This window comes from Campylobacter blaseri (assembly GCF_013201895.1).
Classification (GTDB): domain Bacteria; phylum Campylobacterota; class Campylobacteria; order Campylobacterales; family Campylobacteraceae; genus Campylobacter_B; species Campylobacter_B blaseri.
In genome coordinates this window covers 1-57,671 of sequence record NZ_CP053841.1, presented here as the reverse complement: position 1 = coordinate 57,671, position 57,671 = coordinate 1, and the positions used below count along the sequence as shown (strand labels likewise).

The 57,671-nt window shown below is 27.7% G+C and carries 54 protein-coding genes, 1 other RNA gene and 3 pseudogenes (1 of these 58 running past the window's edge); 33 read left to right on the top strand and 25 right to left on the bottom strand.

What is annotated here, in order from left to right:
* Positions 1 to 924: the 5' portion of an RluA family pseudouridine synthase gene (locus CBLAS_RS00285; protein WP_106869377.1), read on the bottom strand. The gene continues 6 nt to the left of window position 1, outside the view; 924 of the gene's 930 nt are visible here — the first part of the coding sequence; its start codon is at positions 922 to 924; its stop codon lies off the left edge, out of view.
* A 69-nt stretch (positions 925 to 993) separates the two neighbouring features.
* On the opposite strand from CBLAS_RS00285, the gene purB reads away from it, so the two are divergent.
* Together purB and CBLAS_RS00275 are read left to right on the top strand one after the other, a co-directional pair.
* Positions 994 to 2,325 (top strand): adenylosuccinate lyase, encoded by a 1,332-nt coding sequence (gene purB, locus CBLAS_RS00280; RefSeq protein WP_106869379.1) that lies wholly within the window; start codon positions 994 to 996, stop codon positions 2,323 to 2,325.
* Positions 2,326 to 2,340: 15 nt separating this feature from the next.
* Entirely contained in the window at positions 2,341 to 4,716 is a 2,376-nt protein-coding gene (locus CBLAS_RS00275; RefSeq protein ID WP_106869381.1) for a ribonucleoside-diphosphate reductase subunit alpha, read from the top strand.
* A 755-nt stretch (positions 4,717 to 5,471) separates the two neighbouring features.
* Here CBLAS_RS00275 and CBLAS_RS00270 read toward each other — a convergent pair.
* A pseudogene (locus tag CBLAS_RS00270) lies at positions 5,472 to 5,684 on the bottom strand (EexN family lipoprotein); the annotation flags it as partial.
* A 270-nt stretch (positions 5,685 to 5,954) separates the two neighbouring features.
* On the opposite strand from CBLAS_RS00270, the gene CBLAS_RS00265 reads away from it, so the two are divergent.
* The 8 genes from CBLAS_RS00265 to CBLAS_RS00230 all read left to right on the top strand — a co-directional run bounded on the left by CBLAS_RS00265 (position 5,955) and on the right by CBLAS_RS00230 (position 14,743).
* Complete coding sequence (locus CBLAS_RS00265) at positions 5,955 to 8,048, top strand: ribonucleoside triphosphate reductase (RefSeq protein WP_106869383.1); 2,094 nt, start codon at positions 5,955 to 5,957, stop codon at positions 8,046 to 8,048.
* Positions 8,049 to 8,068: 20 nt separating this feature from the next.
* Complete coding sequence (gene nrdD / locus CBLAS_RS09650; RefSeq protein ID WP_106869385.1) at positions 8,069 to 8,224, top strand: anaerobic ribonucleoside-triphosphate reductase; 156 nt, start codon at positions 8,069 to 8,071, stop codon at positions 8,222 to 8,224.
* A gap of 36 nt (positions 8,225 to 8,260) precedes the next feature.
* Positions 8,261 to 8,608 (top strand): outer membrane protein assembly factor BamE domain-containing protein, encoded by a 348-nt coding sequence (locus CBLAS_RS00255; RefSeq protein WP_106869387.1) that lies wholly within the window; start codon positions 8,261 to 8,263, stop codon positions 8,606 to 8,608.
* Positions 8,605 to 9,282, top strand: a complete 678-nt coding sequence (locus CBLAS_RS00250; RefSeq protein WP_106869389.1) for an anaerobic ribonucleoside-triphosphate reductase activating protein — start codon at positions 8,605 to 8,607, stop codon at positions 9,280 to 9,282. The genes CBLAS_RS00255 and CBLAS_RS00250 overlap by 4 nt, the downstream gene beginning before the upstream one ends.
* 53 nt (positions 9,283 to 9,335) lie before the next feature.
* The gene (locus CBLAS_RS00245; RefSeq protein ID WP_106869391.1) at positions 9,336 to 10,358 is read left to right on the top strand and encodes a ribonucleotide-diphosphate reductase subunit beta; all 1,023 of its coding nucleotides are present in this window, start codon (positions 9,336 to 9,338) and stop codon (positions 10,356 to 10,358) included.
* 15 nt (positions 10,359 to 10,373) lie between these two features.
* Entirely contained in the window at positions 10,374 to 11,006 is a 633-nt protein-coding gene (locus CBLAS_RS00240) for a protein-L-isoaspartate(D-aspartate) O-methyltransferase (protein ID WP_106869393.1), read from the top strand.
* Between the two features lie 3 nt (positions 11,007 to 11,009).
* Positions 11,010 to 12,800, top strand: coding sequence for a 5-methylcytosine-specific restriction endonuclease subunit McrB (locus tag CBLAS_RS00235; protein ID WP_106869395.1), 1,791 nt, complete (start codon positions 11,010 to 11,012; stop codon positions 12,798 to 12,800).
* Positions 12,801 to 13,126: 326 nt separating this feature from the next.
* A complete protein-coding gene (locus tag CBLAS_RS00230) occupies positions 13,127 to 14,743 on the top strand; it encodes an FUSC family protein (RefSeq protein WP_133169602.1) in 1,617 nt (538 codons plus the stop codon).
* Positions 14,744 to 14,746: 3 nt separating this feature from the next.
* Here CBLAS_RS00230 and recJ read toward each other — a convergent pair whose 3' ends face one another.
* Positions 14,747 to 16,333 (bottom strand): single-stranded-DNA-specific exonuclease RecJ, encoded by a 1,587-nt coding sequence (recJ, locus tag CBLAS_RS00225; protein ID WP_172658156.1) that lies wholly within the window; start codon positions 16,331 to 16,333, stop codon positions 14,747 to 14,749.
* Positions 16,308 to 17,945 (bottom strand): CTP synthase, encoded by a 1,638-nt coding sequence (locus CBLAS_RS00220; RefSeq protein ID WP_106869399.1) that lies wholly within the window; start codon positions 17,943 to 17,945, stop codon positions 16,308 to 16,310. The genes recJ and CBLAS_RS00220 overlap by 26 nt, the downstream gene beginning before the upstream one ends.
* Before the next feature lie 120 nt (positions 17,946 to 18,065).
* On the opposite strand from CBLAS_RS00220, the gene CBLAS_RS00215 reads away from it, so the two are divergent.
* The 3 genes from CBLAS_RS00215 to cydB are packed head-to-tail and all read left to right on the top strand — an operon-like array spanning position 18,066 to position 20,910.
* Entirely contained in the window at positions 18,066 to 18,275 is a 210-nt protein-coding gene (locus CBLAS_RS00215; RefSeq protein WP_106869401.1) for a DUF4492 domain-containing protein, read from the top strand.
* Between the two features lie 3 nt (positions 18,276 to 18,278).
* Complete coding sequence (locus CBLAS_RS00210; protein ID WP_106869403.1) at positions 18,279 to 19,796, top strand: cytochrome ubiquinol oxidase subunit I; 1,518 nt, start codon at positions 18,279 to 18,281, stop codon at positions 19,794 to 19,796.
* A gap of 1 nt (position 19,797) precedes the next feature.
* On the top strand, positions 19,798 to 20,910 hold the full coding sequence (gene cydB, locus CBLAS_RS00205; RefSeq protein WP_106869405.1) for a cytochrome d ubiquinol oxidase subunit II: 1,113 nt from the start codon (positions 19,798 to 19,800) through the stop codon (positions 20,908 to 20,910).
* 200 nt (positions 20,911 to 21,110) lie between these two features.
* On the opposite strand, the gene CBLAS_RS00200 is transcribed toward cydB, so the two are convergent.
* The 3 genes from CBLAS_RS00200 to CBLAS_RS00190 are packed head-to-tail and all read right to left on the bottom strand — an operon-like array spanning position 21,111 to position 23,556.
* Positions 21,111 to 22,064 carry a DUF3137 domain-containing protein gene (locus CBLAS_RS00200; RefSeq protein ID WP_106869407.1) on the bottom strand — a complete coding sequence of 318 codons (954 nt, stop codon included), beginning with the start codon at positions 22,062 to 22,064 and terminating at the stop codon, positions 21,111 to 21,113.
* The gene (locus CBLAS_RS00195; protein ID WP_106869409.1) at positions 22,064 to 22,984 is read right to left on the bottom strand and encodes a DUF3137 domain-containing protein; all 921 of its coding nucleotides are present in this window, start codon (positions 22,982 to 22,984) and stop codon (positions 22,064 to 22,066) included. Before CBLAS_RS00195 ends, CBLAS_RS00200 begins: the two co-directional genes overlap by 1 nt.
* A gap of 5 nt (positions 22,985 to 22,989) precedes the next feature.
* Positions 22,990 to 23,556, bottom strand: coding sequence for a LemA family protein (locus CBLAS_RS00190; protein ID WP_106869411.1), 567 nt, complete (start codon positions 23,554 to 23,556; stop codon positions 22,990 to 22,992).
* Between the two features lie 178 nt (positions 23,557 to 23,734).
* Between CBLAS_RS00190 and CBLAS_RS00185 the strand changes: the two genes are divergently transcribed.
* The 5 genes from CBLAS_RS00185 to CBLAS_RS00165 all read left to right on the top strand — a co-directional run bounded on the left by CBLAS_RS00185 (position 23,735) and on the right by CBLAS_RS00165 (position 28,519).
* Positions 23,735 to 24,301, top strand: a complete 567-nt coding sequence (locus CBLAS_RS00185) for a DUF1104 domain-containing protein (RefSeq protein WP_106869413.1) — start codon at positions 23,735 to 23,737, stop codon at positions 24,299 to 24,301.
* 175 nt (positions 24,302 to 24,476) lie between these two features.
* A complete protein-coding gene (locus CBLAS_RS00180; RefSeq protein ID WP_106869415.1) occupies positions 24,477 to 25,139 on the top strand; it encodes a response regulator transcription factor in 663 nt (220 codons plus the stop codon).
* The gene (locus CBLAS_RS00175) at positions 25,132 to 26,253 is read left to right on the top strand and encodes a sensor histidine kinase (RefSeq protein WP_106869417.1); all 1,122 of its coding nucleotides are present in this window, start codon (positions 25,132 to 25,134) and stop codon (positions 26,251 to 26,253) included. The genes CBLAS_RS00180 and CBLAS_RS00175 overlap by 8 nt, the downstream gene beginning before the upstream one ends.
* Positions 26,254 to 26,308: 55 nt before the next feature.
* The gene (locus CBLAS_RS00170) at positions 26,309 to 26,926 is read left to right on the top strand and encodes a trimeric intracellular cation channel family protein (RefSeq protein ID WP_106869418.1); all 618 of its coding nucleotides are present in this window, start codon (positions 26,309 to 26,311) and stop codon (positions 26,924 to 26,926) included.
* A gap of 189 nt (positions 26,927 to 27,115) precedes the next feature.
* On the top strand, positions 27,116 to 28,519 hold the full coding sequence (locus tag CBLAS_RS00165; protein WP_106869420.1) for a DEAD/DEAH box helicase: 1,404 nt from the start codon (positions 27,116 to 27,118) through the stop codon (positions 28,517 to 28,519).
* Between the two features lie 20 nt (positions 28,520 to 28,539).
* On the opposite strand, the gene CBLAS_RS00160 is transcribed toward CBLAS_RS00165, so the two are convergent.
* The 4 genes from CBLAS_RS00160 to CBLAS_RS00145 are packed head-to-tail and all read right to left on the bottom strand — an operon-like array spanning position 28,540 to position 32,254.
* Positions 28,540 to 29,430 carry a hypothetical protein gene (locus tag CBLAS_RS00160; RefSeq protein ID WP_106869422.1) on the bottom strand — a complete coding sequence of 297 codons (891 nt, stop codon included), beginning with the start codon at positions 29,428 to 29,430 and terminating at the stop codon, positions 28,540 to 28,542.
* Between the two features lie 18 nt (positions 29,431 to 29,448).
* A complete protein-coding gene (locus CBLAS_RS00155; protein ID WP_106869424.1) occupies positions 29,449 to 30,165 on the bottom strand; it encodes an ABC transporter ATP-binding protein in 717 nt (238 codons plus the stop codon).
* Complete coding sequence (locus CBLAS_RS00150) at positions 30,162 to 31,169, bottom strand: FecCD family ABC transporter permease (RefSeq protein WP_106869426.1); 1,008 nt, start codon at positions 31,167 to 31,169, stop codon at positions 30,162 to 30,164. Before CBLAS_RS00150 ends, CBLAS_RS00155 begins: the two co-directional genes overlap by 4 nt.
* Positions 31,170 to 31,171: 2 nt before the next feature.
* Positions 31,172 to 32,254 (bottom strand): ABC transporter substrate-binding protein, encoded by a 1,083-nt coding sequence (locus CBLAS_RS00145; RefSeq protein WP_157939998.1) that lies wholly within the window; start codon positions 32,252 to 32,254, stop codon positions 31,172 to 31,174.
* Positions 32,255 to 32,371: 117 nt separating this feature from the next.
* Between CBLAS_RS00145 and CBLAS_RS00140 the strand changes: the two genes are divergently transcribed.
* The 13 genes from CBLAS_RS00140 to CBLAS_RS09640 all read left to right on the top strand — a co-directional run bounded on the left by CBLAS_RS00140 (position 32,372) and on the right by CBLAS_RS09640 (position 41,456).
* Entirely contained in the window at positions 32,372 to 33,343 is a 972-nt protein-coding gene (locus CBLAS_RS00140; RefSeq protein WP_106869430.1) for an HlyD family secretion protein, read from the top strand.
* Entirely contained in the window at positions 33,340 to 34,986 is a 1,647-nt protein-coding gene (locus CBLAS_RS00135) for an ATP-binding cassette domain-containing protein (RefSeq protein ID WP_106869432.1), read from the top strand. The genes CBLAS_RS00140 and CBLAS_RS00135 overlap by 4 nt, the downstream gene beginning before the upstream one ends.
* On the top strand, positions 34,979 to 36,070 hold the full coding sequence (locus CBLAS_RS00130) for an ABC transporter permease (protein ID WP_106869434.1): 1,092 nt from the start codon (positions 34,979 to 34,981) through the stop codon (positions 36,068 to 36,070). Before CBLAS_RS00135 ends, CBLAS_RS00130 begins: the two co-directional genes overlap by 8 nt.
* Entirely contained in the window at positions 36,067 to 37,116 is a 1,050-nt protein-coding gene (locus tag CBLAS_RS00125; RefSeq protein WP_106869436.1) for an ABC transporter permease, read from the top strand. Before CBLAS_RS00130 ends, CBLAS_RS00125 begins: the two co-directional genes overlap by 4 nt.
* A 745-nt stretch (positions 37,117 to 37,861) precedes the next feature.
* Complete coding sequence (locus CBLAS_RS00120) at positions 37,862 to 38,029, top strand: hypothetical protein (protein ID WP_157939999.1); 168 nt, start codon at positions 37,862 to 37,864, stop codon at positions 38,027 to 38,029.
* A gap of 43 nt (positions 38,030 to 38,072) precedes the next feature.
* Positions 38,073 to 38,981 carry an ankyrin repeat domain-containing protein gene (locus CBLAS_RS00115; RefSeq protein WP_106869440.1) on the top strand — a complete coding sequence of 303 codons (909 nt, stop codon included), beginning with the start codon at positions 38,073 to 38,075 and terminating at the stop codon, positions 38,979 to 38,981.
* Positions 38,982 to 39,077: 96 nt separating this feature from the next.
* A complete protein-coding gene (locus CBLAS_RS00110) occupies positions 39,078 to 39,788 on the top strand; it encodes a hypothetical protein (RefSeq protein WP_106869442.1) in 711 nt (236 codons plus the stop codon).
* 12 nt (positions 39,789 to 39,800) lie between these two features.
* Entirely contained in the window at positions 39,801 to 40,259 is a 459-nt protein-coding gene (locus CBLAS_RS00105; protein WP_106869444.1) for a hypothetical protein, read from the top strand.
* Positions 40,187 to 40,456 carry a thermonuclease family protein gene (locus CBLAS_RS00100; protein ID WP_106869446.1) on the top strand — a complete coding sequence of 90 codons (270 nt, stop codon included), beginning with the start codon at positions 40,187 to 40,189 and terminating at the stop codon, positions 40,454 to 40,456. Before CBLAS_RS00105 ends, CBLAS_RS00100 begins: the two co-directional genes overlap by 73 nt.
* A 19-nt stretch (positions 40,457 to 40,475) precedes the next feature.
* Positions 40,476 to 40,742 (top strand): hypothetical protein, encoded by a 267-nt coding sequence (locus tag CBLAS_RS00095; protein WP_106869448.1) that lies wholly within the window; start codon positions 40,476 to 40,478, stop codon positions 40,740 to 40,742.
* Positions 40,743 to 40,837: 95 nt separating this feature from the next.
* Entirely contained in the window at positions 40,838 to 41,047 is a 210-nt protein-coding gene (locus tag CBLAS_RS00090; protein WP_106869450.1) for a hypothetical protein, read from the top strand.
* Between the two features lie 173 nt (positions 41,048 to 41,220).
* On the top strand, positions 41,221 to 41,337 hold the full coding sequence (locus CBLAS_RS09645) for a CorA family divalent cation transporter (RefSeq protein ID WP_342354098.1): 117 nt from the start codon (positions 41,221 to 41,223) through the stop codon (positions 41,335 to 41,337).
* Positions 41,334 to 41,456: a CorA family divalent cation transporter gene (locus CBLAS_RS09640; RefSeq protein ID WP_277620684.1), complete on the top strand. Its 123-nt coding sequence runs from the start codon at positions 41,334 to 41,336 to the stop codon at positions 41,454 to 41,456. Before CBLAS_RS09645 ends, CBLAS_RS09640 begins: the two co-directional genes overlap by 4 nt.
* Positions 41,457 to 42,131: 675 nt before the next feature.
* Here CBLAS_RS09640 and CBLAS_RS00080 read toward each other — a convergent pair.
* The 4 genes from CBLAS_RS00080 to CBLAS_RS00065 all read right to left on the bottom strand — a co-directional run bounded on the left by CBLAS_RS00080 (position 42,132) and on the right by CBLAS_RS00065 (position 45,341).
* Complete coding sequence (locus tag CBLAS_RS00080; RefSeq protein ID WP_106869452.1) at positions 42,132 to 42,869, bottom strand: HugZ family heme oxygenase; 738 nt, start codon at positions 42,867 to 42,869, stop codon at positions 42,132 to 42,134.
* 85 nt (positions 42,870 to 42,954) lie between these two features.
* Complete coding sequence (locus tag CBLAS_RS00075) at positions 42,955 to 43,161, bottom strand: hypothetical protein (RefSeq protein ID WP_106905671.1); 207 nt, start codon at positions 43,159 to 43,161, stop codon at positions 42,955 to 42,957.
* Positions 43,162 to 43,606: 445 nt separating this feature from the next.
* Positions 43,607 to 45,163 carry a disulfide bond formation protein B gene (locus tag CBLAS_RS00070; RefSeq protein WP_106869454.1) on the bottom strand — a complete coding sequence of 519 codons (1,557 nt, stop codon included), beginning with the start codon at positions 45,161 to 45,163 and terminating at the stop codon, positions 43,607 to 43,609.
* A gap of 10 nt (positions 45,164 to 45,173) precedes the next feature.
* Positions 45,174 to 45,341, bottom strand: a complete 168-nt coding sequence (locus CBLAS_RS00065) for a hypothetical protein (RefSeq protein WP_172658155.1) — start codon at positions 45,339 to 45,341, stop codon at positions 45,174 to 45,176.
* A 202-nt stretch (positions 45,342 to 45,543) separates the two neighbouring features.
* Here CBLAS_RS00065 and CBLAS_RS00060 point away from each other — a divergent pair, with 202 nt between their 5' ends.
* Positions 45,544 to 46,062, top strand: coding sequence for a YceI family protein (locus CBLAS_RS00060; RefSeq protein WP_106869456.1), 519 nt, complete (start codon positions 45,544 to 45,546; stop codon positions 46,060 to 46,062).
* Positions 46,063 to 46,213: 151 nt separating this feature from the next.
* Here the strand turns inward: CBLAS_RS00060 and CBLAS_RS00055 are convergent, their stop codons facing one another.
* From CBLAS_RS00055 to CBLAS_RS00045, 3 genes are all read right to left on the bottom strand, one after another.
* Entirely contained in the window at positions 46,214 to 46,912 is a 699-nt protein-coding gene (locus CBLAS_RS00055; protein WP_106869458.1) for an SIR2 family NAD-dependent protein deacylase, read from the bottom strand.
* Positions 46,913 to 46,980: 68 nt separating this feature from the next.
* Entirely contained in the window at positions 46,981 to 48,783 is a 1,803-nt protein-coding gene (gene typA / locus CBLAS_RS00050; protein ID WP_106869460.1) for a translational GTPase TypA, read from the bottom strand.
* A 65-nt stretch (positions 48,784 to 48,848) separates the two neighbouring features.
* Positions 48,849 to 49,274, bottom strand: a complete 426-nt coding sequence (locus CBLAS_RS00045; protein ID WP_106869462.1) for a hypothetical protein — start codon at positions 49,272 to 49,274, stop codon at positions 48,849 to 48,851.
* A 48-nt stretch (positions 49,275 to 49,322) separates the two neighbouring features.
* Between CBLAS_RS00045 and ffs the strand changes: the two genes are divergently transcribed.
* An RNA gene (gene ffs / locus CBLAS_RS00040) (signal recognition particle sRNA small type) lies at positions 49,323 to 49,420 on the top strand.
* 6 nt (positions 49,421 to 49,426) lie between these two features.
* Here ffs and CBLAS_RS00035 read toward each other — a convergent pair.
* From CBLAS_RS00035 to dnaA, 7 genes and pseudogenes are all read right to left on the bottom strand, one after another.
* Positions 49,427 to 50,644: pseudogene (locus tag CBLAS_RS00035) on the bottom strand (HD domain-containing protein); the annotation flags it as partial.
* A gap of 397 nt (positions 50,645 to 51,041) precedes the next feature.
* Positions 51,042 to 51,419 (bottom strand): annotated as a pseudogene (queF, locus tag CBLAS_RS09725) (preQ(1) synthase); the annotation flags it as partial.
* Between the two features lie 9 nt (positions 51,420 to 51,428).
* Positions 51,429 to 52,820, bottom strand: a complete 1,392-nt coding sequence (locus CBLAS_RS00025) for an EAL domain-containing protein (RefSeq protein WP_106869464.1) — start codon at positions 52,818 to 52,820, stop codon at positions 51,429 to 51,431.
* Positions 52,820 to 55,129, bottom strand: coding sequence for a DNA topoisomerase (ATP-hydrolyzing) subunit B (gyrB, locus tag CBLAS_RS00020; RefSeq protein ID WP_106869466.1), 2,310 nt, complete (start codon positions 55,127 to 55,129; stop codon positions 52,820 to 52,822). Before gyrB ends, CBLAS_RS00025 begins: the two co-directional genes overlap by 1 nt.
* Positions 55,130 to 55,142: 13 nt before the next feature.
* Complete coding sequence (gene dnaN, locus CBLAS_RS00015) at positions 55,143 to 56,213, bottom strand: DNA polymerase III subunit beta (protein ID WP_106869468.1); 1,071 nt, start codon at positions 56,211 to 56,213, stop codon at positions 55,143 to 55,145.
* Positions 56,210 to 56,347, bottom strand: a complete 138-nt coding sequence (locus CBLAS_RS00010; protein ID WP_157940001.1) for a hypothetical protein — start codon at positions 56,345 to 56,347, stop codon at positions 56,210 to 56,212. The genes dnaN and CBLAS_RS00010 overlap by 4 nt, the downstream gene beginning before the upstream one ends.
* Positions 56,334 to 57,671, bottom strand: coding sequence for a chromosomal replication initiator protein DnaA (dnaA, locus tag CBLAS_RS00005; protein ID WP_106869470.1), 1,338 nt, complete (start codon positions 57,669 to 57,671; stop codon positions 56,334 to 56,336). Before dnaA ends, CBLAS_RS00010 begins: the two co-directional genes overlap by 14 nt.

Below are 57,671 nucleotides of genomic sequence, written 5' to 3'. Positions count from 1 at the left end.
ATGTAAAATTTTACTTGAACTTTTTAATAGTGAATTTAAATACAAAATTTCATCTTGAAATTCATATAAATTTTTAAAATTATACATTTCATCTCTAAATTTAAAACTAATTTCACTAGCATGTAAGCATAGTCTATTAATACCTGTTTTCAAAACTCTTTCATTTTTTGTCATTTTTTGACTGATAATTTTTTCAATATCATCAATTTGTAATCCATAAAGTGGATCGCCTAAAATTCTATGTTTCACGTGAAATAAATGAACTCTTATTTGATGTTGTCTGCCTGTTATTGGTGCAGCTTCAACTAAACTTATATTTAAATTTTCTAAATATTTTAATCTTTTAAATTTTGTATAGGACTCTTTTCCATTTTCACAAAGCACCATTTTTATTCTTATATCCTTATCGCTCTGCCCTATTTTTGCTTTTACTTCAAATTCCTCTTGTGTTTTTCCGCAAACCAAAGCAATATATTTTTTAGATACTTCTCTTTTTTCAAAAATTTTTTTTAACTCTTTTTGTGAGATTATATCTTTAGCAACTACGATAAGTCCGCTAGTTTCTTTGTCTAATCTATGTGCAATTGCAGCATTTTTTCCGTATAAACTCCAAATTTCATCATATAAAGAGTATTCGCAATTTCTTCCATTTGGATGGCTTAAAACTCCACTAGGTTTATTAAAAATAGCAAATTCATTATTTTCAAAAATGGGCTTTAAACCTTTTGGCTTACACTCATATTCAACTAGGTAAATATCTCCATTTATTATCTTATTTTTACCAACTATGATGCCACTACTATCAAACAATCTTTTTTTATCTATTAGCTTTTGTGATTCACTCATACTAAAGCCACTATCTAATAAAACTTGATAAGCTTTTTTAAACTTTACATTTGCAATTTTTCTTTTAATATAAGGCAATTTTTACCCTTTTTTAGCTAAAATAAATACCTTATAAATTTATATAAATAAACTTAAAAGAAGGTAAAAATGATAGATAGATACGCAAGAGATATTATGAAAGAAAAATGGTCTACACAGGCTAAATATGATGCTTGGTTAGAAGTAGAAAAAGCAGCCGTTCAAGCTTGGAACAAAATTGGTTTAATTAATGATGAAGACTGTGAAAAAATTTGCAAAAATGCTAAATTTGATATCGAGCGTATTGATGAGATAGAAAAGACTACAAAACATGATGTAATTGCATTTTTAACAAGTGTTAGTGAAAGCTTAAGCGAAGAGAGTCGCTGGGTTCATTATGGCATGACAAGTAGCGATTGTATTGATACAGCAGTAGCTTTGCAAATAAAAGATAGTTTGGATTTAATTATTGAAGATGTAGAAAATCTAAAAAAAGCTATAGCAAAAAGAGCAAAAGAGCATAAGCTTACTTTAATGGTTGGAAGAAGTCATGGAATTCACGGTGAACCTATAACATTTGGCTTAGTTTTAGCTATTTGGTATGATGAAATAAACAGAACATTAGAACTCATAAAACATGCAAAAAAGACTATAAGTGTTGGTATGATAAGTGGTGCTATGGGAAATTTTGCACATGCTCCAGTTGAACTTGAAGAGTTAGTATGTGAGCTTTTAAAGCTCTCCCCTGCTCCAGCTTCAAACCAAGTAATCCAAAGAGATAGATACGCTCAAGTCATAAGCGCTTTAGCAATTCTAGCTTCAAGTTGTGAAAAAATTGCAGTTGCTATTCGTCACTACCAAAGAACCGAAGTTTATGAGTGTGAAGAGTATTTTAGTCCTGGACAAAAAGGAAGTTCTGCTATGCCACACAAAAGAAACCCTGTTTTAAGTGAAAACATCACAGGACTTTGTAGAATGATACGCTCATATACAATTCCTGCAATGGAAAATGTAGCGCTTTGGCATGAAAGAGATATTAGTCATAGCTCAGTTGAGAGATTTATACTTCCAGATTCATTTATAACAACTGATTTTATGTTAAATAGACTAATAGGTTTGATTGATAATTTAGTTGTTTACCCTGAAAATATGATGAAAAATTTAAACTTAACAGGCGGACTTGTATTTTCTCAAAGAGTTTTATTAGAGCTTCCAAAAAAAGGAATTAGCAGAGAAAATGCTTATAAAATAGTCCAAAGAAATGCTATGAAGGTTTGGGCTGATTTACAACACAACAAACCAGCAATTGACAATGAGGGACATAGTCTGTTTTTACAAAATTTACTAGAAGATGAAGATATCAAAAAATCGCTTAGCAAAGAAGAGGTTAAGGCTTGCTTTGATTATAGCTACTACACTAAAAATGTAGATAAAATTTTTGCAAGAGTTTTTGAGAAATAATATTTAAGGTGATAAATGAAAGTAATTAAAAGAAATGGAAGAACTGAAGAGCTTGATATATCGAAGATAAAAAAATACACAAGTCAAGCAGTTAAAGAGTTAGACAATGTGAGTTTAAGCGAACTTGAAGTTGATGCGAAAATCCAGTTTCGTGACATGATAACAACAGCAGAAATTCAACAAACTCTAATCAAAACGGCAGTTGATAAAATAGATATTGATCGTCCAAACTGGACATTTGTAGCTGCAAGACTTTTTTTGTATGATCTCTATCATAATGTAACTGGCTTTAGCGGATATAATACACTTAAAGAGTATTTTGAGAGGGGAGAGAAAGAGGGACGTATAATTTTAGGCTTAAAAGATAAATTTGATTTAGATGATTTAAATAGCTATATAAAAACTGAAAGGGATTTGCAATTTAACTATTTAGGTATAAAAACTCTTTATGATAGATATCTTTTAAAAGATAAAAAAGGAAAACCCATTGAACTACCTCAACATATGTTCATGGCAATATCTATGTTTTTAGCTCAAAATGAGCTAGATCCACAATACTGGGCTAAAAAGTTTTATGATTTAATAAGCAAATTTGAAGTTATGCTTGCAACGCCTACTCTTTCAAATGCAAGAACTACAAGACACCAACTAAGCAGTTGTTACATTGGCTCTACTCCTGATAATATTGAGGGAATTTTTGATAGCTATAAAGAGATGGCGCTACTAAGCAAATTTGGCGGAGGAATCGGTTGGGATTGGGCAAAAGTTAGAGCTATGGGTGGAAGCATTGACGGGCATAAAAATGCAGCTGGTGGTATAATTCCATTTTTAAAAATAACAAATGATATAGCTGTTGCAGTTGATCAGCTTGGCACTAGAAAAGGCGCCATTGCTGTTTATATTGAGCCTTGGCATATGGATGTAGGAGATTTCTTGGACTTGCGTAAAAACTCAGGTGAGGAGCGAAGAAGAGCTCATGAGATATTTCCAGCACTTTGGATAAACGATCTTTTTATGAAAAGAATTATAGCCAATGAAAAATGGACGCTTTTTGATCCTGTTGATGTTGCTGATTTAACAAATCTCTATGGAGAAGAATTTGAAAAAAGATATATAGAATACGAAAATAATCCAGATATTCCTAAATCAACTATGTTAGCAAAAGAGCTTTGGAAAAAAACCCTAACTAACTATTTTGAAACAGGAATGCCATTTTTAGCATTCAAAGATAGTGCAAATAGAAGAAATCCGAATGACCACAAAGGAATTATAAGAAGTTCAAATTTATGCACTGAAATTTTCCAAAATACGGATCCAAACTACTATAAAATAAAAGTTATTTATACTGATGGAAGTATAGAGTTATTTGATGAAAATGATGAAGTAACAACAGATGAAGGTTATACAAAATTTGCTAAAAAAATAACTGCACTTGATAGTATAAATAATAAAGAAGTTTATATAGTAGAAAAAGAGGTAAGTGAAGGGAAAACTGCAGTTTGTAACTTAGCAAGTGTAAATTTGAGCAAAATTAATACGAAAGAAGATGTTAAAAGAGTTATACCAATAGCAATTAGAATGCTTGATAATGTGATTGATTTAAATTTTTATCCACATATAAAAGTAAAAAATACAAACTTAGAAAGTCGTGCTATAGGGCTTGGAGTTATGGGCGAGGCTCAAATGCTTGCGGAGAAACAAATTGAATGGGGAAGCTATGAGCATTTAGAACTAATAGATATTGTTATGGAAAATATAAGCTATAACGCAATCTTAGCTTCATCAAATTTAGCAATTGAAAAAGGTAAATACCCTACTTTTGAAGGCTCAAAATGGAGCAAAGGCATAATGCCAATTGATACAGCTAATGATAATGCAAAAGCACTTGTTCAAAGAGCTGGGCTATTTAATGATAGTGGATGTGATTGGGATTATCTAAGAGATAAAGTCAAAACAGATGGTATGAGAAATGGCTATTTAATGGCTATTGCACCAACTTCAAGTATAAGTATCTTAGTTGGAACTACTCAAACAATAGAACCTGTCTATAAGAAAAAATGGTTTGAACAAAATTTAAGTGGTATGATACCTGTTGTGGTTCCAAATTTGAACTTAGATAATTTTAACTATTACACCTCAGCTTATGACATAGACCAAACTTTACTAGTTAAAGCTGGAGCCATCCGTCAAAAATGGATAGATCAAGGACAAAGTTTAAATATCTTTATAACCCTAAATAAGGCAAGTGGAAAGGTTTTAAGTGATATTTATACCTTAGCTTGGAAGCTTGGAATTAAATCAACATATTATTTAAGAAGTCAAAGTCCTGATACCATTGAAGCAGAAAAAGATGCACTTGACAGAAGCATAGAGTGCGAAGGTTGTCAATAATAGTTTAAATCCCTACTTTGGGATTTAAACTTAATGCAATTTTTTATAAATTTCACGATTATCTTTATCACTCCTAAAAACTAAAAACGCCAAAATAAAATTTTTTTTATGCTCTTTTTATTTATTTTTATACTACTATTGTTTGAAAGTATCTAGGTTACTTTTACCTTTCCAAGTTACAAGAAATTCTCCAAATTCAAAGCCAGTTAAAGCCTTTTTAGAAAAAGTCCAAGTAAAATCGATAAGGACTAAACTCCAAAACACCCATAAACAAACATTTTTTATAGTAGGTATCCAAGTTTTTATCCAGTTTGTAAAATTCTAAAAACATCATCTGAATTGTCTATTCCAAAAGAAAAGGTACAAATAACACAAAGCAATAAAATTATTTTTAAATTGCTTTTAAACATGATGTTACCATTGTTTGAAAGTATCTAGGTTACTTTTACCTTTCCAAGTTACAAGAAATTCTCCAAATTCAAAGCCAGTTAAAGCCTTTTTAGAAAAAGTCCAAGTAAAATCGATAAGGACTAAACTCCAAAACACCCATAAACAAACATTTTTTATAGTAGGTATCCAAATTTTTATCCAGTTTGTAAAATTCTAAAAACATCATCTGAATTGTCTATTCCAAAAGAAAAAGTGCAAATGACACAGAGTAATATAAAATTTTATATTACTTTTCTTTATATTTTGTTCTATGTAGCTTTTGTCATTTTATCTTTCCAAATTATTAATAACTATCCACAAATTTCTTATTTAAACAAGTTTTTATAAGTATCTAGATTGCTTTTTCCATAATCATTTTTAGGTTTACTATGGAAAAACATTGCATTTTCTGCATTTGAACAATCAATTTGTTCTACTTTATTATATTTTTCTAATTTTTTGCACTCTTCAACTCTTACTTTTGCTTCATCTAAATGTTCTTTATAGTATTTTTTAGTTTTTGCCTCTTGTTTAGTGCAACCACTTAAAAAATCAAAACTGAAAACACCAAAATAAAATTTCTCACATTAACTCCTTTTTTAGTTAAATTTATAATTAATTTTTATCATATTAACACTACTTTATTTATTAAATAATTTAAAAAATACTAATTTATAACTATAAAATTTTGGTAATTTTAAATAGTCACTTTTATATTATTTTTGATAGGAATTATCATAATTTTACTATATTTTAAGCACTAAAACTATATAATTTTTATTTAAAAATAAAGATTTATAGGGTGTTTTATGCAAAAAATTTTAAAAAGAGATGGTAGCAAAGAAGATTTTCACGCTTATAAAATAGAAGATGCAATAGAAAAAGCCTTTAATAGCGTAAATGTAAAATATGACAAAGGTGTTTTTTACTCTGTTATGGATGAAATTGCATTTAAAAGCATTTTGAGCGTAGAAGAAATTCAAGATATTATTGAAAAATCTCTTTTTAAACATAGCTATTTTGATGTTTTAAAAAGTTTTATGCTATATAGACATACTCATAAAATGCAACGAGAGCAAATTTTAGGCTTAGTTGAAGATACAACTTATATTAATTCAACTCAAACCATCAACGAATATATAAGCAAAGAAGATTGGAGAATTTCAGCCAATTCAAATACAAGCTACTCTAATGCAGGGCTTATAAACAACACAGCAGGAAAAGTAGTAGCTAACTACTGGCTAGATGCAGTATATAATCAAGAAGAAGGTGCAGCTCATAGAAATGGGGATTATCATATTCACGATTTAGACTGCCTTAGTGGATATTGTGCTGGATGGAGTTTAAGAGCTCTTTTAAATGAGGGCTTTAATGGAGTTCGTGGAAGAGTTGAAAGCAAAGCTCCAAAACATTTTAGAGAAGCACTTTACCAAATGGCAAATTTCTTAGGCATACTTCAAAGCGAATGGGCTGGTGCTCAAGCATTTTCAAGTTTTGATACATATTTGGCTCCTTATGTTTTTAGAGATAAATTAAGCGATAGAGAGATAAAAAAAGCTATAACAAATTTTATATTCAACTTAAATGTTCCTGCAAGATGGGGACAAAGTCCATTTACAAATGTAACAATAGATCTAACCTGCCCTACTGATTTAAAAGACCAAATTCCAACTAGAAATGACATTCATCTTTTTAGAGATATACAAGATGATGAAGAGCTTTTAGATATTGCTAAAAAACGCGGTAAAAATAATTTAGAAGATTTGACTTATAGTGATTTCCAAGAAGAGATGGAAAGAATAGATATAGCATTTTATGAAGTTTTAACCGAAGGTGATAAGTGTGGACAACCATTTACTTTTCCTATTCCAACTGTGAATATAACTGAAGATTTTAATTGGGATAGTAAAGTTGCTGATATACTTTTTGAAAATACAGCCAAAATGGGTTCAAGCTATTTTCAAAATTTCATTGGTTCTCAGTATATTAGGGATGAAAATGGCAAATTAATAGAAAATCCTAAAGCTTATAAACCAGGTCATGTTCGCTCAATGTGTTGTAGATTGCAACTTGATTTAAGAGAGTTACTTAAGCGTGGTGGTGGGCTTTTTGGAAGTGCAGAGATGACAGGAAGCATTGGTGTTGTAACTATCAATCTAGCAAGACTTGGATACCTGTATAGAAATGATAAAGAGGGTCTTTATAAACAACTTGATTATCTGTTGGCATTAGCAAAAAACACTTTAGAAAAGAAAAGAGTATTTGTAAAAGAGATGTATGATAGAGGCTTATATCCTTACACAGCTAGATACTTGCCACATTTTAATAATCATTTTAGCACCATTGGAATAAATGGAGCCAATGAGATGATAAGAAATTTTACAGGCGATAAAGAGAATATCACAACTACTTTTGGTAGAGAATTTGCATTAGAACTTATAAATCATCTAAGAGATAAAATAAGAGGATTTCAAGAAGAAACAGGAAATTTATACAATTTAGAAGCAACTCCAGCAGAAGGAACTACTTATAGATTTGCAAAAGAGGATAAAAAGAGATATCCTGATATATTACAAGCAGGAAATGGTGAAAATATATACTATACAAACTCAACTCAACTACCTGCAAATTTCACAGATGATCCTTTTAAAGCTTTGGATTATCAAGATGAACTTCAAAGTAGTTACACTGGCGGAACGGTATTTCATCTATATATGAAAGAAAGAATTAGTTCAAGCAAAGCTTGTAAAACTCTTATAAAAAATATAATTACAAATTATCAATTGCCATATATAACAATAACACCTGTTTTTAGTGTTTGTAAAATTCATGGCTATATAGCAGGTGAACATGAGTATTGCCCATATTGTGATGAAAAAATATTAAGTGAAGAAGGAAAATAAAATCAAATAAAGGAGAAGCTATGAAAAAAGAAGAGTTGCTAGAAGCAAATAAAGAAAAAAGAACAAAATGTGTTGTCTATACAAGAGTTATGGGCTACCATAGACCTGTTGAAAGCTTTAATATAGGCAAAAAAGGTGAACATAAAGAGAGAGTGCATTTTAAAGAAAGTCTTTAAGATAATGTCAAGATATTTTTACTAAAAGGGGAAACAATGTTAAGAACTTCAATCATCTTAGCAGTATTATTGTTATTTTCAGGTTGTGCCAATATAGTCGATTTTGGTGCTTATACTAAAGGTACGGAAGTTACTCAAGCACAAATGGATTTGCTTACTATAAACAAAAGTAAAAAATCTGATGTAGAGAGAATTATCGGGTATCCTCAAAGAAAAAGTTCTGTTGGCAAAACTGAAATTTGGTATTATGACTTTACAAAAATACGACATATAGGTTCAAATATTGATGAGAGTTCTGTTTTTGAATTTAATAAAAAGGGAATTTTGACCAAAAAATACAAAACAAATGGCTCTAATAACTCTAATCCATTAACAGGAAAATAAAAAAGTTGATTTATAAAATAACTCCATTTACAACTCTTGATTATCAAGATAATCTAGCTTGTATAGTTTGGTTTGCAGGTTGCAATATGAGATGCGTATATTGCTACAATACACATATAGTAACCTCAAGTGGAAATATAGACAAAAAAGAATTTTTAGATTTTCTGAAAAAAAGAGTGGGCAAGTTAAATGGAGTTGTTTTTAGTGGGGGTGAATGTACTAGAAGCAAAGAGTTCTTAGAACTTGCCAAAGAGGTAAAAGCTTTAGGTTTTAAACTAAAAGTTGATACAAATGGCACAAATTTTAAAGTTTTAAAAGAGGCTATAGAACTAAATTTGGTTGATTATATAGCACTTGATTTTAAAGCTACAAAAGAATCTTACTATCTAATAACAAAGTCAAAATTATACGATGAGTTTATGCAAACCCTTAAATTTTTAATAGATATCGATTTTCCATTTGAAGTAAGAACAACAGTTCACGGGGATTTTCTTGATGAGAATGAAATTAATATAATGGCTAAGACTTTAGAAAAAATGGGGTATAAAAATATCTACTACTTACAAAATTTTCTATACACAGGTGAAAATTTTGGCTCTTTAGAAAAGCCAAAACAAAACTTTAATCCAGAAAATTTAAAAACCAACTTAAAAGTAGAATTACGCAATTTCTAAGCAATTTTTAGATAGAATATTTAGATTAATACTAAATTTAAAGGTCTAAAAATATGAAAAGAAAAAAAATTTATAATCCATCTTCCAGTGAAACCCTTACAGATAGAAAAATTTTTGGTGGAAACCCTCATGGAATTTTAAATTTCACAAAAGCAAAATATAGATGGGCTCTAAAATTATGGGATATTATGGAAGCAAATACTTGGTTTCCAAAAGAGGTTGATACAACTGATGATGTTAGAGATTATAATTTCAATCTAACAGTAGCTGAAAAAAGAATGTATGATTTAGTATGGTCGCAACTAATTTCAATGGATAGTTTTCAAACAAACAACCTAGCTGATAACATTAATCCATACATTACAGCACCTGAAATTAACGCAATTTTAAGCCGCCAAGCATATGAAGAGGCGAATCACTCAAAAAGTTATGCAGTTATGGTTGAGGCAATCTGTGAAAATACAGATATGATTTATGAAATGGAAAAACACGATGATATGCTTAGGAAAAAAAATAGCTATATTTCAAGTGTTTACGAGGAGCTTTCAGGGGAGGTAACAGAGCATAAGCTACTTCTTGCAATGGTCGCAAACCAAATTTTAGAAGGTATATATTTTTATGCTGGATTTGCTTCAATCTATGCACTTGCTCGCGCTGGAAAAATGTTAGGTTCTGCTCAAATGATTAGATTCATTCAAAGAGATGAGATAACTCATCTACTGTTATTCCAAAATATGATTAACTCGGTTAAAAAAGAAAGACCTGATCTTTTTGATGAAAAAACAAAAGAAAAAATCTATGAGATGTTTAAAACAGCAGGTGAGCTAGAAATTGAGTGGGGGAAATATATCACTCAAAACCAAATTATGGGATTTACAGATGATATAATTACAGAATATATACATTATCTAGTAGATCAAAGGCTTGTTGCAATTGGACTAAATAGAGTATATAATGCAAAACATCCTATAAAATGGGTTGATGATTTTGCTAAATTCAATGATCAAAAATCAAATTTCTTTGAGAGTAAAGTTACAAATTACAGCAAAGGAAGCCTAGACTTTGATGATTTTTAAACAAAGCATTAAAATATGAATCCAATAGAGGCATTAAAGTGTGAAAAATTAGCAGATGATATAGCTAATAAACTAGATATAACCCCTGCTTTATATAATGCTTTTTGTAGCGTTAGCAGAAAAGAATTTGTTCCTATAGATGCACATGCATATAACTTAGATCCACAACCAATTTTAGCAAACCAATGGATAAGTTCGCCATTAACTGTTGCTAAAATGACTATGGCTTTAGAACTCGATGGAGTTGATAAAATTTTAGAAGTTGGTTGTGGAAGTGGTTATCAAGCTGGAATTTTAAGCAAAATAGTAAGAAGAGTTTTTACAATCGAGAGAATTGAAAAACTAGCAAATGAAGCAAGAGAACATTTTAAAAAATTAAATATAACAAATGTTCATGTTAGATATGATGATGGCAACAATGGCTGGAAAAATTACGCTCCTTATGAGAGAATCCTATTATCTGCTGCAACAAAACAGGTAGATCAGAGACTTTTTAGCCAACTTGAAATAGGTGGCATACTTGTTGCGCCAATAGAACAAAACAAAACTCAACAAATAGTTAAATTTAAAAAAGAATCAAATGATAAAATCACTCAAGAAATTGTTAGCAATTGCTTTTTTGTGCCACTTTTACAAGGAAGGGAATAGATTATGGATATTGAAGTATTATTAAATATATTTAAAAAGGATATTAGTGAGCTATCTATAAAAAAAGATATAAATGGTAGATATGCCATACTTAAAGAGTTAAAAAATGCTACTAATAGCTTTGATTCTTTAGAAAATGAGTTTTTACAAAAATTTTATCTTAGTTTTATAGATACAAAAGAGATTAAAATACTAGATTATAGTGAAAATTTTAAACATGCGGAATATTTTTTTATAGACAAATTTTTTGACAACAACTTAAAAATATTTTATGATAAGTTTGCCCTTAAAGAGAATTTGTTGCAGTATAAAAATAAATTCTCCAACCTACAAAATGTATCTGTAAATGATGTTTTAAATGGCTATGATAAAGATATAGTATCTTTATATGTTTTTATAGAAAATTTAGCTAAACATTTTGGAGATTTTGCACAAAATAATAAAGAACTAAAAAATATATTTAAAAAGAAAACAATATCATTTTTTAATGCGTTATATCTACTATTTAAAAACTACAGTAGAAATCTATTAAATAAGTATTTTAATATCATATTATGTAATCATCCAATGGTATTAGTTGAGCTAGTTAAAAACTCTTTTGGGACAAACAATGAAAACACTATAATAGAAACTTTCACTTTTGAACATAAAATTAATCAAGATAAAAAAGATATAGATAACTTTGAAGCTATAAATAAAGAGCTTTTAATAGAGTTCATAAGCATATTATCAACCTTGAATTCAAATATAAATCTTTTGCACTACAACAAAAACAATGTTAATACATTAAAGTATATCTATCAAAAAAATATCGAATCTTTTAAAGACTTTCAAGACTATAGCCACAAATTCCTAGAAGACTTTAGTTCAAGATTGCAAAATTTTAAAGAACATTATGAAATTTTAATTTATAGTGAAATATTTTTACAATACATATCAAAATATAACAATCAAAATATATCTAAAAATACACTTTTTATAGCTACTGGTAATGATTTAAAAAATAAAAAACTAAAAGAAATAGTTAAGATAAATAATATTCCTAAAGCTAGGTTTGAACATATATCAATGCATGAAAGCTATGAATATAGAAATATGATAGATGGGTTTTATGATGGTAATTTTATAAATGGTACTTTAAAAAATATTTGCAAAAAAGCTATTCAAGATAGCCAAAATAACTATTATCTACTAATTTCAAATATAAATCACTGCAATATCAATGCAGTTTTTGGTGAGAGTTTGGAACTGTTTTCAAATAGATACTCAAAAGATAATCAAAATGCCTTTATTAGCACACAAAACTCAAATATAATAAATACATTAGATAAAAAAGATAAATATAGTGTTTTAGTAATAGATGATAATTCAGTTTTTGCTATCCCTGAAAATTTATATATAATAGCCACTTTTGATTTAATAGCTAAAAATAAAAAATTACCTATTGCGATAGCTGAAGCATTTAAATGTATATATTTATCTTGCAATTATAATCTAATAAAATCTGAAATTTCTGATATCAAAAACTCTGATAATTTTATTAAAACTATACAAAAATTAAATGATTTTATAAAAAATAGTACAAATAACTCAAAAATAGAACTAGATCACTATACTTTTTTAAAAATAAAAAAGTATGTTATAAATAAAGAAATTAATAATAAATCTTTAAATAACCTATTTGAAAATGATATAGAGCCTATTATAAAAATTATTTTTAGAGAGTACATGTCAGAAGAAAAAATACAAAGCTCTATAGACTCAGCAAAAGCAATTTTTGATTTTTCGAGGTAATTTTGAAAGATAAATTAAAACTATATATTTATACATATGACCCGGCTAATTTTGGGATTATTTACTCCATAAAAGCAGTATTATCTCTACTAATTAGCTTCTCTTTTTCATATTTTCTTTTAGGTTTCGGAGCTTCAATTCTATCAATACAAGCAACTATTGGCATATACTTTTTAAATCCGCTAGATGGTAGCAATAAAGAAAAACTTTTTTATCTCATTTTATTCACTTTGTTATGTTTAACATTTATTTTTTTAGAAACCTATTTTCATAAAATTAATCCTTGGCTGTTTATCCCTATATTTTTCTGGTTTTTTATAGCTTCTATGAGCCTTATATATAGTGAAAATTTAAATAAAACACTTATTAGCTCTACTTTTACTTCAATCATCATATATGCCTCTAAAGATGCATTTTCTGGTTCTATTGAAACATTTGATTTAATGGCAGGCTTTATGCTAGGTAGTATAATAGGCATATCTATAAGAATATTAAATTTTACAGGATATGGCGAGTTTACAAAGAAAAACTTTGCAATAATCATAAACAACTTAAAACTTGTAAACAATTCTAAAAATAGCTATGAGTTCAAATTTTGGCAAAATAAAACTGTATTACTGCTAGAAAATTTAAAAAATATCTTTTCAAAACAAAGCGTTAATTATAAAGACTCAAGCCTTATTAAAAATCAAACTAGAGCTTTGTTTTACCTATATAAAATGGAAGAAATTCTCTATTTAATATCAACTATAAGAATAAAATATTTTAGTGACAATAAGAGAAAAATACTTTTTAAAAGACTTCAAAATGAAATAGATTACAACCTTAACGAACTTAAAAATCTTTTTAAAAACGAGCCTGTAAATTTAAAATTTGACACATATGATAGAATAAAAAGTCTAAAAGAAATGCCTATTTTTATGGCATCTTTAGATGTTTTATATAATCTTTTTAAGATTATAGTTGCTGGAGGAGAAGAAAAAATCGTATTAAAAACTAGAAAAAATACCTTCTCTATGAGAAAACTTAAAGATTCAATAAGCTTAAACAATACTCTTTTTCAATACTCTTTTAAATTTGCGATAGCTATATCTTCAGGTGTATTCATAACAAATTTCTTTAATATAAGTAAAGGAATGTGGGTATCTTTAGGGGTTATAACCGTAATGAGAATGAAAATAGACAATATAAAACTAATAATACAAGATAGTGTAATAAGCACTCTATTTGGAATTATAGTTGGAATTAGTATAGTTTTACTATTTCAAAACTCTTTATTTTTATTTATTATTATTCCTATTGTGTTATTTTTATTATTTTATTTAAAACCTTTTCCCTATCCTGTCTGGAATTTTTCGTTAATTGTAGCTATGACTTTCTTATTCTCAATAATATCTAATAACTTTTCAGAACTAATTATGTTTAGATTTTTAAGTATGTGTTTTGGTTTTGCAATAGCCCTTTTAATATCAAAACTATTTTGGCCAATAAGAAGCAAAGATGAAATAATGCCACTTTTCAAACAAAATATAACCGATTTATCAAAACTTATGAAAGATATTGCAACTGCTGAAAATGATATAAACATAAGAGAAAGAATTGGTACAATTCTTAAAAATTTAAATGAGTTTAATAATATTATTAAATCTAGTAAAAAGGATAGTTATCAAAAACTACACGATTTTTCAATGAATATAACATTAAATCTTTTTAGACTAACCACCTATATTAATAGCATTAAGATAGAAAATTATGACATTATAAAAAATGACTTAACTATTTTAAGGAGACGCTTTGATATGATAGATAAAAAGTTAAATCATTTACCATACTATTTCTATGAAAATAGCTCAGAGCTTTTTTTAAATAAAGACAAAAGAATACTTCTTTTAATGGAAAGAATAGCAAAAGATCAAGAGGATATCTATCTATTTTTTAACTAAATTTTACTCTATAATCTCTTTTATAATAAACTCGGGGTTGCATACTCCTCTAAAAGAGTTTTTAATGGCTGAAACTATCAGTCTAACCTTTTGCCCTACCCTAACATCGACATCATAGTTAAAAAAGATAGCTTCTTTTAGCACTCCATCTTTTTCAATTGTCATTTTTATATGATTTTGTTCTTTGCCTATAAATCTAATATTTCGAATAATCGCATCTTTAATCTCAAATATTGGTTTTGGATTTTTTTGCCCATATGGCTCAAAAAACTCTAAAATTTCTACCATTTCTAAGTCAAATTCAGCTAAGTTTATCTCTCCTAAAAGCTCATTAGCATATGGACATATACTTAAATCATCTAAAAAACAACTTGAGTTTATCCTACTTTTAAAAAGCTCTAGATTATCTGGCTCGATAACAAGTCCAGCAGCTCCCTTATGTCCACCAAAGCTTATTAATATATCTTGCTGAGAGGCTATTAATTTTAAAATATCAAATTTTCCAACACTTCTAGCACTCCCTTTTGCCCTATCTTTATCCACACTAAAAACAATTGCTGGCTTTTTATACTTTCTACAAAGTCTTGAAGCTACTATCCCAACAACTCCTTCATGCCAATCCTCGCCCCAAGTAACAATTATTTCATCATTATCTTCAACTATAAGTTTTGAACTCTCATAAAGGTATTTTTCCTCTTCTTTTCTTGAGTTATTTATGGAAACAATCATATTTAGATATCTCTCTGCCTCTTTTAAATTTCTTGATCTTAAAAATTTAAAAGAAAGGTTCCCGTCATCCATTCTTCCTGTGCAATTTATAAGAGGAGAGATTAAAAAGCTTATATCATCAAATTCAAATTTAGCTTTATTAAAATAGTTTTTAATCGCATAAAAGCATGGTCTTTTAGATGAGTTTAACTTTTTTATTCCTGCTCTTACTAAAACCCTATTCATATCGCGAAGCTCCATCATATCAGCAATTATAGCAATTACTAACAAATCAAGAGATAAACTCATATCATATTCAACACCACAGATATCTTTTAAAGCTCCAATTAAATACCAAGCGACCTCAGCTCCACAAATTTCAATATCCGGAAAAGAGCAATCTTTTTGTTTTGGGTTAACAATAGCATAAGCTCTAGGAAGTACCTCTGTTGGCATATGATGGTCTGTAATTATTAAATCTATACCATTTTTTATACAAACCTCAGCAGCCTCAATGGCACTTATTCCGTTATCTACAGTTATAATTAAATCAAAATCTTTAAGATCTCTAAGAATTTCAGCATTCAATCCATAACCATCTGAGAATCTATTTGGAATTTTGACAAAAAAATCAACTCCCATTAGATCAAAAAAATCAGCGACTATAACGCTACTTACAATGCCATCAACATCATAATCCCCAACTACTGCTATACGCTCATTTTTATTTATTGCAGTTTTTATACGCTCAGCAGCCCTATAGGCATCTTTTAAATCACAAGGTAAAGGGATTTCGGAAATTTTAGTATGAATATCTTTTTCAAATCGTTTCTCTAGTATTTCCTTTATCTCTTTTTTACCTAATATTTTTGAGTGCTGCATCTATAAAGCTCACAATAATTGGATTTGGATTAGTTAAGCGCGATGTAAACTCAGGGTGAAACTGCACACCTATAAAAAATGGATGGTTTTTCAACTCTATTGCTTCTATTAGTCCATCAGACTCACCACTTACAATAAGCCCTTTTTGCTCAAATTGCTCTCTATATTTAGGGTTTGCTTCATATCTATGTCTATGTCTTTCTCTAACAGTTTTTGCGCCACCATATGCTTTGCTTAGTAGTGAATCTTTTTTAATATTACAATTATATCCACCAAGCCTCATAGTTCCACCAAGTGGACTTTTACGTGTTCTAATTTGTTTTTTTCCACTATTGTCTATAAATTCATCTATTAAATAAATTATAGGATTTTTTGTATCCACATTAAATTCAGCCGAATTTGCATCTTCTATTTTTAAAATATTTTTTGCAAATTCTATCATAGCAAGTTGCATACCAAGGCAAATTCCTAAATATGGTATATTATTGATTCTTGCATATTTAATAGCCTCCATTTTACCTTCAACTCCTCTTGAGCCAAAACCGCCAGCAACTAAAATTCCATCTATATTTTTTAGATGCTCCTCTACATTATCTTCGTGTATTCTCTCGCTATCACACCATTTTATCTCAACTCTTGTATCCAAATTTGCACCTGCATGAATAAGTGCTTCAGTTAAACTTTTATAGCTCTCTTTTAAATCAAGATATTTACCAACAAAGGCAATTTTAACTGAATTTGTAGGAGCTATAACTCTTTTTACAAGACTATCCCACTCACTCATATCAACTTTTAGCTCCCCTAAATTTAGCATTTCACTAATAGGAGTTAGGACATCTTGTTGTAAAAACAGAAGTGGAATTTTATATATACTTCTGCTATCAGGACTTTCTATAACACAACGCTTTTCAACACCACAACTTGATGCTATTTTATCTTTTAACTCTCTATTTAGTGGCATTTCACTTCTACAAATTATCATATCAGGGCTTATACCTATACGCCTAAGCTCCCCTACACTATGTTGTGTTGGTTTAGTTTTTAGCTCCCCTGCTGCTTTTATATATGGAACTAATGTAAGATGGACATTTATCGTATCAAATCTACCAAGCTCGACCCTCATAGCACGAATTGCTTCTAAAAATGGTAATCCTTCTATATCACCAACAGTTCCACCAATTTCTACAATTAATACATCATTGCCCTCGCCTGCTTTTTTAATTCTTTCAACTATTTCATTTACAATATGCGGTATAACTTGAATGGTTTTTCCTAGATATTCGCCTTTTCTCTCTTTTTCTATAACACTACTATAAACTTTGCCTGTTGTAAAGTTGTTATTTTGAGATAAATTTTCATCTAAAAATCTCTCATAATGTCCCAAATCAAGGTCAGTTTCAGCACCATCATCAGTTACAAAAACCTCTCCATGCTCAAATGGACTCATTGTTCCAGGATCAACATTTATATAAGGATCTGCTTTTAAAATACTAACTTTTAAACCTGCTTTTTTTAGCAAAGTTGCTATACTTGCACTTGCAATGCCTTTACCCAATGAACTTAACACTCCACCAGTTACAAAAATATATTTTGTCTCCTTCTTCTTACTCATATTTTTTCCTTAAATTTATTAATATGTAATTATACCCTTTTATTGTTTATCATAAATAAAATAATCATTAAAAATAGAAACTCTTAATAATGGTTTAATTTATAACCAGTAAAATATGTAATGAATTTTTTAAAAAATATTATAAATTTTTATATCGATGGTTTCAAAAATATGAAACTAGGCAAAAAACTTTGGGCTATTATTCTGATTAAAATTTTTATTATGGTGTTTATCTTAAAAATGATATTTTTTAATACAACTGTTAATACAAAATTTAAAACAGAAGAAGAGAAAATTAATTTTATTCACAAAAATTTAACAAAGGATTAACTTATGCAAGATTTAGCTAGCGTTGATTGGTCTAGGGCGCAATTTGCCTTGACTGCAATTTATCATTTTCTATTTGTGCCTCTGACCCTTGGGCTTTCGTTCATAATAGCTTTTATGGAGACTATTTATGTAAAAACTGGAAATCCAGAATGGAAAAAGATAACAAAATTTTGGCTTAGACTTTTTGCCATAAACTTTGCTATTGGGGTTGCAACTGGTATTATAATGGAATTTGAGTTTGGAACAAACTGGGCAAATTACTCATGGTTTGTTGGAGATATTTTTGGTGCACCACTAGCAATTGAGGGAATTTTCGCATTTTTCTTAGAAGCCACATTTTTTGCTGTGCTATTTTTTGGCTGGGATAGAGTAAGTAAAGGCTTTCACTTATTTTCAACATGGATGGTTGCCATTGGTTCAAATTTAAGTGCTTTATGGATACTTGTAGCAAATGGTTGGATGCAATTTCCTGTAGGAACTACATTTAACGATGATACATTAAGAAATGAGATGACTAACTTCTTTGAAGTAGCTCTTTCACCTGTTGGAATAAGCAAATTCTTGCATACAGTATCAGGCGGATATGTAACTTCCGCTCTTTTTGTTCTTGGAATTTCAGCATATTTTATGCTAAAAAACAAACATTTCCAATTGGCTAAAAAAAGTTTTATAGTTGCTGCTAGTTTTGGTCTTTTAAGCTCTTTATTTGTGCTTTTTTCAGGAGATGAAAGTGCATACCAAGTAGCTCAAAAACAACCAATGAAATTAGCTGCTATGGAAGGTCTTTATAAAGGTGAAGTTAATGCTGGCGTTGTTGCAATGGGAATTTTAGATCATTCAAAAAAAATAGGAGACAATAAAGATCCATTTATCTTGAAAATTGAAGCGCCATATATCTTAGGTGTTATGGCGACAAGAGGTTTAAATAATTTTACTCCCGGGATTGATGATTTAGTCTTCGGAAATGAAAAATTTAATATTCCTTCGGCACAAAGTAGAATTGATAGTGGAAAAATAGCTATTAAAGCACTAGAAAACATAAAAATAGCTAAAGAAGAAAATAATACTCAAAAAGTAAAAGAACTCAGAGAAGTTTTACAAGAAAATATGCATAATTTTGGTTATGGATACTTAGATAAACCTGAGGATATAGTGCCACCTGTTGGACTTACTTTCTATAGCTTTCACACTATGGTTGCACTTGGAACATACTTTATAATTCTGTTTTTTGTAACTCTATTTTTAAGCATGGCAAATAGCATAGAAGATTTTAGAAAAATTTTATGGCTTTGTGTATTTTCAATACCACTTGGTTATATTGCAAGCGAGGCAGGTTGGATAGTTGCTGAAGTCGGTAGGCAGCCTTGGGCAATACAAGATTTAATGCCTGTTGGTATAGCTGCAACTGATTTAGCTAGCATAAATGTAAAAATTTCATTTTCTCTGTTTGCAGTGTTGTTTACAGCACTTCTTATAGCTGAAATTAAAATTATGCTAAAACAAATTAAGTTAGGATTTTAATATGTATGAGTTATTGCAAATTTATTGGTGGGTTATAGTTAGTCTTCTTGGCGGAATTTTAGTATTTATGATGTTTGTTCAAGGTGGTCAAACTCTAATAAAATGTGTTGCTCAAACTGAGCTTGATAAAGATATGATAATAAATTCAATCGGTAAAAAATGGGAGCTTACTTTTACCACTTTAGTAATGTTTGGTGGTGCTTGCTTTGCAGCTTTTCCACTCTTTTATGCTACTAGTTTTGGTGGTGCTTATTGGGTATGGCTTGCAATTTTGTTTTGTTTTATCATTCAAGCAGTTTCTTTTGAATATAGAAAAAAACCAAATAACTTTTTAGGGCAAAAAACTTATGAAAACTTTTTATTTATAAATGGTTCTTTGGGTGTAATTTTAATAGGTATAGCAGTTTCAACATTTTTTAGTGGGAGTGATTTTGCACTAAATAGTAGTAGATTTGTTGAGTGGAATAGTCCACTTAGAGGCCTTGAAGCATTAAAAAATCCATTCAATTATATATTAGGATTAGCTCTATTTTTCCAAGCTAGAGTTGGTGCAAACCTTTATCTTATAAATAATATTGATGATGATAGATTAAGAGCTAAATTTAGAAGATCTCTAAAGATAAATGCTTTAATCTTTGTTCCACTTTTAGTACTGTTTTTAGTAGCTGTTGTCTTAGCAGATGGATATCATATATCAGAAAATGGAACAATAGTTATGAAAGAGTATAAGTATCTTATGAACTTAATTGAGATGCCTATAGTTTTAGGACTTCTTTTAGTTGGAATTTTACTTGCACTTTTTGGTATTTATAAAGGTGTATTTACTCTAAGTATAAAAGGAATTTGGCCATATGGCTTGGGTGTTATTTTAGCTGTAATGAGTGTATTTTTGATAACAGGGTTAAATAATACTGCGTTTTATCCATCTTATCATGACTTGCAAAGTTCACTAACCATATATAACGCAAGCTCAAGCCTATATACACTTAAAACTATGGCTTATGTCTCTATTGGTATACCTTTTGTTTTAGCTTATATAATCTATGTTTGGAAAGCAATGGATACTAGAAAGCTAACAACAGAAGAGATCGAAAATGATGATCATATATATTAAGGAAAAAAAATGTTAAAATCTATAATTATGTTATTTACTTGGATAGTTTTACTATTTGCAAGTTATAAGTTTGTTCTTCTAAATATCTTTCAAAAAGAAAAAGAAGAAAAAGAAAGAAACGAAAAATAAGGATAGAAAAAGGGAATTTTCCCTTTTTCTTCATCTTCTTAAATTGCATAAATAACCTCAATTAACAAAATCTAATTTAATTTCTTATCATCTTTAAAATTAATCCACAAATTTGAATCCAAACTCAAAACATTTACAATATCTAAAATCTTTTCCAAATCTTTTTTTATCTTTTCTGCTTGATTTGTTGTGATTACACTTTTGTGTATATCTGGTTCAAAATTATTTATATTATTTTCAATCGCTATAAAGATATATCCATCAATAAAGCTTATGCGTAGGGGGCATTTCATATGATTTGATAGTGAGTTTATCCTCTCCATAAGTGCTGGGCTTAAGATATACATAGCATTTTGAATATTATCAGAATAGACTTGAAATTTAGTGTTAAATATAGGATTATCCATATTTATTAAACTTAGACCATTCATCTGTCTTGGCTTATTTCCTTGCATAACAAATGTATTTGAACTTATATTTTTATTAAAATTTGCCATAAAAAATAGACCCTGAAAGAGCTTTAAATATATCTTATGTGTATCGTCCCTATCTTCTAAATAAATATCACTAAATGTAAATAAAACTCCATTTTTATTACCACTAATTTGATCATCTCCATACTGATTTGAAAAACTTGGGAAAAGCCTACTTTTAACCAAATACACAGCATTTACATGAGAGTAGTTTATGTATGAATATCCTAATTTTTTAATATATGGCGCAAGATACATCTGTTTAAAAGCTTTTCTGAATTCCTTGCTTTGACTATTTACTATCTTCTCAAGTTGGAGAGTAAATACTATATAAAAAAAGATTATAAACATAAAAATTGCTATAATTCTAACTATTAAGCTATCATTTTTAATTATTTGCACTAGCTCAAGAAATATATTAAAACCATATGCCATAAAATAGGTCATAGCAACTATAAATATCCCAAATGTAGCAAAAAATGCTGAAATTTTATACCATTTAAATTTTCTTAAAATATCTTTTCGTGCCTTTTCAAGCTCTAAAAGTGTCATTATCTTTCTTTGATAACAGAAAAAATATCTCTATTTAAATTTAACTCATCTACTAGGTTTAATAGATTGATGATATCTACTTGATACTTTTTTATAAGTGAGTTTTCTCCAATCAATGTTGCATTTATATCTGGCTCAAAACTATCTTTATTAAACTCTATATAAATATAAATTTTATTATCAATAAATGCCATATTTATGGGAGCATTAAAAAGCTTTTTAATCAACAAAAGTCTTTCCATAAAAAGTGGAGTTATTATATATCTTGCATTTACTTGATCGTTAGTATAAACATTAAACTCTCGTTCAAACTCAGTATCATCCATATAGGCTCTTTTACCATATGTTTTTGCATTTCTAGATGAGCGAATATAAGTTTCAGAAGTAAAATGCTTATTAAAATTTGCTATAAAACATATCCCTTTAAATATGTTACGGTAACTTGTTTTTCTATGTCCTTTTTCATCAATTATTTCAACTTTTTCTATTAAATTCAAATCACTAAATTTGATATTCACACCTTTATATTTTCCATAAACAAGATCGTTGCCTTTATAAATATCTGGGCGTATATACATTCTAGGGTTATTAAAATCTTTAAAATCTATGTAATTATACGGGTAGTATTTTAAGCTCGGATCTATATCAGCAAGAACCTTTCTTAGTGTTATATTTTTAAAGTTATGGTTATAAATTTTAGTAGAGTAAGCCTTATATGCAAAAAATAAACTAATGCTAATTATAGTTATAGATATAGTGGTAAAAAAAATATTTCCACTAAAACTAAATCCTGATTTTATAAATATGACTATAAAAACTAAAACAGCTATGATTATAACTGTATTTCTAACCTTTATAAGTCTATCAACAATATCTAAACGCTCTTTTTCTATCTCAAATAAATCTTCTAAATTTTCCATTTTTATTAATTATTAAAGAGATTACCAACATTTGGTGTCTCTTTTTCATCTCCTTTAGTTTCAAAAAACTTATCTTTTTGAAAATTAAATATATTTGCAATTATACTACTTGGAAACATTTCAATAGCATTATTGTATATCATAACACTTGAATTATAGGCTCTTCTTGCTGCGCTTATTTGTTCTTCAAGCTCATTTAAAGTAGTTTGTAAATGCATAATATTCTCATTAGCTTTTAGTTCTGGATATGCCTCTATAGACACCTGAATATTTCCTAAAAGTTTTGAAAGCTGGCTATTTAATTCAAAACTTTCAACATCGCTAGTTGTAGCTATCGCCCTATTTCTAAGCTCTGTTACCTTTGTAAGCGTCTCCTTTTCGTGTGTTAAATACTCTTTTACTGCTGCAACTAAATTTGGAATAAGATCATATCGCTTTTTAAGTTGTGTATCAACCCCTGCACGGATATTTTTAACTTGATTTCTTTTAGCTATTAGTGAGTTATAAATTGAAATTATAGAAAGTATTACAAAAGCTAAAAGTCCTAAAAAAACTAATGCAACTGTGTTCATAGATATCCTTTTTGTAAAACTATTATCTATTTTACAAAAAATTCACTTCATAATATATAAAATATATTTTTACAATAAAACAAAACTATTTAGTGTTTATGTTAAGAATTACTTAACTTTTTCTTCACAAATTTTATATAAACTTACATCATAAATCTTAAAATTAAAGGAGAAAAAAATGAAAAGATTAAGTTTAGTAGCTATTTTGATAGCAGGAAGTATGTTTGCAGCTTCAATTTCGGATAGTTCAAACACAGAGTTATACTCAATGGTAAAAGATGCAGATGCGAAAACTTTAAGTGATGTATCTTTTGAAGTACATAAAAGAGCAGGGAAGTTGAATTCTCAAGCAAAAGAAATTAAACAAGGATTTAAAGATGAAATGCATAAAAAAATCTCAAGTATGAGCGATGAAGACAGAGCTAAATTTATGCAAGAATACAAAAAAAATATGAACGAAAAAATAGACTCTCTTACTGTAAAAGAGGCTAGAGAAATGGGCTTTGGCGGCATGGGTATGGGCGGTCAAGGTAAAATGATGAATGGTGAATGCAAAAAAATGAGTGGAAAACAAGGCGGAATGATGTGCCAAAAAATGATGAGTGGTAAAGGCATGATGATGCAAGGCCAAGGTATGAAAAAAGGTATGATGAATCATGGTGATCATGCTAATATGAAAAAAGGTATGCAAGGTGAAGGTATGATGATGGATAGTGAAGACATGCAAAAGGGCCAAGGCATGTAAGGTCAAGAAATGATGAATAAATAAAAATAGAATTAGATCTATACTTTAAACCTTTTTTATAAAATATAAATTGATTTTGGCTCTATTTTATAGTAGAGTCAAACTAAAACTAGATACTTAACTGCATATTAATTCTAATAACGATATTATTTTATATTAAATTCAAGGAAGTATTTTGTCAAAAATTTTAGTAGTTGAAGATGAGCCAATGTTACTTGATATGATTTGTTCTTATTTAAAAGAAAATAATTATGAGGTAATAGGTGTAAAAGAGTATGATAAAGCACTAAATTTGGCCTATGAAAATAGTTTTGATCTATGGATATTTGATGTTAAAATAATTGGCGGTAGTGGTTTTGATCTATTAAAAGAGTTAAGGCAAAGTGGGCGAGGGACACCATGCATTTTCGTAACCTCTTTAAATACCATAAATGATTTAAAAGATGGCTTTACAAGTGGATGTGATGATTATATTAAAAAACCTTTTGAGCTAAAAGAGTTACTTTTACGTGTGAATAATATCCTCAAACGAACTTTTGTACATAATATAGATGAGTTTGAAAATATAAATAGTAAGCTTAAATTTGATGTTAGACATGGGATTTTATATAAAAATGGTGAAATTTTACCCTTAGCCAACAAACAAAGTAGACTGCTTCTTATGCTTATTAAAAATAGAGATAAATTTATAACTAGAGATGAAATTTTTAATGAAATTTGGGAATATGATGAAGAGCCAAGTGAACTTAGTTTGCGTGTTTATATTAGTGAGCTTAGAAAAATTATAGGCAAAGACCGCATAATTAGCCAATCAAAACTAGGTTATAAATATGTTTAGCAAAAAACATATCTTACCAATACTTCTACTTTATATCTTAACAAGTATTGCTTTTTTAGGTTTTTTTGGTAAATTTTTTTATGAAAGAGAAAAACAATTCATCATAAATCAGGTAGCTTTTGACTTAAGAGATTTAAGAAGAGAGTTGCAATTTAAACTCCACGAAACAAATAGCTTAGAAGAGGGTGATTTTAGTAATACTAAAGCTGTTGCTTTAAATTTAAGAACAAAAGAATATCTAAAAAAAGATTTTGATATAGCAAAAAATTTACCCACGCAATTCTTTGATGGAAAAAACTTTTTTTTAAAATTTCAAATTCACTCTAGGATGATGCGAAGTCAATATTTTATAATATTAAAAAGCACTGATTTGACACATGAATTTAATAGCTTAAAATTAAAAATTCTACTAACTTCATCTACTGTATTACTCATAATTTTACTAATTGCATATTTTATAGTTAAGCTATCTTTGCGCCCACTTTATGAAAAAATAGAGTTTTTAGATAATTTTATAAGAGATACCACTCATGAGATTAACACCCCTTTAAGCATAATTTTAATGAGTATTGAGCTATTTAAAACTAACCCAGAAAAATATCTTTTAAATATTAAAACTGCTTCTATGACAATCTCAAATTTATATGAAGATTTAGTTTCATTAAAGATGGGAAATCAAGAAGAACAAAATAAGATTGAAATTATAAATCTAGCAAATATCATAAATGAACGGATTAAATACTTTGATGTTCCTTTGGAACAAAAAAATATTACTTTAGAGAAAAATATAAATGATGTTATTATAAAGACATCTAAATTTAAAATTACAAAAATCATAGATAATCTCTTTAGCAATGCCATAAAATATTGCAATGAAAATGGAGTTATAAAGATATATTTAAAAGATGGTTTATTTAGTATTTCAAACACAGGAGAAGGAATTTCAAAGGAAAATTTACCGCATATCTTTGAACTCTATACTAGATTTGATAAAAGAAATGGTGGATTTGGAATAGGGTTAAATTTAGTTAAAAAATTTATAGATGAGTTGGGCTTTAAAATAACTTGCAAAAGTGATGAAAATAAAACAGAATTCACTATAAATTTTAAATAATTAAACTAATTTTATATTTTAAAACTATACAATATTTGAAAAAATTAGAGGTTTAATGGACGATTTAGCAATTTTTTTAATACCTGAATATATAGGAATTGCATCAGCTAGTGTTAGTGGATTTTTGTTTGCTGCTAAGAGAAATTGCGACTGGCTAGGTGTGTTTGTATCAGCACTTCTAACTGCATTAGGAGGTGGTTTTATGCGTGATACTATCGTTTCTAGACCACTTTATTCTTTTACTCACTATATGCCTTGTACTATTGTTATTATAATGCTTATACTATCAGCGCTTTTTAAACTTCAAAGACGAAGTGATATAGATAAGAAATTTATATATGTTGCAACCGATGCTATAGATATAGTAAGCTTCTCCATAGTTGGCTCCATAATAGCATTAGAGTATAACCTCAATATTTTTGGTGTTGCTATGATTGCACTTTGTAACGGAGTAGGGGGTGGAATACTTCGTGATATTTTATTTAACGAAGTTCCTTGGTTTTTAAAGACAGGTCTTTATGGAACTATAAGCATTGTAGTAGGGCTTTGTTATTTCTTTATGAATTATTTTGGAATTAATAGCATTATTGCCATTCTTATGCTTTTAGTTTTTGGAGTTGTTTTTAGACTTTTAGCATATTATATGAATTGGGGTTTGCCAAAACTTAAATAGAGTTATATTTTTATAATTAATATTAAATTAGCACTTAAACATAGTTTGTTTACTAACTTCATGTATACTGTTCACATAAGATATAAAATTCCTAACATACAAATTAAATAAATCCATATTCATAGCTTTGTTTAATTCACTACTTGTGATTTTTATATTCTATGAATTTATAAAAAAGGAAAATTTAATTTGTTAATACAAGATTTAAATTTAATACAGCCAATTCAGAAGGCTTTAATCTCTGAAGGATACACAAACGCAACACCTATACAAGAAAAAGCAATTCCAGAACTCCTAAAAGGTAGAGACCTACTTGGTTGTGCACAAACAGGTACAGGCAAAACTGCGGCTTTTTCTATACCTATTTTACAATCAATTGCAACAAAGCAAAAAACAAAAGGTAAAAAAAGTACTAAAGCTTTAATTATAGCACCTACAAGAGAGTTAGTTGTTCAAATTTCTAATAGCTTAAAAGCTTATGGTAAAAACTTAGAACTAAGTACAACTGCAATTTATGGCGGGGTAGATCAAAGACCACAAACTAGAATGCTTGCAAAAGGTGTAGAGATAATAGTTGCAACACCAGGAAGACTGCTAGATCTTGTAAATCAAAGATTTATTGATTTAAGTATGGTTGAGCATTTTGTTTTAGATGAAGCTGATATGATGCTTGATATGGGAATGCTTGAAGATGTTAAAAAAATAATCCAATATCTACCAAAAGACAAACAGACAATTTTATTTTCAGCAACAATGCCTAGCCAAATTGAAAGACTTGCAAACAATATCTTAAATGATCCATTAAAAATTGTTGTAAAACCTACAACTTCAACACTAGATCAAATTTCACAAGAATTTTACTATGTAGATAGAGATAATAAATCAAATCTGCTTATAAAACTTCTTGAAGATAAGGATATATTTTCTGCGATTGTATTTTCAAAAACAAAACATGGTGCTGATAAAATCGTTAAACAATTAAAAAATTTAGGAATTATGGCTGATGCAATTCATGGTGATAAATCTCAAAGTGCTAGACAATTTGCACTTAATAAATTCAAGCAAAAAAGAACAAGAGTTCTAGTTGCAACTGATATAGCAGCACGTGGAATTGATGTTAGCGAATTATCTCATGTTATAAATTATGATCTTCCAGAAGTTGCTGAAACTTATGTCCACAGAATAGGAAGAACAGGTAGAGCAAGCAACGAAGGAACGGCAATTAGCTTTTGTTGTCATGCAGAAAAACCTCTTTTAGCAAGCATTAAAAAACTAACAGGAAGACCTATTGTAGAGATTACGGGGCATGATTTTCCTTTAATGGATAGATCATATGAAGAAAAAAGAGGTAGAGGAAAAAGAAGTACAAGTAAAAGTAACTATTCAAACGATACAAGAAAAACAACTTCAAGTAGGGATAACTCTTCAAGTAAAAAAAGAAAATTCAACTCAAATAAAAGTGATTTTTTTGATGAGGGCGGAAGAGATGATAGAAAATTTAACTCAAGAAAAAGTAACTCTAGAGATTATGCCTCTAGAAAAGATGAATCAAGAAGTAGTAGATCTCGCAACTACAGAGAAACTTCGTATTAAAGTATAAAATTTGAGATAAGCTAGTGGCTTATCTCAATACCTTGTTTTTTTAACTCATCTTCTAACTTTTGTAATTTTTCTAAATCAAAATAATTAACCATAGCTTTTAACTCACCTTTATCATACACTATCGTAGCTGTAACTTTTCCGCTTATTAATGTTTTATTTTTATCAAAATTTGTTACATCAAATGCATATTTCATCTCTTTCATATTTGAGAGGTTTCCATCATAAAAATATGCAAATTTACCCTCGCAATGGTTTAAAATAGTTAAATTTTGCTCTTTAATGTTCTTTCTATAAATTTCACTAATTGTGCCATAATCCATATCCTCCACACCTTTTGAGGCGTCTTTTAAATCTATAATTTCTAATTTACCTTTTTTAGAGCTATCAGGAAAGTTATTGTCATTAAAATATGAATTATAAGAGTTCATTATTATATCTTTGATTATAAGATCTTTACAAGTTCGCCTAGTAAAAATTTCTTTACTTGGCTCTATCATTTCATCTAACAATAACAATCTTTTTGTATCAATAAAACAATCTTTTAGATATTTACAACTTGGATTTGCAACTAAATAAACCTCTTTACTATCTTTATCTAAAAGTTTAGCTATAAAAAAATGCTCATTATCTTTATCATAAACTTTAACTATCTCTTTAAATTTATAACTTACAAATGGTTCCATTATTTTTTTGGTAATTTTTGTTGCTATTTTAGTTGTTAAAATTTTAAATGGGATATCAAAAGAGACTATTCTTGAAAGAATTAACACTAAAATCAGCCCAATCCAAAATAAAATTTTTAAAAAAGTATTAAAGTTAAATTTTGTAAAAATTTTTTTATGAAAAACAATACCCATTATACAAAGTATATAAATTATATTTAATAAATTAAAATCTTCCATCATTTTCCTAGTTAATAGTCATATATCTATTATTATTTTCTCACCTGATTTACTTGTTACATACTCAAATTTAACCCCAAAAACTTCGCTTAATAACTCTATATCAAGTTCTTGTTTTTTACCAAAAAATGCTATTTCTCCATCTTTTAAAAGTAATATATTATCTCCAAAACTTAACGCGTGGTTTATATCGTGAATATTTATAATGGTTGTTGTATTGTAGTATTTTGTATACTCTTTAATTAACTTTAAAATATTTCTTTGATGAAGAAGGTCTAAATTTGCAGTTGGTTCATCAAGTAGTAAAATTTGTGGGCTTCTTGCAAGCATTTGTGCTATTAAAACAAGTCTTTGCTGACCACCACTAAGTTGTGTAAAATACCTTTTAGAAAGATGAGTGATTCCAACATGTTCTAGAACATGTTCTACACGCTCTAAATCATCTTTTGATACCCTAAATTTAAGCTCTCCAATCCGGCCCAAAAGAACTAATTCAAAAACACTTAATGCGTCATTTTCTATAATATTTTGAGTTAGATAGCCAAGTTTTTTTGCTTTATCAAACTTAACTAAACCTTTAAATTTATTCACACCTGCAAGGCATTTCATAAGTGTACTTTTACCGACCCCATTTACACCAAGCACCATTAAAATTTCACTATCATTTACTTCAAAATTTAAATCTTTTAAAATTTGCCTATCTTTATAGCTAAAACTTAGATTATCAACTATCATCTAAGTCCCTTTTTTAAAACTATAGCAAGGAAAAATATAGCACCTATAAAAGATGTTATTATGCCTATAGGAAAAACTACTCCATCTACCACACTTTTACTAAAAACTGATGAAAGAGATAGAAGCAAAGCTCCACATATTGCTGAAAATATCAAGAAAAATCTCTGCTCAGCACCTATAAGCAGTCTTGATACATGAGCAGCAACTAATCCTACAAAGCCAATTGTACCAACAAAACAGACACATATAGTAGTAAGAAGTGAAACTAAAATCAACATTCTTATCTTTAATGAATCAACCTTTATACCCAAACTAGCCGCTTTTTCATCACCTAAAAGCAAAGCATTTAAATCCCAAGCTTTATAAAGTACGATAAAAAGAGCTAGAATGAGCGCTAAAGCCAAAACAGATACATATGTATAGTTTGATCTCATAAGTGAACCAAAAGTCCAAAAAACTATGCTTGAAACTTCAATTTCATTTGCAAGATATATAACAAAAGCTTGCAAACTTTGATATATAAAAACTAAGATTATACCGATTAAAATAATACTTGAAGAGCCCAAAAATATACGCTTACTAAGATAATATATAAAAAGTATGCTTAAAGATGAAAATAAAAATGCAAAAGAGCTTATACCTAAAAAACTACCATCAAATAAAACTATCCCAACAGCTGCTCCAAATCCAGCTGCAGATCCTATACCAAGAGTGTATGGACTTGCTAGTGGATTTGAAAGTATAGTTTGCATAACAGCACCACTAAGCCCAAGGCTAGCACCAGCAACAACTGCCATAAGAGCAGCTGGAATTCTCATGCTATGTATTATAACACTTATACTCTCATCTTTTGGAGTTCCAAAAATAGCTTCAAAAACTTCTAAAAAACTATATTTTGCAGGACCTAAACTTATATCAAGTATTAAAAATACCATACATAAAAAAAATCCCACTAAAAGAAATATAGATCTTTTTAATACAAGTTTTTTATAAAAATCTTTCATAATTAATAACTAATCATCCAAGTTCCGCTATATTTAACAGGATAAAACTCATCAAAAAATTTCTTAAGTTCCTCTTCTGGCTCTATATCACTAAAAATTTCAGGATGTAAAGCTTTTGCGAAAAATAGCACCCCGGTAAAGTCAAAAATATGCCTACTTAAATCATGATAAAGTGCATATATATGGCCATTTTTAACAGCATTTATACTATTCCAACCTGGTCTAGTTGCATAGGCTTTTAAATTTGCTTTTGCTTGCTCTTTAGTAATCCCATATCCAAGTGGAATATTTTTATAACTGTTTAAAAAATAATTTCCTGCAAAAATTATAACATCTGGGTTTTTAGCTATTATAAGTTCAGGATTTATAGTTGCAGTTGTCCCTTTTACTATACCTTTTGCTATATTTTCTCCACCTGCGATATTTGCAAATGCACCCCACATTTTATCATCCCAAGTTCCACCAAAAACACTAGGTCCATCTTTTTCACTAAATTCAAGATATACTTTAGGTTTTTTAAAATTTGGTATATTTTTAAGTCTATTTTGAACTATCTCAAATTTGCTTTTATAAAATTCAACTACCTTTTTAACTTTGTCTTGGGTTTTAAAAATTTCTCCTAAAATTTCCATACTTTTTACATGGTTGCTTAATTTTTGATCATGAAAATCTATAAAAACAGCAGGGATATTTGCAGCTTCAAGATTTGCTAAATTATTTTTAACCTTAGCATAGTCATTTAATGCAAACACTACAACATCAGGTTTTAAGGAGATAATTTTTTCAAAAGATATTGTATTTTTAGGTCCATACCCAACATCAGGAATTTCATCAATTTGTGGAAATTTTTCTTTAAAAGCGTCCCAGCTTGCTTGTCTTCTTCCCTCCCAGTACTTTCTAGACCATCCAACTATCTTATCTATACCATCATCTTTTGTAGCTGTAAAATACTCTTCAAAATAAAATGTCAAAACAACTCGTTTAGGATTATCTTTTATATCTACTTTTCTATCTAAAATATCAATCACTTCAGTAGCGCAGGCAAAAATAGAAAAAAGCACTATTAAAACTAGTTTTCTAAACATTTTATCTCCTAAATTTTTAACCAAATTATACCATAAATTCAATTTCAACATATTTATATAAGTTTTTTATTTTAAATTATAATATGTTAAAATTAGATAGAATTTTAAAGAGGAATTATGAAAAAGATTATTTTATTTTTAATAGTTTTAATTATTGGTTTTTGTGGATATGAACTATATAAATTTCAAATTTCAAAAGATAAAAATGAGCTTGTATTTTATGGCAATATTGACATTGAAACATCAAATTTATCTTTTAGATTTTTAGGGCAGATAGTTGATATCAAAATAGATGAGGGCGATAAGGTAAAAAAAGGTGAAGAACTTGCTAGCTTAGATAACTCATATCTTTTAAATAAATTAGATGAGTTAAACTCGCAAATAGCACTAAATGAGATAAAGCTAGAAAAACTGCAAAAAGGTTTTAGAGTTGAAGAGATTAAAAAAGCAAAGGCAAATTTAGATATTGCAAATGCTAAGTTAGTTGAAGCAAAAAGTAGCTTTAATAGACAAGAAAAACTTTTAAAATCAAAAGCGACATCACAAGATACATACACAAAAGTAAAAGCAAATTTTGAAATGGCAAAAGCAAATGCAAATCTTGCAAGTGCTAATTACCAAATGCTAAAAAATGGGTATGAAAAAGAGGATATCAAAACTCAGATAGAGCTTATAAACTCACTAAAAATAAATGCTGATAAAATTAAACTAGATATTCAAAATCATACTTTAAAATCCCCAATTGATGGAGTAGTTTTAACAAAATATAAAGAGATAGGGGAGGTTGCAAACCCTAGTGAGCCAGTAGTTGAGATAGCTAAAAGTGATGATTTTTGGGTTAGAGCTTATATAGATGAACCACTTTTAGGCGAGATAAAACTAGGTGATAAGATGGAAATTTTTACAGATTTAAGAGATAAACCTTATAATGGGCATATTAGTTTTATATCTAGCGTTTCTGAATTTACACCAAAAAATGTGCAAACACAAGAACTTAGAGCTGATTTAGTTTATAGATTTAAAGTTGTTTTTGACGAAAATGATGGGCTTTTAAAACAAGGAATGCCTGTTCATCTTAAATTAAAATGATAAAAGCTTCAAATTTAACCAAAACTTTTAAAAATATATTAGCATTAAAGGGTATAAGTTTTAACATACCACAAGGTATAATAACAGGACTTGTTGGGCCTGATGGTGCTGGAAAAACTACACTTATAAGACTACTTGCAGGGCTTATGAGTAAAACTAGTGGAGAGCTTGAAGTTTTGGGTTTTGATATGCCAAACTCAAGTTATGATTTTTTATCACAAATTGGTTATATGCCTCAAAATTTTGGCTTATATGAGGATCTTAGTTGTTATGAAAATTTAAGATTATATGCAGATTTACAAGAAATTTCAGATAAAAATGAGCGTATAAAAGAGCTTTTGGAATTTACAAAGCTAATTCAATTTAAAGATAGATTTGCTAGAAATTTAAGTGGTGGAATGAAACAAAAATTAGCACTATCTTGTGCTTTAATTAAAAAACCTAAGCTTTTACTTTTAGATGAGCCTGGTGTTGGGGTTGATCCTATTGCTAGAAAAGAGCTTTGGGATATGGCAAAAGAGTTGCAAAAAGAGGGTATGACTATACTTTGGGCAACCTCATATCAAGATGAAGCAAATATGTGTGATGAAGTTATAATGCTTAATGAGGGTGAAATTCTCTTTCATGATAAACCTCAAATTGCCAAAAAAAGATTAGAAAATAGGGTGTTTTTACTAAAAAGTGAGGATAAAAAAGCAACCCTTGAAAAACTTTTAAGTGATGATAATATTTTAGACGCCACTATTTTTGGAGATGATATAAAATTTAGCATAAAACAAAACTCTAAATTTCAAATTCCTAAAAATGCTAAAAATATAGAGCCAAATTTTGAAGATGTTTTTTTGGATTTAATCAATCCAAAACTAAAACCAACATCAGAACTTTTTAAAAACTTAAACTTACAAATTTCTAATAAACCTACCATTGAAGCTATAAATTTAACTAAGAAATTTGGAGATTTCACAGCAACGGATAATGTAAGTTTTAGTGTTAAAAGTGGTGAAATTTTTGGGCTATTAGGACCAAATGGAGCAGGAAAATCAACAACTTTTAAAATGCTTTGCGGTCTTATAAGACCAACAAGTGGCAAAGCTTTAGTTTTAGGAAAAGATTTATATTCAAGTTCAAATTTAGTAAAACAGCAAATCGGTTATATGGCTCAAAAATTCTCACTTTATAAAAACTTAAATTTAATAGATAATTTAGAATTTTTTGCTGGAGTTTATGGTTTAAAAGGTAGAGCAAAAAGGGCTAAAATAGATGCTGTGATTGATAATTTTAACTTTGAAAAATATCTAAAAAACGAGGTTGAATCCCTATCTTTAGGAATTAAACAAAGGCTTAGTTTAGCATGTGCTTCTATGCATAATCCAAAGGTTTTATTCCTAGATGAGCCAACTAGTGGGGTTGATACATTAACTAGGCGTGAGTTTTGGACTCAGATAAATACAATGGCAAAAGAGGGTGTTACGATTATGGTTACTACTCATCTAATGGACGAGGCTGAGTTTTGTGATAATATTACTATTCTTTATAAATCAAAAGCCATTGCAATTGGTTCAGCTACAAAGCTTAAAGCACAAGTTGGCACAAATGTAACTATGGAGGAGGCTTTTATAGAGCTTGTAAAAAGATATGATTAATAATTTTAAATTTAGAAGATTTAAAGCCATTGCGACAAAAGAGACCTTGCAAGTTTTTAGAGATCCTAGCTCTATAATAATAGCATTTGTTTTGCCTATGATTTTGCTATTTTTAATGGGTTATGCTGTATCTTTGGACTCAAAAAATATTAAATTTGGTATAATCTCTCATCAAAACTCAAAAACAACAAATGATTTAATCTCAAATTTCATAGCTTCAAAATACTTTGATACCCAAGTTGGCAAAGATAAAGAGAAATTTATGCAAAATATTCAAAACAACAACTTAAAAGCCATATTAATCATAGATGAAAATTTTAAAAAAAATCAAAAGCTTCAACTTTTAATTGATGGAAGTGAGCCAAATACAGCTGGTTTAATAGCAAAATATTCAAGTGAGATTATAAAAAATTGGGCTTTAGATAAAAATATTGCAAATGATATTAAAATTAACTCAACTATGTGGTTTAACACACCTGTATCAAGTAGGTATTTTTTAATTCCTGGAGCCATTGCTGTTATAATGACCTTAATTGGAACTTTGCTTACAGCATTGGTTATAGCAAGAGAGTGGGAGAGGGGGACTATGGAGGCCTTACTTGCCACACCTGTTAGTATGGTTGAAATAATAGCAGGTAAGCTTGTTCCTTATATATTTTTAGCTCTATCTTCAATGTTAATTTGCTTTTTAGTAGCATTTTTTTGGTATGAAATTCCATTTCGTGGCTCAATTTTAATGTTAATGCTACTTAGCGTTGTATATCTTTTTCCATCGTTGGGAATTGGGCTTTTAATCTCTACAATGGCTAAAAATCAATTTGTTGTTTCACAAGCTTCAATTATAGTTGGATTTTTACCTGCATTTTTAATATCAGGGGCAATTTTTGAGATAAGCAATATGCCAAATTTTGTTCAGTATCTCTCATATATAATTCACGCTAGATATTTTGTAAGCTCGCTTCAAACTATATTTTTAGTTGGTAATATATATGAAATTTTCTTAATGGATATTTTAGGAATGCTTTTAATAGGAGCTTTTTTCTTTTTCCTTATGTTTAGGCGTGTTAAAAGGAGTTTGGATTGAGATTAATAGCACTTATAAAAAAAGAGTTTTTGGCTATAAAAAACGATAAAAGAAATCTATTTTTAGTCTTTGGAGCTCCTTTAATACAACTTTTAATATTTGCTTTTTCTATAAATTTAGAGGTTAAAAATATAGATTTAGCTATATTTAATCAAAGTCAAAATTCTCAAAGTTATGAAATTTTGCGTAAATTTGAGGGTTCAAGCTACATTAAAAATATCATAATGGTAAAAAGTTATAAAGAGGGTGCAAAATTAATAGATATGAAAAAAGCAATCGCCCTAGTTACAATACCTAGCGATTTTTCAAAATCAAAAAATAATATCCAAATTATTCTAGATGGAAGGCGTTCAAATTCCTCTCAAATGGTAGAAGGATATATAGAAGAAATCCTTCAGAATCCAACAAATTCAAATATAAAATTAAGAAATTTATATAATCCAAATTTAAACCATTTTTGGTGGATTTTACCAAGTATTTTTGGCTCTATAACATTAGTAACCTCTGTTGTATTAACAGCTATGTCTGTTGCAAGAGAGCGAGAACTTGGCACTTTTGATCAAATTTTAGTTTCGCCTTTAACACCATTTGAGATAATGTTAGGAAAACTCTTACCAGCTTTAATGATTAGTATTTTTATATCAAGCATCATACTTTTTATAATGTTTTTTATCTTTAAAGTTCCATTAGTTGGCTCTATTTGGTTACTTTATTTAGGTGTTGTAATATTTTTATTTAGTGTTTGTGGGGTTGGGCTTTTTATATCATCTATCGCAAATACCCAACAACAAGCAATTTTATACTCATTTGTTTTTTTAGTGCCATCTTTTTTACTATCAGGTTTTGCAACACCTGTGGAAAATATGCCCTCATGGCTTGAACCTGCTAGTGATTTTGTAGCATTAAAATATTATATTGTATTTATAAGAAGTGTATTTTTAAAAGATATTAGTTTTTTAGCTAGTTTAGAGTATCTTATACCTATGTTTATAATTGGTATAATATCATTTTTTATAGCTATGATATTTTTTAAAAAGGCTATTTAGTAAAGGATTAGTATGATAAAGTTCTATTTAAAGGGTCAAAAAAACCTCTGCAGCAAGACGATTTAAAAGAAGAGGATAAACAAAATATAATTTGGATAGATATATCATTTCCAACACAAGATGAAATAGAATTTATAGAAGAAAATTTCAGGATTAAATTTCCTGATAAAAAGGATAGTGAAGAGATAGAAGCTAGTTTTAGGTATTGCAAAGAAAATAACAAAATAGAAATAGAGAGTTTTTCTTAATTTCTGATGAAAAAAATACTAGAAATGAAACTATCTCTTTTATTTTAAAGGATAAAATTTTCATTTCTGTAAGATATTTTATTTCAAAAACTTTTGATGAAATTCAAAAAAATACTATTTTTAAATAAAATCATTCAAAGATGGCAATAATATATTAGCTAAAATATTAGATATTAAAAGAGACATAAATACCAACAAAATAGAACAATTATCAAAAGATATTTCAAAAATAAGAAAATTGGTTTTAGATAATTATCAAAATAAAAGCGAAATTATACTTAAAGGTATATCTAAATGCGAAAATATAAATATGAAAATTAGGGAAAATATATTAGATAAACAAAAAATCTTAAGTGTTATGTTAAAATTACCTAAATTTGATGAGGATTTAAAGGATAAATTTAAGATTATGGGCAGGAGATTATAGATGTAGATTATATGGAATAGACACTCCTGAAAAATCTCAATCAAATAAACTTGAAAAAAAGATAAAAAGTTTGGAAGACTACCTTGAGGAAAACCCAGATAGCGAAACTATTAAAAAATTATCAGAGGACTTGCAAAAAGAACTAGACGAACTAAAAAAGAAACAAGAAGAAGAGCAAAGTAATCAATTAGCAACCAAAAAGATTTATAATTTCAGTAGTTATAAATTTGTGGCATAAAATTTCAAAATGAAAATAGTAAATTCAAATAAAAGGCATATTAATGAAACAAATTTTTAAAATAATACTCTTTTTATCTCTTATACTAAGTTTTGGTTTTTCAAATACGATGAAAGATAACAACACAACACTACAAGAGCAGAATTTAGCCAAACAAGTAGAAATTTTAAATGAAGCTATTATGGCTGATGATTATGAAAAAATAAAATCAATGCTTGATAAAAATCCAGCTTTAGTAAATACCGCTGATAGTTATGGTAATAGACCTATATTTAAACTATTGATTGTTTATTCAATGAGTAAATTTGGTTTATCTGAGTTTGACAATGTTTTTGAAAAATATATTGAAATTTTTAGTAGCTACGGGTTGGATTTAAATTTTGTAGAAGATGAGATAATGACACCATTACAAACGGTTGTTTTACTACCTACGAAACATGAATATAAGATTTATTTATTAGATACACTTGTTAAATATGGTGCAGATATTAATTTTGGTAATAATAGAGGGCTTCCATATGTCTTAATCTCAGCAACCGAAAACGAAAAAATATTTGACTATCTTTTAAGTAAAAATATAAATGTCGCTAATTATCTTTTTTGGGACTTTGTTGGTTTGATACAATTAGTAAAATTTAAGCCAGACATCACACCAGACACTCAAATGCTTCAAACCATAAATTCCAAAAAATATCAAATTTTAAGAAACGATGTGATATCAAGAGCAAATAAACTATTTAAATATCATAAAATTTCTTATTTTAATAAGAAAGAACTAGAAATAGTGACTAAATTTTTAGTTTTTACAAACGATATAGAGTGTATCAAACTATTTATAGAAAATGGACTTTTAGAGTGCGATAAAGAATTTTTAGAAAAACTTATATCTTATACCAAAGAACACAAAAGAGATGAAATTTTAGAATTATTAAAAGGAGATAAATATGTCTGATAAATATTTTCCAGATATTGAAAAAGAGGTAGAGGAAGCGAGTAAGGCTATAGAAAAAGGTACCGGAATAATAAAAAATATAACTTAGGATTTTAAATGCAAACAAAATTTGGTGATAAGCTAATAAACATTGCTAAAAAAGGTAAAGTTCCAAATAAAAACTATATGAGTTTTATAGTTATTGGTTATATGGTATTTTCTTTGACTGTTTATTTGATACCAGTTGATATCTTGGATAGGCTTCCGTTTTTATTTTATTTTTGTAAGTTTATGGCTTCTTTTGTTCCACTCATCAAAGAGCTTATGCTGTGGCAAGCACCTTGGAATATAGTATTTTATTTCTCATATATGACATTAGTTTTTATTATAATTTTTCCTATTTATATTTATAAAACATTTTTATATATTTTCGGAACTGATAATTTATACGAAACTTCAAATAGAAATGCAAAAGACAGTCCTGTATATGCTACATTACTAAGTCTTTTTATCATGATTTTTTTATATTTTTTTGTGTATGATATTTATACTGGAGAAACTTTGACGAATGGAATGTATGCAATAAGAGGACCAGCTAGTGATGTAACAAAAATAGCTGATATTTTACGAGGTGGAAAGATTACGGTTATTTTGATGGCAAATTTTTTAGCTTATGTTATTTTAATTAATATCTTTATTTTATTTTTTATAATCCGTCTAAATTTCTGCACCAAACTAAATATAAAAAGACTGAAATTAAAACTATTTTTACTATTTTGTGTGTTTATAGGGTTTATTTGGGTTTTAAGATATTATATGGTTATATAAAAAGGATAGAAAATGAAAAATATTGATTTGAACAATACAGGTGGTGTAGGATATTCCTACGAAAGTGATGGAATTACAGTCATAGTAAATTCAAATAAGCTTAAAACTAGTGATAAAAAAGATGATAAAAGCTCTTATGGAACAGCTGAAAACGCATTGGGCGGAATGGTTAAAGCATTTGAAGAACAAACCCATAACCTTATCGACCAAAATACAAAGTATATGAAAGATGATTTTCTAAATAATGTTAAAAATAATAAAATTCCTGAATTAAAAGTCTTAGATCAAGTCGAAAAAAGCAAATTTATAGAAAAAGCTCTTAAAAGCATAGATTATATTGGAAGAAATGCTAAATTATTATCTCAGCCAGCGGGAAAACTTTTAGATATTAAAGATTTATACCAGGCAAAAAATCGAGAGGAGTTTGCAAAGGCTGCCACAAAGATAGATATGAAAGAAATTTATGCGTAATATATCGTAATGATGGTTGGAATTACAATATAGAAATCGCTAAACAGGGATATGCAGTGGCTTATAAAAAAGGCAAATACACAAAAGATAAGGCTTTAGCTCACCAAGTAAACAAAGCTCAGGGGATTGCTGCTAATTCCAAGTTTGGTTTATGGAAAGATCACTATAGCCTAATGAAATATATGGCAAATAATTAAAAATAAAAAAGGAGAAAAAATGGCAACATTTGTAGAAAAAGAGGCGTTAATTGAGTTATTTAATGGATTACCAGGAACTATTTCAGGTGCAGTAATAACTGAAGAAAAATTTGCTCAAAATGAAGATGTAGATAAATGTATAGAGATAGTTAGGGAATTAATACATTTAGAACAATCAGAAATAGATTTTAATAAATATAAAAAAATATTTGATGAGATGAAAGTACCATATATTAAGATGATAGAAGAAAGAATAGGGGAAAAACTATACAGCACGGTTAGCTAAGATAAAATTTAAATAGCAACCTAGAAGAGTTTAAAAAAATATTGTAATTCAATAAATATACAACAAATAATTAAAAATAAAAAAAAGGAGATAAAATGGCAACAATTATGGAAAAAGATGTTTTGTTAGAATATGCCAGTATAGGACATTTATTACCAAAAGATAGAACACAAGAAATAATGCAAGATTTTGAAAAAATGTGCAATTTAAGAAGAGAAATTTTGGAAACTGAATATAAAGATATAGATTATAATAAAATGTTGAAAGAAATAAAAAAAATAAGAGATAAATATGATAGAGCCTAATGTTTTTAAAAATAAAATTAATGAAATTTGAAAAAAAGAGATTATTATAAAGAGCAAAATTTCTAAATCAAATACTTATTCCAAAGCTCTTATGTTTTAGGTGGACAACCTGGAGCTGGAAAATCAACCTTAACAAACAATATACGCAGTTTAGGTTTGAAAATTTAGAATATATGCATAATATGTTTTTAGGAGTTTTTCAAATCAGACAAAATAAAATTATGAAAATTTTCACTATCATTAATGTTATATTTCTTCTGCCAACACTCATAGCTAGCAATATGGTATGAATTTTATCTTTATATCTGAGTTAAAATGGCATTATGGATACCTTTTTGCAATAATTTTTATGATACTTTTGGCTATTATACCACTTGTAATTTTCAAGAAAAAAGATAGTTTTAACTGAATATTTAAAATATATCATATATTAAAATAGAGTAAAATTTTTATATTTATTTAAATTTTTAAAGTTTATAGTATGATTTAGTTGTAAAAACTATTTAAACAACTAATATTTGTCATTATATACTTTAAAAATTTTAAGCAATAAAGAGTTTATTGAATTTTAGAAAAACTTTGAAATGTTGCCACTAAAAATTCTTTCTAACTCTTTTGTATCCAAATCAAAAATTTATAGCTTTTATAGTTAGCTCCTTATCTTTCATATTAGTCAACCTTTTTTACTTCTTTACTATAATACTCAATCATATCTTTATTTAAATTATCTTTTTCACAAAACCAAATTCACCTTTTTACATTACTAGGTAACTATAAGTTAAGCTAAATAGTCAAAAACATAATTTCTTAAATATCCTAAATTATATTGTGTTCCAAAACAAATAAAAGTGTTTTTATCTTTTACTATTAAGATGATGTTTTTTTGCATATTCAGCTAAGGCATAATACATTTTATCTGCATCATATTTATCTTCTCTTTTTAATTTTTTTCATTTAATACCACTCTTGTTCTATGCATTGTATTTCTTCTTTTATTGATTTATTTTTTAATTAAAACTCAATACTATCTTTTATTTTATCTTTTTCATCAACCAGCTGTAAAAATCTTTCTAGAAAATCTTCACTATTTTTTATAATCATGTGGATTTTTAGTTTTTGCAGCACCTAAAATTTTAAGCCCAAAAGTATCATAAGCACCTCCAAAACCTTTGACAAAACGACCATTTTTTAATTTAAATTTAATGATATGAAAATCATTCATAGTTTTTATGTGTTTTAATGCTGTCTCTTTGGGATTTATTTTTTCTAATTCATCAAAAACTCTATCTTTTAACTCATCACAAAAAGTAGCTTCTACTTCAAATCCAGCCCTTACCCTAGCAAAAATAGTTTTAGCATCTTTTTCATCTTGTAGAAACATTAAGGATACTTTATTTGGATTTTGCTTTATACTATGATAATGCCTTGCTACACTAGATATAACAACATAAATATCATTATCAATTTTTACAAATGGTGCATAAGATGTAACACACTGCTCATCGTCTAAACTAGAAATTAAAACAGTTTTAAAACTTTGTATAAACTCAAGCATTTGTCCTTGTATTTTATCATTTTTATCATCATCTTTAACACTATTATAAAGCTCAATTATAACATCTTTAAAACTAAAATTTTCATCTACTTTTGTTAAAAATGGTATATTTATCTTTTTGTCATTTTGTTGTATTGTTATACTTACACTATCAAGTCCTATAACTTCTGCTCCGCTTGAATCTTCAACAAAAGCGTATTTTTTAAAAAGCAACTCAACCACATCTTTATGGTCTTCATTCATATGTTTTATAGCATAATTACTCATTTTAACCTCTTTTAAAAATTAATCATTAGTATAACCTAATTTTTTTAATAATAAATATCAAAAATAAATTTAAAAAATAAATTAGTTAGATTTTTCCATTCTTAATAAAATTTTCTATATCTTTTTCAATTTTCAAAATAGCCTTAGTTGCTAGTTCATTATAAGATTTTGAAAAATATATGTTTATATTAGAATATTCAAGGTTATTTAAAATACTAAATTTAACTATTCTAGCATAAGCTACTATATTCAAAACTTCACCATTAGTTCCTATATAAACAAATAGTTTCATTTTTTAAAATTTTCATATAACACTTCATACATTGGTGCCATCTTACCAAACATTACAATGGCATAACGTATATTTCAACTACCACATTATGGACAAATTTTACTTTTTTGACTCTCATATCCTATGTAAAACTAATTTTTACAATATTCAAAGTTTAATTTTAAAAAGTTAGAATATATACATAATATATTTTTAGAAGTTTTTCAAATAAAATAAAATTATGAAAATTTTTATAATTATTAATGTTATTTTTCTTTCACTAATACTTATAGCTAGTATTAAGGTATGAATTTTGTCTTTATGTCTGAGTTAAAATGGCATTATGGATACCTTTTTGCAGTAATTTTATAATATTTTTAGTAGCTATCTTATTTATTGTTTTTTAAAAAAAGATGGTTTTAAATAAAAATGGTTAAAGACTAATATTATAGTCTTTAACCATCGGTTAATTAAGAATTAAAGGATTTTCAATTTCAGCTATATATGGCTCTTTTTCTTTATAATATAGTACAAAAATGCTACTATCTTTTATAGTTATTGAAGATATATCACCAATTTTTGGCATTTCATATGCATCAATAATTTTAGCACTATCTAAATTGATAACTAAAAGAGTATTATAATTTTTTGAATATGCCAAAAATTTTCCACCATAAATATCACCAGCAGTTATATAATAATCTTTAATATCCCTTCCTTTTTTCAAATCAATTTTAGAACTTATTAAACTTTCACTACTTAATAATCTATCTTTTGTATCAACCTTTATAAGTATTGAACCTTTTACTTTATCATTAGGAACAGATATCATATACATAAAATCACTATCTTTATCTTTACTAAGAGTTAGAATATATTGTTTTTTTGCTCTTATGGTAAGTAATGCTGGTCTATCTCTATACCAAGGCATTTCCAAACCACCACTTGTTTTACGAAATGAATTCCACTCTTTATAAGAATCTATTTTACTATTAGGTGTTTTTTTAACGGCAAAAATAGTTTTATTAAAACCTGCTACAACAAACATATTATCAACAAAAGTAGAGGCAACAGCTTTTTTTATATTTCTACCATTTGGTTTATCTATAATAGCATAGTGGGTTTGTTTAAAATTTAAATCAGTAAAATAAACTCCACCTTCGGTATTTGAAATTGCAAAACTATCATCATTTTTATTATAAGAAAGAGATGAGGCAACACCTTTACCAAAAATTCCCTCCACTTTAAAAGGAATTTTAAATTCATTTTTAACTTTTGGCGCTTGTTTTAAATTTACAAAAGCCCCATCATTTGAATTTTCATTAAACTTAATACTTATTTTATTTTGTTCTCCACTTATATATGGATTTTCAACTATATTAGAACCAACAAAAGAAAAAGGCTTTTGAAATCTTTTCCAAACTCCAGTTGTCCAAGTATTATTTAAACTAATTCTTTCAGGGCTACCTTTTCCACTATATGGAGGAATTCCTGCTGAAATTAAAGCTTGAAATGCATTTGAAAAAACTACAATAATACTTATAAAAATAACAAATTTTGAGTATGGTGATAATTTTTTTATTCTAGTATCTTTTCTTGAAATATCAGCAGCAATTTCACTATTTTTAGCAAAAAGTATAAAAATACCCATAGCCAAAATTACAACCCAATATACTAAAATACCCCAAGTATATGTATGAGCTCCAAATATATCACCACCAAAACCCATACCAACATCTCTATATATGCTAAAGCTAGCATGCCTTAATGTCATAAAAATTCCATAAGCCGCACTAAATAAAATGGACGCTATATATTTAGCTTTAAGTCCATATCTAAGAATTAAAATACCTGCTGAACCAATTACAACCATTCCCATTCTTTCCCACCAACAAAGCGTACAAGGACCTTCACCAATAATGTATCCTAAATAAATATTAGCAATACCAACAGGGATAGCAAGAACTAATAAAACTGCACTAGCCATTAAAAAATCAAAGTTTTTTTCATTTAAAAATTTCATGTAAATTTTCCTAATAACTTGCATATGGTAATAAAGAAGTCCAACTTGCTATAAAAAACATGCCAAAACAAATTATAGTACCTAAAAGAAAAGTTCCAAATGCCAAACACTCTTTCTCAGGACTTACTAAAACTATTAAAATAGATATCCCAAATAATATAAATCCAAGAAATTCCATACTTTTCCTTTATAAAGATTTAATAAAGCATATTATACTATATTTTAATAATTTTAAAAATAAATATTAATTTTTTATTTAAGTTAATTTATATATTAAAGTATAAATATTTTTTATGATATATAATTTATTTTAAAAAAATTACTTTTTATTTAATAAATTAAACTAAAATTCTTAACATAAAAAATTACAAGGAGAAAATATGGATAATTCAAATTTCTTAACTTATGATGTGGATGCAGCTCATTCATCTTTAAATTTTAAAATAAAACATATGCAAATTAGCAATGTTAAAGGGAATTTTAATTCTTTTAAAGGTGTTTTGGAATTTGATGAAACTACTAAACAATTTAAATCTATAAAAGGCGAGGCGGAAATATCATCTGTAAACACTAATATTAAATCTAGAGACGAACACATAGTAAGTGCAGACTTTTTTGATGCTGAAAAATTTCCAACTATGACTTTTGAGATGAAAGAATTTTCTCAAGAAGATGGTGAAGGAGTTGTAAAAGCAGACCTTACTATAAAAGGTGTAACTAAACCTGTTGAGTTTAAATATGAATTAGGTGGAGTTTCAAAAAATCAAGATGGTAAATCACTAGTTGGATTAACTCTTGAAGCAAATATCAATAGAACTGATTTTGGTATTGGTGAAAAAAGTGTTGCAGTTGGAGATAAAGTTAGCATAACTATTGAACTAGAAGCAGTAGCTAGATAATTCAACCTAAAAAAACTAGGCAATTTATAATTGCCTAGTTTAAAACTTACATTTTAAACCCAAAATCTTACCATATTAAAAATAGTTTTAATATATTGTTAGTTGCCTAAACTATAAATTTAATCTATTTTAGGCTCTTTGTTTAAGAAAATTAAATTTTATCGTTTTTAACAAAATTTTCTATATCTTTTTCAATTTTTAAAATTGCCTTGGTAGCTGATTCATTATAGGATTTTGAAAAGTACATATTTAAATTAGAATATTCAAGATTATTTAAAATACTAAATTTAGCCATTCTAGCATAAGATTTTACATCTAAAACCTCTCCACTAGTTCCTATACAAACAAATAGTTTCATTTTTTCTAATTTTTCATATAAAATTTGATACATTGGTGCCATTTCACCAAACATAACTATAGCATGACGAACTTTTTTACTATTACATTGTGGGCAAATTTTACTTTTTTGACTCTCATAGCCTATATAAAACTCACAATTACAATCTTCACATCTTAGTTTTGTAAGCTCACCATGTAGATGAATTACATTTTTACAACCTGCTTTTTCTAATAAATCATCAACATTTTGCGTAAGAACTGAAACTTTATCTTTATACTTTTCTTTTATTTTTGCAATTGTTTTATGGGCTAAATTTGGATTTGAATTTTTAAGTTGTGCTCTTCTTTCATCATAAAAATCTAAAACTTTTTGTCTATCTTTTTCAAACCCTTGGATTGAACAAACTTCCATTACATTGTATTCTTCCCAAAGACCACCACTATCTCTAAAAGTTTTTAATCCACTTTCTGCTGAAAGTCCTGCTCCGCTTAAAATTAAAATTTCATCCATTTTAAACCTTTTTAAAGCATTATAATATATCTTAAAGATTAAATTTGGTAGTAAAAACTACCAAATTTTTATTTTTTAGTCATTCTTTTTCTAGTAGTTGGGTCTAAATATTTTTTTCTAACTCTAATGTTTTTTGGAGTTATCTCTACAAGTTCATCCTCTTCTATCCACTCTAATGCTCGCTCTAAAGTTAAAGCTCTTGGTGGAACAAGTTTTATAGCATCATCACTTCCACTTGCTCTAACATTTGTTAAGTTTTTACCCTTAATAGGATTTACATCAAGATCATTTGGGCGACTATGTTCTCCAATTATCATACCAACATAAACTTTATCTTGAGGTTTTACAAACAAAACTCCTCTATCTTGAAGATTAAAAAGAGAATATGCAAGTGCAACACCATTTTCCATACTTACAAGTGCACCATTCATTCTTCGCTCAACACTTCCACTCATAGGGCGAAATTCTAAAAAGCTATGGTTCATTATACCTTCACCCTTAGTGTCAGTTAAAAACTGACTTCTAAAGCCAATTAACCCACGAGCTGGAATTTCAAATTCTAACCTTGTTTGACCATCACCTGTTGGGTTCATAACCTTCATTTCAGCTCTTTTTTTACCAAGTTTTTCAATTACAGTTCCTGTAGAGTCATCTGGAACATCAATAACTAAGTGCTCATATGGCTCACATTTAACACCATTTATCTCTTTTATAATAACTTCAGGTCTTCCAAGACACAATTCAAAACCCTCTCTACGCATATTTTCAGCTAGAATGGTTATTTGAAGTTCACCTCTTCCACTAACTCTAAATTTACTCTCTCCTGCACTTTCATAACGCATAGCGATATTTGTTTTCATTTCATTTTTAAGTCTTTCTTCAATTTTGTTTGAAGTTACACTTTTACCCTCAGTTCCTGCAAGTGGTCCATCATTTACACTAAAAATAACACTCAAAGTTGGCTCTTCAATGTGAAGTGCTTCAAGTGGAACAGGATGAGCTGGATCAACTATACTATCTCCAACATCTAAAGCATCAAATCCAGCAATAGCTACTATATCTCCACTACCAGCCTCATCAATATCAAGTTTATCAAGACCTAAAAAGCCTATTAGTTTTGAAATTCTACCAGTAGTTTTAGTTCCATCAGCTTTTATAAGCATTACATTTTCACCCTTTTTAACTTTACCATTAAAAATTCTTGCAATTCCAATTTTACCAACATAATTATCATAATCAAGGGTAAAAACTTGAAGTTGTAATGGATTTTCATCACTTCCTTGTGGTTTTGGTACATTATTTAGAATTGTTTCAAAAAGTGGAACCATATCTTTATTTTCATCATCTAATGTAAGCTTTGCATAACCATCTCTAGCAGCTGCATACACAACAGGAAAATCAAGTTGTTCATCATTTGCATCAAGAGCAACAAATAGATCAAAAATTTCATCAATTACTCTTTCACTGTCCGCTGCTGGTTTATCAATTTTATTAATAACAACGATTGGTTTAAGTCCTAAAGATAGAGCTTTTTTTACAACAAATTTAGTTTGAGGCATAACACCTTCTTGTGCGTCAACTAAAAGTAAAACTCCATCTACCATTCTTAAAACTCTCTCAACCTCACCACCAAAATCCGCATGTCCTGGGGTATCTATAATATTTATTTTTGTATTTTTGTATCTAATAGCTGTGTTTTTTGATAAAATTGTAATTCCACGCTCTTTTTCAATATCATTATTATCCATCACTCTTTCGCCAAAATTCTTGTGCTCATCAAAAGTTCCTGATTGTTTTAATAATTGATCAACCATAGTAGTCTTACCGTGGTCAACATGGGCAATTACAGCTATATTTCTTATATCTTCCAAATTCTTCTCCATTTTAATTTTAAGGGTTTCATTATACAAAAAAAATTCTTATAAAAATAAAAATTCTATTCGTACCGTTTTTTTTCAGCAACTAAAAACTCATAAACTCTTTGCTGAATCAATATATCATCCTCATCTTCACTTAAATTTATTATGCGTCTAAGATGAGAAAAATCTATTTTTTTAATATATCTTTTTTTATATTTTAAATCTCTATCAATATCCCTTAATATACTATCTAAACTAATACTTTTATAAGTATCAGCTAATTTTACATACTCTTTAATAGTTGCCATTAATATATCAACTCTTGTTTTATTATCAGGATATATCTCTTTAATAATCTCTCTAAGTTTATCATAGTCTTCTTCATTACGAGTTTTTTTTGCCAAAAACATCGCTGTAAAAATTTTTGCTCTAAATTCTAAAGATTTATGGTTAAAAACAAAAAGTTCTTTAAAAAATAGGAAAAATTTTGTTTTAATGCTCATAATAAACCTTTTTTTAAGTATTTTTTATATATAATTTTAGTTCGCCTCTTCTTAGACCTGTGCAATGTTATTTTTAAGCACCGCTTCAGGGTAGGAATACAGCAGAGCACTTAACTATGATATGTGCCGCAGCCATCTGGGAAGGGGTCTTTCAAGTCAAATTGTTGTTTAAAATCCTCACAAATATCATAAAAATTAATTCCCTCTATTTTTTGATTATTATAAAAATATTCTCCAATAGAATTAAATCCACTAGTTAATTCTTTACTTTTAACACCATAACTAATTGAAATTCCTGCCTCAAAAAATGCAGATAATTTATCGCAATATTTTAAAGCTTTACCATCAATTGCTCTATATTCATCACTATTTACACTATTTAGACTACCTTCATGAAATTTTGGTTCATTTTTATAGGTTCTATTTTCAAACTCATCTTTTAAAAATTTACCATTTTCATCTCTTCTGATACCTAAAATATAACTAAACTCATCTCTAATATGCTCTGGAACATATGGTAAAATTTCATCATTAATAAGTCTCATTTCATACTCATTTATAATTTCATTCAACCCTTCAACTCCATATTTTACAGGGCTTATTATATCTCTTGTAAGGCTTTCTGGTAAATCATGAAACAAAGCACAAAAAAAGTTAAATTCTTTTCTTTTATCACAAGCTTTTACACTAATTGAGTAAAAATAGCTTAAAAGTGCAACTACAAACATATGACCCAAGACAGAAGTTTCAGGAATTCTTGGTGTTTGAGCCCACCTTTTTTGAAATCTAAGTCTTCCACTTAAATCAATAATCCTTGCTAGTTTTTTATTCATAGTAATTTTTCTAACACCAATTAGTTCGTAATAATCCTCTAACTCTTCATCTACTTTTGATTTAAGTTGTTCTATATCATTTAAAAATTGGCTTGTTTGATAAACTATGTTAAACTCCCACCTAGTTGATAAATATGAAGCAGCTTTTAAGATAAGTCTTTCTTCCTGATGGTCATTTTTATTTTTTAAATAATCTTCAAATCTTTTTAAAAACTTACCATCTTCAATATCACTTAACTCATCTCTTAATTTTTCTAAAACCCACTCATTTATCTGTTTTGATTTAGTTTTTTGAATTTCGTGAAAAACATCAGGGCGAATGTCAGTTACCATAATTCTAATTAAAAAATCAAAAATTCCACCCTCTATAATATAATTCATATCAATATTTTTCTCATATTTTGCTATAAAATATGCTATTATAAATTTATGTGCTTGTTTATCAAGCTCTACTAAATTTACCATTTTAGGGTAATCATTCCATCTTGAAATGGAAGCTGCTTTAAATATATGCTCTACTAAACTTGCTTTAATCATCTTTTTTAACTACTACTGCTTTTCTATCATCAAAATTTGATTTAAAAAATGGCTCTTTTTTAGGATATGATTTTTTATCAAAATTTTTATCATCTCTGTCTTTATTATTATATTTTGATCTACTATCATCTTTAAAATTTCTATCTTTGAAATTTCCTTTACTACGGTTATCTCTAAAACTTCCACGACTATCATTTCTGCTTTGATTTCTATTATCCCTAGAACCACCAAAACTTGATCTTCTATCACTATCTCTTGAAGCTTTTTCTTCTTTCATAGTTACTCTTCTAGCCTCAGCTTCATCTTTTTCTTTTTGAAATTCCTCTTTTATTGCTGAGATTATATCTTCTTGATTGTTATCTGAATTTTTTTCATTAAAATCTTCAATAGATCTATTTACTATTAAATTTGAATCAATTTCAATAACAGTATGAACATTTCCTCTTGGGTTAAAATCCCCAATAATTTTCATCCATTTTGGATTTAGTTTTTTTTCTAAAACTGAGTAAATTTCATTAATACTATCTTCATGGCTTACATGTCTATTCATAAAACTATTTATATAAAGTTTTATCGCTTTTAACTCAACAACATATTCATTTGGTATATATTCCAAATAAATAGTAGCAAAATCGGGATAACCTGATCTTGGGCATAAACAACAAAACTCAGGCAAAGTTATTTTTATAATATAGTCTCTATCTTGTTTATTTGGCCAAATTTCTAAATCTTTTTCAATATCAAATTCTTTTATCTCTTTTTCTCCGTAACGCATCTTTTTCCTTTATATACTTTTTGGTCTATCTATATAAAAACCTTGAATATAATCAATTCCATTATTTTTATATTCTTCATATAAATTTTCTTTATCAATAAATTTAGCTATGGTTTTAACATTTAACTTATCAGATATATTATTAAAACTTTTAACTATTTCATTAATTTTTTTATCACTTAAATTTTTATTTATCTCTATGTCATATATCAAATAATCAAAATTTAAACTTTTAAAATATTCAACACTATAATTTAAACCTAAAAATTGATTTAGTGCTATTTTAAAACCATATTCTTTAAACTGTTCAATAATTTCTTTAAATCTATTTAAATCACTATAAAAAGTTTTTTCGTTTATTTCAAAAACTATTTTATTTGGATCTATGATTTTATTTGTTATCATTCTAAAAATTTCATTTTTAAAGCTTTCATTTCTTAGACTAACTGGCGAAATTTCTATAAAAAATCTATCATATTTTATAAATTCAAAGTTATCAGCTATAAATTCAATCACCTTTAAATCATACCTTATTTCGTAATTATTTTTAGCAGCTATATTTAAAACTCTATTTTTAGATATATTTCCTATCTCATCTGATTTTATATATACATATAAACTTAATAAATCCTTATCATCTTTTATAGATTTTATTGTCTGTTTTTTTACTTCAAAATTACTTTTTTCTATAGCATATAAAACAAGTTCATCCAATGTATCTAATTTTATAGCTTCATAATTTTCCTTTTCACTATCTAGATTAAAAATATTAGTCATTAAAAAATTTAAAATATTCTCATAATTTTTATCATAAGTAGTTAAAACATCTGCAAATTTAATCTTAACTTCAATATTATTAATTCCCTCATTTGAAAGTTTTCTTTCAAAAGTTCTTAACATATGTTGTAATTTGGTTGTTTTACAATCAACTAAAAACATAAAAATATTACTTGAACATCTTCCAATAGGTAAATTTTTAAAACCATTTTCTTTAAAAAAATATGTTATTTCATAAACAAATTTTTCAAGAAGTTTATCTCCATTTTGATAACCATATCTTAGATTAATATCTTCAAAATTTTCTATTTTTATTAAAACTGCATTTTTTTTTCTATTTTTTTTAATAGTTTTTTTTAAAATTTTAACAATTTCATCTCTTGAAAATGCTTTAGACACCTCATCTATAATGCTATTTTTAAAAGCAAAAAATATTAAATATGCCACATAATATGCATAAAAAAGAATTAAAATTAAAAAAAGAATTACCTCTTGATAATCATAGCTTAGCTTAGAAAATATTATATAATTTAAAATAATTAAAGCTGATATAAAAGGTAATATAATTTTAAGAGAGATTAAAAATCTTTTTTCTCTCTCTTTATTTAAACTATAAAGGATCATTAGACGTCCAAATTTTTTACATCTTTAGCGTGATCTTGAATATAATTTCTTCTAGGTTCTACCTCATCACCCATAAATAGATTAAATGTATCACTAGCACTTTGTGCATCTTCTATTTTTATCTGTAAAAGTCTTCTATTTTCAGGATTCATAGTTGTATCCCAAAGTTGCTCTGGATTCATCTCACCAAGACCTTTATATCTTTGAATATAAGCTCCTTTTTTAGCATTTTTTTCTATTTCTTCTAAAACTTCTAAGAAATCTTTATCAAATTTAAGATCTCTTGATTTAATTTTATTATATATGAAAATCGCCTCTTCAAATATAGGATTTGTAAACAAGTTTTCATTTATAACAAGCTCTTCAAGCCCACTTTGTGTTTGAACATAAATCTTAATCTCATCATCACTTACGTATGAATTTAAAATATTAAAATTATGACTTTCTAAAAATGTTTTTAAAACTTCAAAAATTTCACTATATTCAAGTCCAATTATATCTTCATTTTCAACCATATGTCTAATAGCTAAAATTAAGTTATATCTATTTTTAAGTTCATTTAGAAGCATTTTATAACGAGCAACTATTTTTAAATAACTAATTAAATCTCTATCACCAATTCCTTCAAAATGAACACCATCAATCCCTGTTTCAATTAAAAACTCATTTAAAGCTTTTTCATCTTTTAAATATATCTCTTTTTTACCTTTTTTATATTTGAAAAGTGGTGGTTGAGCTAGATATACATAACCTTTTTCAATAACAGGATTTAAAAATCTAAAGAAAAATGTTAAAAGCAGGGTTTGTATATGACTACCATCAACATCGGCATCGGTCATAATTATAATTTTATGATATCTTAGTTTTTCTTCATTATACTCTTCACCTATCCCACATCCAAAAGCTGTAATCATATTTTTAATCTCTTCTGAGTTTAAAATTTTATCAAGTCTACTTTTTTCAACATTTAAAATTTTACCCTTTAAAGGCAAAATTGCTTGAAAAACTCTATCACGGCCCTGTTTTGCAGAACCACCCGCACTATCACCTTCCACTAGATAAATTTCACTAACTTCGGGATCTTTACTTTGACAATCAGCCAATTTTCCAGGAAGTGTTCCAACACTAAAATTATCTTTTTTTCTAGTTAAATCTCTAGCTCTTTTTGCAGCTTCTCTACCACGAGCAGCCATTAAAGCTTTACTCATAATAGCTCTAGCTTCGTTTGGATTTTCTTCAAAGTATTTACTTAAAACTTCAAAAGTCATCCTTTGAACAAGTGGTCTTACATAACTAGATCCTAATTTTCCTTTTGTTTGACCTTCAAATTGAGGTTCAGAAACTTTTACAGAAACTATAGCTATTAATCCCTCTCTAACATCTTCGCCAGTTATCTTAGTATCTTTTTCCCTAGCGCTTGCGTTTAATTGAACATAGTTTGTTATAGCTCTTGTAAGTCCTGCTCTAAAACCAGCTTCATGTGTTCCACCATCAGGAGTTTTAATATTATTAACAAATGAAAGTGAATTTTCAACATAGGATGTATTATATAAAAGTGCAAAATCAACCTCAATATCTTCAATTTTATCACTAAATGACACAGATTTTGCAACTATCTCTTTTTTATTGAGATCATTTACAAAACTTTCTAAACCACCCTCAAAATGAAAACTCTCTTTAATTCCAACTCTATTATCACTAAAATTTATAGTTATTTTTGGATTTAAATATGCAAGTTCTTTAAATCTTTTCATTAAAGTTTCGCCATTAAAATCAGTAGTTTCAAAAATTTCTTCATCAGGCCAAAACTCAACAGTAGTTCCTGTTCTATTTGTTGTTTTAATAATTTCAAGATTACTAGTTGGTATACCTTTTGCAAATTCTTGCCTATGAATATTCCCATCTTTTTTAATTGTAACAATTAGTTTTTTTGAAAGGGCGTTAACAACACTTACACCAACACCATGTAAACCACCACTAACTTTATAACTATCTTTATCAAATTTACCACCAGCATGCAGTACTGTTAAAACAACAGTTGCAGCAGGAATTTTTTCAGTAGGGTGCATTTCAACAGGTATTCCACGACCATTATCACTTACTACAACCGAACCCTCATTTGTAATTTCTATATCAATTGTATCACAATACCCAGCCATAGCCTCATCAATTGAGTTATCAACGACTTCATAAATCAGATGATGAAGTCCATTAACATTTGTATCACCAATATACATTCCAGGTCTTTTTCTAACTGCTTCAAGACCTTTTAAAACTTTTATATTACCTGCACCGTAATTTTTTTCCATATTTTTTAACCCTTTAATTTATCGTTGGCATAATTATATTTAAAAGCTCTTCTGAGCTAAGCATAAAAGCAACATCAACACTATTGTAATCAAGCTTAAACTCATTACTTTCAATACTACTTAAAAAATCAATTATATATCTATTAGTAACCCTAATAATAATATCATTTATAACATTATTTTGAGATTCTATCTCTGTTTTTGCTTCGTTATTATTTTCATTTATACTTTCAAATAAAATTGAATTTGGCTTAATTGTAATAGTCATTCTATCACAAATCATATTTATAGTTTTAATTCCTTCAAGCATTTTATCTCTTTGAAGCATTACAGAACTATGAAATTCTTTTGGGATGACTCTTTGATAATCTGGAAATTTTTTATTTATAAGTTTTGTATAAAACTCAAAATTATCACAAACAGCAACTAATATATTATCATCATAATATATCTCAACATCATCAAAAAATAGTTTTTGCATTTCACTAATAGCTTTTTTAGGAATTATTAATGAGTATTCAGTTTTATCAGTTGGTGTATCTAGTTTGTAAAGTCCTAATCTTTTTCCATCTGTTCCAACTAAGTTTATATAATCATCTTTAATATCTATTAAAGCACCATTTAATGCATAGTTTGGATTATTTGAATCAATATTTGGCATAATTTTTTTAAGACTTCTTCCAAGCATTGATGAATCAATAACAAATTTTTTCTTTTCTTTTATTGTTGGAAAATTTGGAAAATCTAAAGAGTTATACATAGGAAGTTTAAATTTAGCACTTTTTTGCCTTAAAAAAAGAAAATTATTCATAGTTTCAACTACAATATCTTCATCTTTTAAACCTTTTATAATATTAAGTATTGTAGTACCATTAGCTGTTGCTTCACCTTCAACTTGAATATTTATATTTTTAATTTTATATGCAAGTCCAATTTCATGGTCAGTTGCTTTTATATTTAAGATTCCATCTTTAGCACTAATAAATATATGAGATGTTATTGAACTTACATCTTTTTTATCTATATAAGAACTAGTGTTTATGATGATGTTACTTAGCATGGATTTATTTATGATAAATTTCATAAGATTCCTTTTTTAAATTTAAATTTTTTAGTATTAGTAGTTAGTGAACTGATTTTGTGAATAACTCCTTTAAAGCCTATTATATCGTAATTTGCTAAGTTATTAAGAATTTTTTTTGATTCACATGTTTTCACTTATTTCCTTTTTTAAAATTTTATTTTCTAATTCATCAATTTTGATTTTTAGGTATTCATCATCTTCAATTAGTGTTTTTATTTTTTTAATATTATGACTAACTGCACTATGATCTTTTAATCCAAAAAAGCTTGCAATTGCTGGCATTGAATTAAGTGTTATTTTTTTAGAGAGATAAATTCCTATTCTTCTTGCCTCAACTATATTTTTAGTTCTACTTTTGCTTTTGATATCGCTTGGTTTTATGTTTAACTCTTTTGAAATTATTGCTATTATTTTTTCTAAAGTTACAGATTCTGCTTTTTCTCTTATTTGATCTTGAAGAACATTTTTTGTAAACTCAAGAGTTATTTCAGTTCTCATTAGAGTTGAAAAGGCATTAATTTTATTTAAAGCACTCTCTATTTCTCTAATATTATCTCCCATATTTGTAGCTATATATTCTATAATTTTATTATCAAGATTTATTTTATTATCTTGGCTTTTTCTTTTAATAATTGCAATTTTAGTTTCAAGTTCTGGTGGTATTATATCTGCTATAATTCCTGATTCAAAACGGCTAAGAAGTCTTTCTTCAAACCCTTTTAAAAACTTAGGTGGTTTATCACTAGTCATAACTATGTGGCCACCTTTTTGTTTAAGTTCATTAAAGGTATTAAAAAATTCTTCTTGAATTTTATCTGTTTTACCTAAAAATTGAATATCATCAACTAGTAGAAGATCGCAATTTCTATATTTATTTTTAAATTTTTCCATACTTGTATTTCTTAAGTGAAAAGTAAAATCATTAATAAATTGTTCACTTGTTACACATATTACTATTTTTTGATTATTTATGCAATAATTTCCAATTGATTGAAGAAGGTGTGTTTTACCAAGCCCACTAGGACCATAAATAAATAGTGGATTATAATCTTTTCCAAGGTTTTGAGCCACAAATTTAGAACAAGTATATGCAAATCTATTTGAATCACCAACTATAAAATTTTCAAAATTATATGATTCTATAAGCAATGTTGAGGATGGTTTTTTGTTTTTTTGTTCTTTACTTTCTTGTAATGAATTTTTTTCTAAAATTTTATTTTTTGAAGTTATTAAAACTTTTGGTCTAACTCCTGTCTTTTCTTCATAAATTGATTCTATTTTATTAGCATATTTTGTTTGGATAAATTTAGCCATAATTTCATTGTTAGTTGTATATATAATTAAATCTGGTTTTGATTTTTTATCATCAAAATTTATCCTTTTTATATATTTATTAAATTCATTTGGTAAAATCACTTTTTGAAGTTCATTTAAAACTTGCGTTTGAATAGGTAACAA

Excerpts from the sequence above, each read along its gene's own strand:
- purB (WP_106869379.1), top strand. The coding sequence starts at position 994 with ATGATAGATAGATACGCAAGAGATATTATGAAAGAAAAATGGTCTACA.
- CBLAS_RS00275 (WP_106869381.1), top strand. The coding sequence starts at position 2,341 with ATGAAAGTAATTAAAAGAAATGGAAGAACTGAAGAGCTTGATATATCG.
- CBLAS_RS00265 (WP_106869383.1), top strand. The coding sequence starts at position 5,955 with ATGCAAAAAATTTTAAAAAGAGATGGTAGCAAAGAAGATTTTCACGCT.
- nrdD (WP_106869385.1), top strand. The coding sequence starts at position 8,069 with ATGAAAAAAGAAGAGTTGCTAGAAGCAAATAAAGAAAAAAGAACAAAA.
- CBLAS_RS00255 (WP_106869387.1), top strand. The coding sequence starts at position 8,261 with ATGTTAAGAACTTCAATCATCTTAGCAGTATTATTGTTATTTTCAGGT.
- CBLAS_RS00245 (WP_106869391.1), top strand. The coding sequence starts at position 9,336 with ATGAAAAGAAAAAAAATTTATAATCCATCTTCCAGTGAAACCCTTACA.
- CBLAS_RS00240 (WP_106869393.1), top strand. The coding sequence starts at position 10,374 with ATGAATCCAATAGAGGCATTAAAGTGTGAAAAATTAGCAGATGATATA.
- CBLAS_RS00235 (WP_106869395.1), top strand. The coding sequence starts at position 11,010 with ATGGATATTGAAGTATTATTAAATATATTTAAAAAGGATATTAGTGAG.
- CBLAS_RS00230 (WP_133169602.1), top strand. The coding sequence starts at position 13,127 with ATGAGCCTTATATATAGTGAAAATTTAAATAAAACACTTATTAGCTCT.
- recJ (WP_172658156.1), bottom strand. The coding sequence starts at position 16,333 with ATGCAGCACTCAAAAATATTAGGTAAAAAAGAGATAAAGGAAATACTA.
- CBLAS_RS00220 (WP_106869399.1), bottom strand. The coding sequence starts at position 17,945 with ATGAGTAAGAAGAAGGAGACAAAATATATTTTTGTAACTGGTGGAGTG.
- CBLAS_RS00215 (WP_106869401.1), top strand. The coding sequence starts at position 18,066 with ATGAATTTTTTAAAAAATATTATAAATTTTTATATCGATGGTTTCAAA.
- CBLAS_RS00210 (WP_106869403.1), top strand. The coding sequence starts at position 18,279 with ATGCAAGATTTAGCTAGCGTTGATTGGTCTAGGGCGCAATTTGCCTTG.
- cydB (WP_106869405.1), top strand. The coding sequence starts at position 19,798 with ATGTATGAGTTATTGCAAATTTATTGGTGGGTTATAGTTAGTCTTCTT.
- CBLAS_RS00200 (WP_106869407.1), bottom strand. The coding sequence starts at position 22,064 with ATGACACTTTTAGAGCTTGAAAAGGCACGAAAAGATATTTTAAGAAAA.
- CBLAS_RS00195 (WP_106869409.1), bottom strand. The coding sequence starts at position 22,984 with ATGGAAAATTTAGAAGATTTATTTGAGATAGAAAAAGAGCGTTTAGAT.
- CBLAS_RS00190 (WP_106869411.1), bottom strand. The coding sequence starts at position 23,556 with ATGAACACAGTTGCATTAGTTTTTTTAGGACTTTTAGCTTTTGTAATA.
- CBLAS_RS00185 (WP_106869413.1), top strand. The coding sequence starts at position 23,735 with ATGAAAAGATTAAGTTTAGTAGCTATTTTGATAGCAGGAAGTATGTTT.
- CBLAS_RS00175 (WP_106869417.1), top strand. The coding sequence starts at position 25,132 with ATGTTTAGCAAAAAACATATCTTACCAATACTTCTACTTTATATCTTA.
- CBLAS_RS00170 (WP_106869418.1), top strand. The coding sequence starts at position 26,309 with ATGGACGATTTAGCAATTTTTTTAATACCTGAATATATAGGAATTGCA.
- CBLAS_RS00160 (WP_106869422.1), bottom strand. The coding sequence starts at position 29,430 with ATGGAAGATTTTAATTTATTAAATATAATTTATATACTTTGTATAATG.
- CBLAS_RS00155 (WP_106869424.1), bottom strand. The coding sequence starts at position 30,165 with ATGATAGTTGATAATCTAAGTTTTAGCTATAAAGATAGGCAAATTTTA.
- CBLAS_RS00150 (WP_106869426.1), bottom strand. The coding sequence starts at position 31,169 with ATGAAAGATTTTTATAAAAAACTTGTATTAAAAAGATCTATATTTCTT.
- CBLAS_RS00145 (WP_157939998.1), bottom strand. The coding sequence starts at position 32,254 with ATGTTTAGAAAACTAGTTTTAATAGTGCTTTTTTCTATTTTTGCCTGC.
- CBLAS_RS00140 (WP_106869430.1), top strand. The coding sequence starts at position 32,372 with ATGAAAAAGATTATTTTATTTTTAATAGTTTTAATTATTGGTTTTTGT.
- CBLAS_RS00135 (WP_106869432.1), top strand. The coding sequence starts at position 33,340 with ATGATAAAAGCTTCAAATTTAACCAAAACTTTTAAAAATATATTAGCA.
- CBLAS_RS00130 (WP_106869434.1), top strand. The coding sequence starts at position 34,979 with ATGATTAATAATTTTAAATTTAGAAGATTTAAAGCCATTGCGACAAAA.
- CBLAS_RS00115 (WP_106869440.1), top strand. The coding sequence starts at position 38,073 with ATGAAACAAATTTTTAAAATAATACTCTTTTTATCTCTTATACTAAGT.
- CBLAS_RS00110 (WP_106869442.1), top strand. The coding sequence starts at position 39,078 with ATGCAAACAAAATTTGGTGATAAGCTAATAAACATTGCTAAAAAAGGT.
- CBLAS_RS00105 (WP_106869444.1), top strand. The coding sequence starts at position 39,801 with ATGAAAAATATTGATTTGAACAATACAGGTGGTGTAGGATATTCCTAC.
- CBLAS_RS00095 (WP_106869448.1), top strand. The coding sequence starts at position 40,476 with ATGGCAACATTTGTAGAAAAAGAGGCGTTAATTGAGTTATTTAATGGA.
- CBLAS_RS00090 (WP_106869450.1), top strand. The coding sequence starts at position 40,838 with ATGGCAACAATTATGGAAAAAGATGTTTTGTTAGAATATGCCAGTATA.
- CBLAS_RS09645 (WP_342354098.1), top strand. The coding sequence starts at position 41,221 with ATGCATAATATGTTTTTAGGAGTTTTTCAAATCAGACAAAATAAAATT.
- CBLAS_RS09640 (WP_277620684.1), top strand. The coding sequence starts at position 41,334 with ATGAATTTTATCTTTATATCTGAGTTAAAATGGCATTATGGATACCTT.
- CBLAS_RS00080 (WP_106869452.1), bottom strand. The coding sequence starts at position 42,869 with ATGAGTAATTATGCTATAAAACATATGAATGAAGACCATAAAGATGTG.
- CBLAS_RS00075 (WP_106905671.1), bottom strand. The coding sequence starts at position 43,161 with ATGAAACTATTTGTTTATATAGGAACTAATGGTGAAGTTTTGAATATA.
- CBLAS_RS00070 (WP_106869454.1), bottom strand. The coding sequence starts at position 45,163 with ATGAAATTTTTAAATGAAAAAAACTTTGATTTTTTAATGGCTAGTGCA.
- CBLAS_RS00065 (WP_172658155.1), bottom strand. The coding sequence starts at position 45,341 with ATGGAATTTCTTGGATTTATATTATTTGGGATATCTATTTTAATAGTT.
- CBLAS_RS00060 (WP_106869456.1), top strand. The coding sequence starts at position 45,544 with ATGGATAATTCAAATTTCTTAACTTATGATGTGGATGCAGCTCATTCA.
- CBLAS_RS00055 (WP_106869458.1), bottom strand. The coding sequence starts at position 46,912 with ATGGATGAAATTTTAATTTTAAGCGGAGCAGGACTTTCAGCAGAAAGT.
- CBLAS_RS00045 (WP_106869462.1), bottom strand. The coding sequence starts at position 49,274 with ATGAGCATTAAAACAAAATTTTTCCTATTTTTTAAAGAACTTTTTGTT.
- CBLAS_RS00025 (WP_106869464.1), bottom strand. The coding sequence starts at position 52,820 with ATGATCCTTTATAGTTTAAATAAAGAGAGAGAAAAAAGATTTTTAATC.
- gyrB (WP_106869466.1), bottom strand. The coding sequence starts at position 55,129 with ATGGAAAAAAATTACGGTGCAGGTAATATAAAAGTTTTAAAAGGTCTT.
- dnaN (WP_106869468.1), bottom strand. The coding sequence starts at position 56,213 with ATGAAATTTATCATAAATAAATCCATGCTAAGTAACATCATCATAAAC.